Source organism: Antiquaquibacter soli, assembly GCF_030580675.1.
Taxonomy (GTDB): domain Bacteria; phylum Actinomycetota; class Actinomycetes; order Actinomycetales; family Microbacteriaceae; genus Rhodoglobus; species Rhodoglobus soli.
This window is the reverse complement of sequence record NZ_JAUQUB010000002.1, coordinates 1-57671: the sequence shown is the minus strand read 5'-3', so window position 1 is coordinate 57671 and position 57671 is coordinate 1. Positions and strand designations below refer to the sequence as shown.

40 protein-coding genes (1 of these 40 running past the window's edge) are annotated in these 57671 nt (G+C 71.5%); 16 read left to right on the top strand and 24 right to left on the bottom strand.

The genetic code is table 11. The features are described from left to right. The 7 genes from Q5716_RS10250 to Q5716_RS10220 all read right to left on the bottom strand — a co-directional run. On the bottom strand, nt 1–556 hold the 5' portion of the coding sequence (locus tag Q5716_RS10250) for a lysophospholipid acyltransferase family protein (RefSeq protein ID WP_305003039.1). It extends 149 nt beyond the left edge of the window; the window shows 556 of its 705 coding nt (coding positions 1–556); it begins with the start codon at nt 554–556; its stop codon lies off the left edge, out of view. A 47-nt stretch (nt 557–603) separates the two neighbouring features. Further along, nucleotides 604–1410: an SDR family NAD(P)-dependent oxidoreductase gene (locus tag Q5716_RS10245; RefSeq protein ID WP_305003038.1), complete on the bottom strand. Its 807-nt coding sequence runs from the start codon at nt 1408–1410 to the stop codon at nt 604–606. A 100-nt stretch (nt 1411–1510) separates the two neighbouring features. Continuing rightward, on the bottom strand, nt 1511–2098 hold the full coding sequence (locus Q5716_RS10240) for a hypothetical protein (RefSeq protein WP_305003037.1): 588 nt from the start codon (nt 2096–2098) through the stop codon (nt 1511–1513). Nucleotides 2099–2154: 56 nt separating this feature from the next. Then, the gene (locus tag Q5716_RS10235) at nt 2155–4047 is read right to left on the bottom strand and encodes a prolyl oligopeptidase family serine peptidase (protein ID WP_305003036.1); all 1893 of its coding nucleotides are present in this window, start codon (nt 4045–4047) and stop codon (nt 2155–2157) included. Further along, nucleotides 4044–4535, bottom strand: coding sequence for a DUF2087 domain-containing protein (locus Q5716_RS10230; protein ID WP_305003035.1), 492 nt, complete (start codon nt 4533–4535; stop codon nt 4044–4046). Before Q5716_RS10230 ends, Q5716_RS10235 begins: the two co-directional genes overlap by 4 nt. After that, a complete protein-coding gene (locus Q5716_RS10225) occupies nt 4532–5752 on the bottom strand; it encodes an MFS transporter (protein WP_305003034.1) in 1221 nt (406 codons plus the stop codon). The genes Q5716_RS10230 and Q5716_RS10225 overlap by 4 nt, the downstream gene beginning before the upstream one ends. A 7-nt stretch (nt 5753–5759) precedes the next feature. Then, entirely contained in the window at nt 5760–7541 is a 1782-nt protein-coding gene (locus Q5716_RS10220; RefSeq protein ID WP_305003033.1) for a YcaO-like family protein, read from the bottom strand. 304 nt (nt 7542–7845) lie between these two features. Between Q5716_RS10220 and Q5716_RS10215 the strand changes: the two genes are divergently transcribed. Together Q5716_RS10215 and Q5716_RS10210 are read left to right on the top strand one after the other, a co-directional pair. Beyond that, entirely contained in the window at nt 7846–9006 is a 1161-nt protein-coding gene (locus tag Q5716_RS10215) for an FAD-dependent oxidoreductase (RefSeq protein WP_305003032.1), read from the top strand. Nucleotides 9007–9011: 5 nt separating this feature from the next. Further along, nucleotides 9012–9812 carry a hypothetical protein gene (locus Q5716_RS10210; RefSeq protein ID WP_305003031.1) on the top strand — a complete coding sequence of 267 codons (801 nt, stop codon included), beginning with the start codon at nt 9012–9014 and terminating at the stop codon, nt 9810–9812. Here Q5716_RS10210 and ypfJ read toward each other — a convergent pair. Further along, a complete protein-coding gene (gene ypfJ, locus Q5716_RS10205) occupies nt 9809–10681 on the bottom strand; it encodes a KPN_02809 family neutral zinc metallopeptidase (RefSeq protein ID WP_305003030.1) in 873 nt (290 codons plus the stop codon). The genes Q5716_RS10210 and ypfJ overlap by 4 nt on opposite strands. Nucleotides 10682–10719: 38 nt before the next feature. Here ypfJ and Q5716_RS10200 point away from each other — a divergent pair, with 38 nt between their 5' ends. Both Q5716_RS10200 and Q5716_RS10195 read left to right on the top strand, forming a co-directional pair. Continuing rightward, on the top strand, nt 10720–12330 hold the full coding sequence (locus Q5716_RS10200) for a DHA2 family efflux MFS transporter permease subunit (RefSeq protein ID WP_305003029.1): 1611 nt from the start codon (nt 10720–10722) through the stop codon (nt 12328–12330). Nucleotides 12331–12362: 32 nt separating this feature from the next. Next, on the top strand, nt 12363–13145 hold the full coding sequence (locus Q5716_RS10195) for a TspO/MBR family protein (protein ID WP_305003028.1): 783 nt from the start codon (nt 12363–12365) through the stop codon (nt 13143–13145). Nucleotide 13146: 1 nt separating this feature from the next. Here Q5716_RS10195 and Q5716_RS10190 read toward each other — a convergent pair whose 3' ends face one another. The 5 genes from Q5716_RS10190 to Q5716_RS10170 form a co-directional block, all read right to left on the bottom strand. Continuing rightward, a complete protein-coding gene (locus Q5716_RS10190) occupies nt 13147–13650 on the bottom strand; it encodes a hypothetical protein (RefSeq protein WP_305003027.1) in 504 nt (167 codons plus the stop codon). A 67-nt stretch (nt 13651–13717) separates the two neighbouring features. Continuing rightward, nucleotides 13718–16462 (bottom strand): AfsR/SARP family transcriptional regulator, encoded by a 2745-nt coding sequence (locus Q5716_RS10185; RefSeq protein WP_305003026.1) that lies wholly within the window; start codon nt 16460–16462, stop codon nt 13718–13720. 34 nt (nt 16463–16496) lie between these two features. Further along, complete coding sequence (locus Q5716_RS10180; protein WP_305003025.1) at nt 16497–19223, bottom strand: ATP-binding protein; 2727 nt, start codon at nt 19221–19223, stop codon at nt 16497–16499. A 51-nt stretch (nt 19224–19274) separates the two neighbouring features. Continuing rightward, complete coding sequence (locus tag Q5716_RS10175) at nt 19275–19601, bottom strand: hypothetical protein (RefSeq protein WP_305003024.1); 327 nt, start codon at nt 19599–19601, stop codon at nt 19275–19277. Between the two features lie 248 nt (nt 19602–19849). Next, on the bottom strand, nt 19850–21940 hold the full coding sequence (locus tag Q5716_RS10170; protein ID WP_305003023.1) for an acyl-CoA dehydrogenase family protein: 2091 nt from the start codon (nt 21938–21940) through the stop codon (nt 19850–19852). A 232-nt stretch (nt 21941–22172) separates the two neighbouring features. On the opposite strand from Q5716_RS10170, the gene cofG reads away from it, so the two are divergent. From cofG to fgd, 3 genes are read left to right on the top strand one after another with little or no spacing between them, the layout of a single operon-like run. Next, complete coding sequence (cofG, locus tag Q5716_RS10165) at nt 22173–24449, top strand: 7,8-didemethyl-8-hydroxy-5-deazariboflavin synthase CofG (RefSeq protein ID WP_305003022.1); 2277 nt, start codon at nt 22173–22175, stop codon at nt 24447–24449. A 5-nt stretch (nt 24450–24454) separates the two neighbouring features. After that, nucleotides 24455–25942, top strand: a complete 1488-nt coding sequence (locus Q5716_RS10160; RefSeq protein WP_305003373.1) for a flavin-containing monooxygenase — start codon at nt 24455–24457, stop codon at nt 25940–25942. Beyond that, nucleotides 25902–26906 carry a glucose-6-phosphate dehydrogenase (coenzyme-F420) gene (gene fgd, locus Q5716_RS10155; RefSeq protein WP_305003021.1) on the top strand — a complete coding sequence of 335 codons (1005 nt, stop codon included), beginning with the start codon at nt 25902–25904 and terminating at the stop codon, nt 26904–26906. Before Q5716_RS10160 ends, fgd begins: the two co-directional genes overlap by 41 nt. Nucleotides 26907–27022: 116 nt before the next feature. On the opposite strand, the gene Q5716_RS10150 is transcribed toward fgd, so the two are convergent. The 3 genes from Q5716_RS10150 to recQ are packed head-to-tail and all read right to left on the bottom strand — an operon-like array spanning nt 27023 to nt 30163. Next, nucleotides 27023–27565 (bottom strand): TetR family transcriptional regulator, encoded by a 543-nt coding sequence (locus Q5716_RS10150; protein WP_305003020.1) that lies wholly within the window; start codon nt 27563–27565, stop codon nt 27023–27025. A gap of 32 nt (nt 27566–27597) precedes the next feature. Further along, on the bottom strand, nt 27598–28134 hold the full coding sequence (locus tag Q5716_RS10145) for a GNAT family N-acetyltransferase (protein ID WP_305003019.1): 537 nt from the start codon (nt 28132–28134) through the stop codon (nt 27598–27600). After that, nucleotides 28127–30163 (bottom strand): DNA helicase RecQ, encoded by a 2037-nt coding sequence (gene recQ / locus Q5716_RS10140; protein ID WP_434056612.1) that lies wholly within the window; start codon nt 30161–30163, stop codon nt 28127–28129. Before recQ ends, Q5716_RS10145 begins: the two co-directional genes overlap by 8 nt. A 206-nt stretch (nt 30164–30369) precedes the next feature. Here recQ and Q5716_RS10135 point away from each other — a divergent pair, with 206 nt between their 5' ends. From Q5716_RS10135 to Q5716_RS10125, 3 genes are read left to right on the top strand one after another with little or no spacing between them, the layout of a single operon-like run. Continuing rightward, nucleotides 30370–31074: an ABC transporter ATP-binding protein gene (locus tag Q5716_RS10135; RefSeq protein ID WP_305003017.1), complete on the top strand. Its 705-nt coding sequence runs from the start codon at nt 30370–30372 to the stop codon at nt 31072–31074. Next, nucleotides 31071–32363 (top strand): ABC transporter permease, encoded by a 1293-nt coding sequence (locus Q5716_RS10130; RefSeq protein ID WP_305003016.1) that lies wholly within the window; start codon nt 31071–31073, stop codon nt 32361–32363. The genes Q5716_RS10135 and Q5716_RS10130 overlap by 4 nt, the downstream gene beginning before the upstream one ends. Before the next feature lie 24 nt (nt 32364–32387). Beyond that, nucleotides 32388–33002, top strand: coding sequence for a TetR/AcrR family transcriptional regulator (locus Q5716_RS10125; RefSeq protein WP_305003015.1), 615 nt, complete (start codon nt 32388–32390; stop codon nt 33000–33002). A 41-nt stretch (nt 33003–33043) separates the two neighbouring features. Here Q5716_RS10125 and Q5716_RS10120 read toward each other — a convergent pair whose 3' ends face one another. Further along, nucleotides 33044–33841, bottom strand: a complete 798-nt coding sequence (locus tag Q5716_RS10120) for a CE1 family esterase (protein ID WP_305003014.1) — start codon at nt 33839–33841, stop codon at nt 33044–33046. A 72-nt stretch (nt 33842–33913) separates the two neighbouring features. Between Q5716_RS10120 and Q5716_RS10115 the strand changes: the two genes are divergently transcribed. The 3 genes from Q5716_RS10115 to Q5716_RS10105 all read left to right on the top strand — a co-directional run bounded on the left by Q5716_RS10115 (nt 33914) and on the right by Q5716_RS10105 (nt 37090). Then, nucleotides 33914–34330, top strand: a complete 417-nt coding sequence (locus Q5716_RS10115) for a MarR family winged helix-turn-helix transcriptional regulator (RefSeq protein WP_305003013.1) — start codon at nt 33914–33916, stop codon at nt 34328–34330. 108 nt (nt 34331–34438) lie between these two features. Then, the gene (locus Q5716_RS10110; protein WP_305003012.1) at nt 34439–35635 is read left to right on the top strand and encodes a Fic family protein; all 1197 of its coding nucleotides are present in this window, start codon (nt 34439–34441) and stop codon (nt 35633–35635) included. Between the two features lie 21 nt (nt 35636–35656). After that, nucleotides 35657–37090: a class I adenylate-forming enzyme family protein gene (locus Q5716_RS10105; RefSeq protein WP_305003011.1), complete on the top strand. Its 1434-nt coding sequence runs from the start codon at nt 35657–35659 to the stop codon at nt 37088–37090. Nucleotides 37091–37145: 55 nt separating this feature from the next. Here Q5716_RS10105 and Q5716_RS10100 read toward each other — a convergent pair whose 3' ends face one another. Beyond that, the gene (locus Q5716_RS10100; protein ID WP_305003010.1) at nt 37146–38291 is read right to left on the bottom strand and encodes an InlB B-repeat-containing protein; all 1146 of its coding nucleotides are present in this window, start codon (nt 38289–38291) and stop codon (nt 37146–37148) included. Nucleotides 38292–38450: 159 nt separating this feature from the next. Next, a complete protein-coding gene (locus Q5716_RS10095; protein ID WP_305003009.1) occupies nt 38451–40952 on the bottom strand; it encodes a 5'-nucleotidase C-terminal domain-containing protein in 2502 nt (833 codons plus the stop codon). Nucleotides 40953–41135: 183 nt separating this feature from the next. Between Q5716_RS10095 and Q5716_RS10090 the strand changes: the two genes are divergently transcribed. Both Q5716_RS10090 and Q5716_RS10085 read left to right on the top strand, forming a co-directional pair. After that, nucleotides 41136–43040 carry an AAA family ATPase gene (locus Q5716_RS10090; protein WP_305003008.1) on the top strand — a complete coding sequence of 635 codons (1905 nt, stop codon included), beginning with the start codon at nt 41136–41138 and terminating at the stop codon, nt 43038–43040. A gap of 93 nt (nt 43041–43133) precedes the next feature. Beyond that, nucleotides 43134–44624, top strand: a complete 1491-nt coding sequence (locus tag Q5716_RS10085; RefSeq protein ID WP_305003007.1) for a sialidase family protein — start codon at nt 43134–43136, stop codon at nt 44622–44624. Between the two features lie 118 nt (nt 44625–44742). Here Q5716_RS10085 and Q5716_RS10080 read toward each other — a convergent pair whose 3' ends face one another. The 5 genes from Q5716_RS10080 to Q5716_RS10060 form a co-directional block, all read right to left on the bottom strand. After that, on the bottom strand, nt 44743–45717 hold the full coding sequence (locus Q5716_RS10080) for a Gfo/Idh/MocA family protein (protein ID WP_305003006.1): 975 nt from the start codon (nt 45715–45717) through the stop codon (nt 44743–44745). An 86-nt stretch (nt 45718–45803) separates the two neighbouring features. Then, complete coding sequence (locus Q5716_RS10075) at nt 45804–47399, bottom strand: SdrD B-like domain-containing protein (protein ID WP_305003005.1); 1596 nt, start codon at nt 47397–47399, stop codon at nt 45804–45806. 113 nt (nt 47400–47512) lie between these two features. Beyond that, nucleotides 47513–49174, bottom strand: coding sequence for a sigma-70 family RNA polymerase sigma factor (locus Q5716_RS10070; protein ID WP_305003004.1), 1662 nt, complete (start codon nt 49172–49174; stop codon nt 47513–47515). Between the two features lie 122 nt (nt 49175–49296). Further along, entirely contained in the window at nt 49297–54507 is a 5211-nt protein-coding gene (locus Q5716_RS10065; RefSeq protein WP_305003003.1) for a DUF11 domain-containing protein, read from the bottom strand. A 236-nt stretch (nt 54508–54743) separates the two neighbouring features. Further along, nucleotides 54744–57263: an AAA family ATPase gene (locus Q5716_RS10060; RefSeq protein WP_305003002.1), complete on the bottom strand. Its 2520-nt coding sequence runs from the start codon at nt 57261–57263 to the stop codon at nt 54744–54746. A 142-nt stretch (nt 57264–57405) separates the two neighbouring features. Here Q5716_RS10060 and Q5716_RS10055 point away from each other — a divergent pair. Next, nucleotides 57406–57671: hypothetical protein (locus Q5716_RS10055; RefSeq protein WP_305003001.1), on the top strand; the 266-nt coding region annotated here is incomplete at its 3' end.

The following is a 57671-nucleotide window of genomic DNA, read 5'->3' as shown; positions in this document are numbered from 1 at the left end:
ATGACGCGGGCCCGAAGCCGCGCAGATCCATCGGCTCCCCGAACTCGACCGTCACGCGAGCCCAGCGGATGCCGCTGCCGCCCTCCGGCTGGAGCCGATCGGTGCCGATGAGCGCGACCGGCACGACCGGCACCCCCGCGGTGAGCGCGAGCCACGCGACTCCGGTGCGTCCGCGGTACAGCCTGCCGTCGCGGGAGCGGGTGCCCTCCGGGTAGATCGAGAAGGCGTCGCCCGCCTCGAGGATCTCGAGCCCGGCATCCAGGGCCTCCTGAGCGGCCGCGCCGGCGCCGCGCTCGACCGGTACGGCGCCGACGCCGCTGAAGAAGCTGCGGCTCAGCCAGCCCCGGAAGCCGGGGCGGGTGAAGTACTCCGCCTTGGCCATGAACGACACCGAGCGACGGGCCACGAGGGTGATGACGACGCTGTCGATGAACGCGAGGTGGTTGCTCGCGAGCAGAACGCCGCCCGACTTCGGGACGTTACGCCGACCGATGATGCGCGGCCGGAAGACCAGGCGGGCCAGAGGCGCGAAGAAGACGCGACTGAGAAACTTCACACGACATCGTCGCACAGCGCCCGACGCGCTGGACGCGCCTCCACAGGTCAGCCCAGCAGCTGCTTCATCTGGTTCGCGATGAGGAGCGTGGCCCGCTTCGGCGACAGCCGAGCGTAGCGGTCCATGAACTTCGCGTCGCTGCCGATCCGCACCCGGAAGTCTCCTCGCTCGAAGCCCTCGATGATCTGGCGCCCGGCATCCGCGGGGGTCACCGTCTTCGGCGCCTTCGCGGCCATCGCCTCGGCTCCGGCAGGCATAGCCACCCCGGAGTTCTGGGTGATGTTGGTGCCGACTCCGCCGGGGAACACGACGGTGACCGCGACGGGAGTGCCCTGAGTCTCGGCGAAGAGCGCCTCTGTGAAGAGCTTCACCGCCGCCTTGCTCGCGCCATAGGCGGCCTGGCCGGGCACCGGGAGGAAGCCGCCCATGCTCGAGACGTTGAGGATGCCCGCCGCCGGGCGCTGGAGGAGGTGCGGCAGGAACGCCTTCGTGACGTTGACGGTGCCCCAGAAGTTCACGTTCATGACGCGCTCGATCGCGTCGAAGTCGAGGTCGACGAGCTTGACGAACGGCTGGATGATGCCGGCGACGTTGAATACGCCGTCGACCTGGCCGTGGGCGGCGATCACCTGGTCGGGCAGCGCGAGCACGGCCGGGCGGTCCGACACGCTCAGGGCGTGCGTGGTGAGGCGGCCCTCGGGCGCGGCGGCGAGCCGAGCGGTCTCGGCGAGGCCGTCCTCGCTGAGATCGACCGCGGCGACGCGGGCGCCTCGCGCGATGAGGCCGAGCACCACCTCGCGGCCCATGCCGTTGCCGCCGCCGGTGACGACGAAGACCTTGTCCGAAATCTGCATGGCGAATCTCTCCTTCGAGAAACCGGAGCGGGTTGTCCGGTTTGCGCTCCATGCTACGCCCGGGTCGGCACGGATGCACGTGCCGAAAGTCCCGACGGCGTCAGGGGTAGAGCTGCGCGCCGACCTGCTCGAGGTACTCCGTGAGGACCGCCACGCGGTCGGGACCGCCGAGGGCGCTGTACCCGGTGAGCCAGCTGTCCGGGCGGAGCACGTGCACGATCGCGGGCGTGGCGCCCTCGTCGCCGACCTGCACATAGGTCGCACGATCCTCGTCGAGGGTGAGCTCGAAGCCCTCGCTCTCGAGCACCGCGACAATCCCCTCGTGCTGCTGCTCGTCCACGGCTTGAGCGGCGATCTCGATGGTCGACAGGTCGACGCCGTCCTTGCCGTACCAGCACGAGAACGGGTCGCCGCCCTCCTGCGTCGAGGCGATGGGAGCGTAGATGCCGGTGCCGTCGGTGGAGCTGAACAGCACGAGCCCGTCCGCGGCGAACTGCGCCTCGAGCGGGCCGAGCAGCTCCGAGCAGCTCGACGGCGCCGTGAACTCCGCGACCGGCTCGCTCGTCGCGACGGGGCTCGACGCGCTAGCGCTCGGCACCGGGGTGCCGGTGGGCGCGGCCGGGCCGGGATCGCACGCGGCGAGGAGGACGAGGAGGACGGGGGCGAGGAGTACCGCGGCACGACGCATGGGGCGAACCTAGCAGCGCAGCATCCTCGGCGACAGGGGCAACGGGATCGCGGCGGTCAGGCCAGGCCGAGCACGTCGAGCATCCAGGCGAGCTCGGTCGCGAACCGCTCCCGCTCGGCCGAGCGGTTCGTCGGCCCGTCGTGGCCGCCCGGGTCGAGCAGCAGGGTCGCGTCGCACCCCGCCTCGCGCAAGCGGTCGACCCACCGGATCACCGAGCGCGCGGGAGCGCGGGGATCGTGGATGCCGGCCGTCGCCAGCACCGGCGGATAGCGCTCGTCGAGGCGCACCCCGTGCAGGGGCGAGAGCGCACGCAGGGCGCGGTGCCCCGCCTCCGTGCGCGGATCTCCCCACTCGGGCACGTCGACGGCTGCGAGCGCCGATCCGCCGTCGAGCAGCGCCCCGAGCGGATCGACGAACGGCGCGGAGACCACCGCTCCGGCGAAGAGCGCGGGATCGCGGTTGAGGGCCGACCCGACGACGGTGGCGCCGGCACTGGAGCCCTGCGCGACGATCAGCCCGCGGCGGGTCCAGCCCTCGTCGACGAGGTGGCGCGCGACGGCGAGGTAGTCGTCGACCGAGACGTGCTTGCGCAGCCCGCGGGCTGCGTCGTGCCAGGCCGCGCCGAGCTCGCCACCGCCGCGCACGTGCGCGATCGCGAGGAGGGCGCCGCGATCGAGCAGCGACTGCGTGCCCGGCGAGTAGCGCGCCTCGAACGGCACCCCGTACGCGCCGTAGACGAGGAGCACGAGCGGCCGCGGTTCGCCCGGGCGGTCGTCGTCCGGAACGGCGATCGTGACCGGGATGCCCGTGCCGTCGTCGCCCGTCGCCCGCAGCCGCAGCTGCCGGCCGCGAGCAGGGGGCGCGAGACCGACGGAGAGGGCACGGTCGCCACTGTCGAACTCCCAGCGCAACGGCGGCAGCACGAGGGAGGTGACCGCCCCGCGAACGACGTCGCCGTCCGCGCCGAGCACGTCGAGAGTCTCGCCCGGTCGCGCCGGCCGGCGCAGCACCACGCGGGCGGGGCCGCCGTCCGTCGCGGTCGCGTCGAACCACGCGAGCACCGGGTCCCCCGCGACACGCAGCTGCAGCACGACCGTGCCGCCCGCCGTGACGGCACCCTCGACGGAGGCTCCCGGCGGAAGCCCGAGGTCGATCGGTCGGGGCGCGGCGCCCGGTGCCCACTCGGAGAGCTTTCCGTCGGCGAGCAGGAGCAACCGGTCGCCGGGCAGCGGGAGGGCGCGGGCATCCGTGCCGTCGACGGGGAGGGGAATGGGGCGCCCGTCGTCCGCGAGAAGGGAGAGGCGGTCGCCGTCGAGGGATCGGCTCGCGAGGATGACGCGGCCACCCACCGCCGAGACCTCGAACCAGCGCTCCGGATCCGGCTCCGTCGCCAATTCGCGCCGCCCGCGGGACGCGCCCAGCTCGACGGCCGTAGCCGGTCGACCGTCGGCCGCGAGTTCGACGGCGATCACGCTCGACCCGTCGTCGGCGAGCACGAAGTCCGGCGCGACGCCGCGGCGGCGGAGGCGACCCCCGACGACGAGGTCGAACCGCTCCGAGCCGGTGCGGTCGACGGTGTAGGCGACACGGTCGCCGTCGCGGGCGCACTCGAGCCGGCCGACTCTCGCGCGACCCCGGAGCGTCGACTCGTCGAGGAGCACCTCGATCGGAGCCGCCCAGAACTCGTCGGCGGTCGGCGGGATGCTCCCGCTCGCCGCACTCGATCGCGCGTGCACCGCCCGCTCCCGCCCGTCGGGGATGCGCGCGGCGAGCCACCACCGGCCGCGGCGCTCGGGCTCGACGACGTCCACGGGGCCGGAGCGGCCGAGCACCTCGCGCTCGATCTCGGAGCGCAGAGCCGACAGCCGCTCGAGCCGCCGCGCAGCGCGACGGCGCTCGATCGAGAGCACCGCGGCGAGCGGCCTGTCGCGTGCTGGCCGCCCGGTCATGGCGCGAGAGACCGGCTGTAGCTCGAACCCGAGCGAGTGCGGAGCAGGAGCCCCGCATCGACGAGGTAGCGGCGGAGCACCGCCACATCGTCGGTGTGCCGGGAGAGCCGCTCCCCGATCTCGCGCTCGTCGAGCACCTCGTGCTCCGCGATCGCGCGGGATGCGACCCACTCGAGCAACTCGAGCCGGGCCTCGGGATTCGCCGGGTACTGCTCGATGCGCTCCCCCGTGAGGAACCGGTCGACGCCGGTGCGCTTCACCGGGCGGGGCAGGGCGCCGAGCGCTTCCTCGAACGGCTCGGCCCTCGCGACGAACCCGCCATCGGCGCCGGACCGCTCGACGAGACCCGCGCCGAGCAGCGCCTCGAGCGCCCGACGCTCGCGGGAGGTCGTCGGCTCCGGGGTCGCGTGGCCGAGCACGACTCGCGCGTAGGCCTCGCGGGCGCGCGGATTGGCGAGGACGGCGAGGATGCGTCGGGCGTCGGTCATGCGCGGCCCTCCGCCGAGTCATCCGTCATGCCCTTCGCCGCAGCGTCCGCCGCGTCCTCCGCCGCATGCTCCGCTGCATCCTCCGCGCGGGCCGCCGCGCGGGCCGCCGCGCGATTGCGCCGCGAGAGCGAGAGCAGCGCGACGAGCACGTAGGTGACGCACGACACGGCGATGCCCCAGCCGAGCCCGAACGACTGCCCGATCCAGCCGACGAGCGGCGCGAGCGCCGCGACGACGAGCGAGTCGGCGAGCGAGATCGCCGAACCGGCGGTCGCCCGCACCGAGTTCTCGACCCCCGAGTGGAACAGACCGGAGGCGAGGGCGACGAGCACGACGTGGAGCATGACGTGCACGAAGAAGGAGATGGCGATCGACCAGACCTCGGTCGCCAGGCCGAACGCGACCACTGCCGCGACGTTCGCGATCGCGACCGCGGCGACGTGGGCGGTGCGCACCCGGAACCTCGACATGAGCAGCGGCCCGAGGAACGTGGCGCCGTTGAGGATGAGGTAGCCGACGAGCACGAACCCGATCGAGTAGGAGTCGAACTTCACCTGCCACAGCAGGAAGGGCGCGACCGCGCTCGCGTTGGCGAGCACGAGCAGCAGGGCGGCGGGCATCCGGACCACTCGGAGGACCTTCGCGCCGTACTGGCGCCACGAGTCCTCCGGCCGCTCGGCCCGGGTGTCTCGGAATCCGAAGATGACGGCGGCCGCGGCGAGGAAGAACCCGATCGCGCCGAGCCAGATGGCGCGCGGCTCGACCGAGTAGAGCACGACGCCGACGACTCCCCCGACGATGCCTGCTGCCGCGACGAGGTAGCTGATGCGCCCGAACGCCGCCGCCATCGCGTCGGACGTCGTCGACTGGATCTCGTTGACGACGAGCGCGTTCGCGGTGCCGCTCGTGGCGGCGACGCCGAGGCCCGCGAGCACTTGGGCGAGGATGAGCGTCTCGGGGCTGAGGTTGAGGAAGAACAGTGCGAAGGCAACCATCCGGATGAGGTTTCCGGCCTGGAGCGCGAGCTTCGTGGAGTAGCGGTCGAAGAGCACGGCGAACGGCAGCTCGGAGGCGGCGACGGCGAGATTGAAGGCGGCGGTCATGAGGCCGACGAAGGCGAGGGTGTATCCCGCCGCGGTGAAGTAGACGACGTCGACGACGCTGAAGCAGGCGACTCCGGCGGACGACAGGATGATGAACGCGTAGGCGCGGCGCATGGGGTCCTTACATGAAGAGCGACTCGGTGTAGCGCAGTCGCGGCTCGGGGTGCCCGAGGGATCGGGCGAGGTCGTGGAAGCGGTGCCCGTACTCGAAGTACGTGGCATCCATGAGGGCCATTCCGCCGACGAGCACCTTCACGACGGCGAAGGAATCGGTCTCGGCGAGGACGACGCGGTAGGCGCTCAGCCCCTGCTCCCTCGCCGACGCGAGGATCTCGAGCGCGGGGTCCACCCCCGGCAGCGCCTCGACGCCTCCGCCGGGCGGGCGGCCACGGGTGAAGAGGGCGGGGAACAGCGAGCGCGACCGGCCCGTGAACCACGCGTGCCTCATGTCCGTCGTCACCCGGTCGACCGCGATGCCGGTGGAGAGCGAGTGGTACATCTGCATGCACTCGGCGTACGCCCTCCGGATGCTCGACTCGAGCCGCGGCGTCGCCCCGGTGCCTCGAGCAGACCGAGCGCCCTCGAGCACGTCGGACTCGAACGTGACGTGGGCGACGGGCACCCCGAACGGGTTCTCGAGCACGTGCGTGAAGAACTGCCCGCGCATCACCGACATCCCGACCTCGACGTCCCGCGGCAGACACGATTGCGACACGGCGAGCGGCGGGATGCCCGTGCGCGCGTAGTACCAGAAGGCGTCGCGCTCGACCGACTCGAGCAGGGCCTGGCGGGTCGCATCGGCGACGGTCGCCCCGGTCGCGGCGCCGTTCGTGCTCCCGACGGAGATCGCGGGCGCCCCGCCCCCCGGCAAGTACGGACAGTACACGAGGTTCGCGGGAACGAAGCGGCGCTCCCCGGTGTGCAGGTCGTCGGCGAGCACCCACTCGATCTCGAGGTCGTCGCGGTAGCGCTCGACACCCGGGTGCGCGTCGCGGGCGGGGAAGCCGAACTCGACAGTGGGCGAGCACGCGGCATCCCCCAGCTCCTCCCGGGTGGCGATCGTGGCGGGCAGCCGGTAGGCGCCCGCGAGGAGGTACCGCTCGAGCCCCTCGCCGACGCAGCTCGCGAGGGACTGCTCGACGTCGGCTCCCTTGCCTCCCGCGACCTCGTGCGCCTCCGGGTCGCCCGCGACGAAGACGGGCGCGTTGAGCAGGGACACCTCCAGCTCCTCCTCGACGGCGACGGGGTTGCCGAGGATCGAGGCGAAGCCGATCGCGGCGCGATTGCGTGCGACGAACTCGGCTCCGCTCGCGCCGCGCAGACCGGCGGTCGGGTCGTGCTCGATCGCGGGGTGCTCGAGCGGGGCGGGAGCCGGTGCCGCGACGGTCGATGTCGGCGCAGGCTCCGCCACCGTCTGCCCGAGGGCACGGGCGAGGTCGTCGGGCGAGCGCTCCCTCGTCGCGCAGCCCGCGCACCCGGGGACGGCGACGCACACCGACCAGTTCTGGGCGCGGTAGCCGTCCGTCAGGGCGAGCACGACGCCGTGGCGGTCGCGCACGCGGGCCACGAGGGCGATCGCCGCCTCCACGTCGAGCGGATCGTCGCGATCGCCGGAGTAGTAATGGGCGAGAGCGAGCACCTTCGAGTGCAGGCAGTCCGGGCATCCGCTCGACCAGTCGCCGGCGACGATCGCGACGGTCGTCATGCCTGCCTCGTCGAGCACGAGCACGGTGTCGCGCCCCCGAGCCGCCCGCGCCTCGGCGAGCGACCGGACGACGGGATGCCCGCCCCGCTCGCCCTCGCCCGGCCCTCGCTCGACCGGCTCGAGCCCGAGCTCCCTGCACACCGCGCGGTAGCCGCTCTCGACCGCGTCATCCTGCATCGTCACCGTGATATCCGTCACCCCTCGAACTCGCCCCGTACTGCTGTCGCGCCACCGCGCCGGTCACCCGTCGCGCGCACGCCGAGGGGCGGACGCGCGACCCCGCGCCCGCCCCGGTCGTGCTACTTCGGGCCGTAGCTCTGCTTCGACTGCCGACCCGCGAACGACGAGTTCGAGCGCGGCGAGAGGATCGATGACTTCACCATGGGCATTCCTTTCGTGCTTTTATGCATGAGCGCCAGACAGCGCCTATCGAAAGGGAGTGCCCGGTGGGCAATTCATGACGCCGCTAGGATCGAGAGACGACCCCCGAGCTGAGGAATTCATGCATATCGCGGTAGTAGGCGGCGGCCTTCTCGGAACAACCACGGCCCTCCTGGCGGCTGATCGAGGATGGAGCGTCGACCTCATCGAGAAGGAGCCCGGGCTCTGGACCCAGACGAGCACGGTGAACGAGGGAAAGGTGCACCTCGGGCCGATCTTCGCGCTCGGCACCCCGGCGACGCACGACGTCATGCTCCGTGGAGCTCTCGCCTTCGGTCGCGTGCTCGAGCGGGCCGTGGGCGCCGGAATCGACTGGGGCAGCATGTCGACCCTGCCGTTCGACTACCTGGTGATGCCCGACAGCCTCGCCACCCCCGACGAATTGGCCTTGATCTACTCGCGCATGAACGAGCTCGTCCCCGACGGAGCCACCTACCTGGGTCGGCCTCTCGATCGGCTCGTCGACCCCGCGCCGGGCGTTGACGAGCGCACCGGACTGCCGATCTTCCACACGGACGAGATCGCGGTCGACCCCGTACGCCTCGGTGAACTCCTCGTCGGTGCGGTCGAGTCGAACCCGGCCATCACCCTCCGTCTGGGCACCGAGGCGCGCTCGCTGGACACGGTAGACGGGCGCGCGGGCGTGCACCTCTCCGACGGCTCGGTGCTCGAGTACGACCTCGCGGTCAACGCGGCCTGGGATCAGCAGCTCGCTCTGCTGCCGTCGGCGGCCGGATTGACGCGCAACTACCGCCTCAAGACGGCCATCCGCATCCCCGTCCGTGACGAGCACCGACCTGTGACGCTCGTGCAAGGGCCCTACGGCGACGTCGTCGGCCATGCCGACTACACCTACGCCTCGTGGTATCCGGAGGGCCGACTGAGCAATGAGTTCGCTCTCGTCCCGTCCGCGGAGACCTACGCACTCAAGGAGCGCATCGCCGACCCGGACTTCGCGTCGGCTCTCGTCGCACGGCAGCTCGACGCCCTGAGATCCGTCGGCGTACTGCCCGAGGGCGCGACGTCGGGCGAGCTGTTCGGCGGACTCATCGTCGGCCATGGTCCGACAGACATCGACGCGATCGACTCGGCGCTGCACAGCCGCTCGGAGTTCGGCACAACGGTGATCGGTCGTGTCATCGTCCCCTCCAGCTTCAAGTTCGCCTCGGCACCGCTCGCCGCCGAAGAGGCCGTACAGACTGCGCTCGAGGTGACGGGCTGAGGACGGTGCGGACCACCGTAGCGATTCCTCTTTTCCGCTCCTCGGAATGGCTCGACGTCGTCGAGCGGAACGTTCGTCGGCTTCAGGGCGTCGCGCGCATCATCGTCTCCGATCCGCTCGCCTCCGACGACAGCCTCGAGGTCCTCCGCGAGCGGCTCGCGGACCTCGACGTGCAGTGGCTCGGCACCCGTCCGATAGAGCCGGGATGGGTGCCGCACTGCGAGGAGCTGCGGCAGCGCAGCACGACCGAGTTCTTCATGTGGCTGCCGCACGACGACGACATCGATGCGGACTGGGTGCGTTCCGGGGAGAGAGCGCTCGACTCGGAGCCTGCCGCGATCCTCGCACTCGGCTCGGTTCGCTCGGCCGACGGTGGACGCGAGATCCCGGTCTCGCCCGCGTTCCAGCGCGACTCCGCGGCCGACCGCGTTCGCAGCGCCCTCGCCGAGGTCTCGTCCGGCGACGTGCAGCTGCTGGGAGCCGCCTATCGCGGGGTGTTCCGCCGCGAACAGGCGGTCGAACTCCCGCGCGCAATCCCTGGCGATCAGTGGTCCGACGTGCTGTGGGCGGTACGGATGCTCACCCGCGGCTCGTTCGCGGCGACCAACGCGGTATACGTCAAACGCTGGCACGACGCTAACACTCACGGCAATTGGACCAATCCGCGCTCCCGGCCCGAGCTCTACCGTGCACTCGAATCGTTCGTCGCTGAGCTGCCGCCGGCCGAGCGCACCTCGGCGACACCTCCCTTGTGGCGTGCACGCATGCGCGTCGTCGCCGCGCTGCGTCGCGCCGCCCGCCGCTAGAGCTGGTCGCCCGCGACCTCGAAGGTGTTGCACGCGTTGGGGCCGCCCTTCAGGCCCGCGGTGAACCAGCGCTGGCGCATCTCGCTCGATCCGTGGGTCCACGCCTCGGGAGTGACCTGTCCGGTCGTCGACTCCTGGATGCGGTCGTCGCCCACCGCCGAGGCCGCGCTCAGGGCATCCGCGATCTGCGCGTCGGTGACGGGCTCGAGGAACGGCACGCCGTCGTCGGTGAGGATGCTCGGCGCCGCCCCCACCCACGCGCCCGCGAAGCAGTCCGCCTGCAGCTCGAGGCGCACGGCGTCGGAGGTCGGGCCCGTGTCCTGGAGATCGAGGCCGTTCATGATCCCGGAGATGTTCTGGATGTGGTGACCCCACTCGTGCGCGACGACGTACATCTGCGCGAGCGGCCCGCCCGAGGACCCGAAGCGGCTCTGCAGCTCGTCGTAGAAGCTCGTGTCGATGTAGATCGTCTCGTCCGGCGGGCAGTAGAACGGGCCGACGGCGCTCGTCGCCCCGCCGCAGCCGGTCGAGGTCTGGCCCTCGAAGAGCACGATGTTCGTCGTGCGGTAGTCGACGCCGAACTGCGGCAGTTCCTCGGCCCAGTACGTGTCGAGGGAGTCCGCGGTGCCCGCGATGCGGCAGTCGATATCGGCGTTGGCATCCTGGCCCGTGCACGACCCGATGCTCTCGCCGGGCTGCTCCTGCTGCTGTCCTCCCGCGAGCCCGGTGAGGTCGACGCCGAGGAACTGCGACAGGATGAACAGCCCGATGACGAGCAACCCGCCCCCACCGCCGATGGCGATCCCGGTGGTGCGGCCGCGCCGGCTGACCTTGCTCGTGTCGATCCGGGCATCGTCGTTGAACGTCATGCGCCCACGCTAGCCCGCGCGGGGCTACGCTCGCACTCATGACAGCGGAATCCTCGCGCCGGCGCTGGCTTGGACTCGTCTTCATCAGCGTCGCCGTCGCCCTCATCATCGTCGACTCCACGATCGTCAACGTCGCGATCCCGTCGATCGTCGACGACCTCGGCATCTCGTCGACCGAGGTGCAGTGGGTCCAGGAGACGTACACGCTCGTGTTCGCATCGCTCCTGCTCGTGTTCGGCACCCTCGCCGACCGCCTCGGTCGACGGGCCATCCTGCTCGTCGGGGTCGCGATCTTCGCGGCGGCCTCCGTGCTCGCCGCCCTCGCCCCGAGCGGGGAGCTGCTCATCCTCTCCCGGCTCGTGCAGGGCATCGGCGGGGCGATGATCCTCCCGGCCTCGCTGTCGATCATCAACGCGACCTTCCGCGGTCGCGAGCGCGCGATCGCGTTCGCGGTGTGGGGCTCCACGATCGGTGGCATGGCGGCCGTCGGCCCCCTGCTCGGCGGGTGGCTCACCACCTACTTCTCGTGGCGGTGGGCGTTCGGCATCAACGTGCCCCTCGGCGTGATCATCCTCATCGGCGTGCTCGTCTTCGTGAGCGAGTCGCGCGAAGCGAACGACGGCCGTCGCATCGACATCGTCGGCGCGCTCATCTCCGTCGTGCTCTTCGCGTCGCTCGTCTTCGGCCTCATCGAGGGCCGCACATTCGGCTGGTGGCTGAGCGACGCGCCCCCGTCGTGGTGGACGTGGGAGATCTCGCCCATCCCGATCGCGTTCGGCATCGCGCTCCTCGCCCTCATCGCGTTCGTCGCGTGGGGGCTGCGGCGGGAGCGCTTGGGGCGCAGCACGATGCTCGCGTTCGGGCTGCTGCGCATCCCCTCGTTCCGCAACGGCAACATCGCGGCCCTGATCGTGTCTCTCGGGGAGTTCGGCATCATCCTGTCGCTGCCGCTGTGGCTGCAATCGGTGCTCGGCTACGACGCCCTCCAGACCGGCTTCGTCATCCTCGCGCTCGCGATCGGCTCGTTCGTCGCGAGCGGGGCGGTCGGCGGTCTCGGGTCGAAGCTCTCGCCCGTGCTCATCGTGCGCATCGGCATCGTCGCCGAGATAGTGGGTCTGCTCCTCGTCGCGCTCGGCATCTCGCCCGACGCGAGCTGGTGGAACGTCGTGCCCGGCCTGTTCGTCTACGGCTTCGGCGTAGGAATGGCGACCGCGCAGCTCACGAGCGTCGTACTCATGGATGTGCCGCTCGACCAGTCCGGGCAGGGCTCCGGCACGCAGTCCACGTCGCGCCAGATCGGCTCGGCGCTCGGCATCGCGATCCTCGGCACGATCCTGTTCACGTCGCTCGGGACCGGCCTGCAGGCACGGCTCGAGGAGCGCAGCGAGATCCCCGCGTCGGCGGTGACCCAGATCGTGGACGCCGTCGTCGACTCGTCGGGCACGGCCATCCCCGCGATCGAGAAGCAGTCGCCGGATGCCGCGGCCGACGCCCGCGCCGCCTTCAGCGACGCGACCCGGTACTCCGCCTTCGCGGCGGCGGGATTCCTCGCCCTCGGCTTCCTGGCGTCGCTGCGACTGCACTCGAAGCGGGACGAGGAGCAGACCGACTCGGCGGGGGAGGACGCATCGGCAGCGGTCAAGCCCTGACCTCGCGGCCCGCTTCGGCGTAGGCTCGGCCCATGCGCCAGCCCGCCGATGTGCTCCGTCAGATTGTCGTCATCTCGAGCGCCGTCTTCGCGGTGATCGGGTCGTTCGTGGGCTCGGGGGCTGCCGGAGGCACGCCCATCCAGGACGCCGCGGGGGGCGCGCTCGCGGCGGATGCGACGCTCATCGCCCCCGCCACCCCGGCGTTCTCGGTCTGGTCCGTGATCTACCTCGGCCTTCTGGCCTACGCGGTGTGGCAGGCGCTCCCCGGCCAGTCGGCGGCGGAGCGGCACCGGCGGCTCGGCTACTGGGTCGCGGCATCCCTCGTCCTCAACGGCCTGTGGATTCTCAGCATCCAGTTCGACCTCCTGCCGCTGAGCGTGCCGATCATCGTCGTGCTGCTCGCGGTGCTCATCCAGTGCTTCCGTCAGTGCCTGCAGTACCGCCCGGCGGGGACGCTGGATGCCGCGCTCACCGATGTGCCGCTCGGCCTGTACCTCGGCTGGGTGTGCGTCGCGACGGCCGCCAACATCACGGCGTGGCTCGTGGCGATCGGTTTCGACGGGTGGGGTCTGGCCCCCGAGGCCTGGGCGGTCGTCGTGCTCGTGGTCGCAGCGGCCGCGGGAGTCGTGATCGCGATCGTCGGCCGCGGCCGCCTCGCGCCCGCGATCACCCTCGCGTGGGGCCTCGTGTGGGTCGGAGTGGGACGTCTCGCGGGTGAGCCCGCGTCCATGGTGACCGGGGTGACGGCGCTCGTGGCAGCCGTCGTCGTGCTGGGTGCGGCGGCGCTCTTCCGCCTTCGGAGGGCGAGCAGCTAGCTCAGCGCGACCAGAGCTGCAGGAACTCCTGGGTGTACTCGAGATCGTCGACTACTCCCACGGTCAGCTCGGTGCACTCCGCCGAGGTCGTGGTCTCGCAGCCCGCGTCGATCCACTGATCGCCGCGCCACGTCGCATACGAGACGCCCGTCTGCACGGGGACGAGGTCGTCCTCGAGGTCACGGCCGGCGAGGAGTTCGTCGCCGCCGCGGGCCAGTCCGATCCCGTAGGTGAGCAGGGCGAGGCACTCGGGGCGGTCGTCCGCGTTCACGGTGTCGTCGCATCCGCCGCTCAACCACGTGTAGTGCCACTGGTCGAACAGGGCCTTGAGCTCGTCGACGTCGGAGTAGAACTCGTCGTCGTCGACGGGCGCGCCGGTCTCTGTGGGAGCGGGCTCCGGTGCCATCGTGCTCGTCGCGGCAGGGTTCGGCACGGGCGAGCCGACGGAGCAGCCGGCGAGGAGGAGGGCGGGGATCGCGGCGAGCGCGAGAAGTCGAGTGTTCATGACCGTCACGCTACGGATGCCCGGCTCCCGCCACCGGGCCCCATCGGCCCGTGCAATCCGCGCGCAATCAGCCGAGCTGCGCCACGAACCGCAGCAGGTCGGGCACGGTCAGTGCCGCCCCCTCGGCGCGGCCGCGCTCCCAGTCGTCGGGGGTCATCGCCGCGCGCGCGAGGTCGCGGTGCCGCTTGTGGTACCCGCCGTCCGTGCCCTCGATGGAGTACCCGTAGCGATCGCCGAGCGCCTCCGCGGCACCGAGGAGTACGGCGGCGGAGTGCATCCGCTCGTCCTGCGCGCACGCGGCCCCGAGCACGGCGACCGCCGACATGAGGCTCGGCAGGTCCTCCGTCTCGAAGGAGCGCAGCGCGCCGGTGCGCAGGGCCGGCATCGCGTCCTTCGGCTTGTGGAGGTCGAGGAAGGTCTTGCCCGTCACATAGCACGCCCCCTTCACGGGGAACATGTGGCCGAGCTCGGTGCCGCGCCGGTACGCCTCGGCTGAGGCATCCAGCGCTTGCGACGGCCGGCGGAGGGCCCGCAGCGTGTCGCCGCGCAGCATAAGGTCGTCGGCGACGAGCCATCCCGGAATGTCGTGCTCCTCGCGGACCCGGGTCGCCTCGGCGAGCAGCTCGTCCGCGCGCTCGGGCTCTCCGGTGAGCGCGGCGATGTAGGCGCCCATGGTCGCGCCGAACATCCGGATGCCCGGCTCCCGAGCCCCCTCGGCCGTGCGGTTGTAGCGCGCGACCGTGCGCACGACCTCGAGCCAGTCCGCGTCGGTGGACGACATGAACGCGATCGCCCGCAGCGCCCAGCAGTCGTCGTCCGGCGTCGGCTCCCCCGCCATGGCGAGGCCCCGCTCGATGCGCGCGCGGCCGTCGGTCTTGAACCCGCGCTCGTACCAGTACCAGGAGAGCGCCCCGACGAAGCGCATCACGAGGGCGCGGTCGCCGGTCGCGAAGGCGTTGTCGAGGGCGCGGTCGATGTCGTGGCGCGCCGCCCCGAGCCGGGCGCGGGCATCCTTCGCCTCGAGCGTGCGGAGCCGAGCGGCCTGCTCCTCGGCGAACTGGAGGGTGTAGTCGAGGTGGCGCTGGCGCCACGCGTCGAGGTCGGCGGGCGGGTGCGCGGCGCGCACGTGGGCGCGCACCGACTCGAGCAGCCGGAAGCGCCTCGAGCCCTGCTCGGTGACGATCATCGTGAGGAGCGACTTGCGGGCGAGCGCCACGGCGAGCTCGCGCGAGTCGTAGCCCTCGACTCGGCACACGCCCGCGATGGCGGCGTGCCCGAACGTCCCCGCGAACTGGGCGAGCTGCGCGAGGGCCTCGAGCTCGGGGGCGGGCAGGAGGGCGGTCGACCACTCGATGGACTCCTCGATGGAGTCGTGGCGGCCCGCGCGGCCCTCGAGCGCGTGCCCCGCGAGCACCGACTCGGACAGCTCCTCGAGACTCAGCACGTCGAGGCGCGCGGCGGCGAGCTCGAGGGCGAGGGGGAGCCCGTCGAGGGCGGCGCACACGCGCGCCGCGACCTTCTCGTCGTGCTCGGTGAAGACGGTCGATCCGGCGCTGTCGGCCGCGCGCTGGAGGAACAGCTGCAGGGCATCCGGTGCCGACGCGCCCGTGAGCGGTTCGACCTGGATGATGCGCTCCCCCGCCATGCGCAGACCCTCGCGGCTCGTGACGAGGATGCTCAGCCCCTCGCACCGCGCAAGCAGGTCGGAGACGACCCGCGCGACCGCACCGAGTACGTGCTCGGCGTTGTCGAGCACGAGGAGCGCGCGCCGGCCGGACAGCACGTCCGACACGGCGCCGAGCGAGTGCTCCGGCGCCCCGACGACGTCGGCGACCGCGGCGAGCACTCGGCCGGCGTCGCGGCTGAGCGCGAGGTCGACGAGCCACTGCTCGTCGTCGACGGCCGAGGTCGTGCGCCGCGCCGCCTCGATGGCGAGCCGGGTCTTGCCGACGCCCGCCGGGCCGACGAGCGTGACGAGCCGCGACTCGGCGCGCCCCCGCTCGATGAGCTCGAGCTCGCGGGCGCGCCCCACGAACCGCGTGATCGGCACCGGGATGCCCGTGCGCTGCACCGACCGGGCGTCGTCGTCGTTCGACCCGACGACCGAGGGGTCCTGCCGCACGATGGCTCCGCGGAGCGCCGCGATCGCGTCGGACGCGTCGCCGCCGGCAGCCTCCACCGCCGAGCGGTAGGCGTCCATGGCGTCGAGCGCCTCGCCGGTGCGGCCCGATCGGGCGAGCGCCCCGGCGTAGAGCCGCACGAGCTCCTCGTCGCGCGGGTGGAGGGCGACGAGGTCGGCGAGCCCGAGGGCGACGACGGCGTGCTCCCCGCGACCCAGCCGGAGCGCGCCGAGCTCGATCGCGGCGGCCCGGCGCAGCTCGACGAGCGACGCCGCCGCGGGTCCGGCGAACGGGAAGTCGCGGAGCCCCGCGAGGGGTTCGCCGCGCCACAAGCGCTCGGCCTCGGTGAGCGCGTCGTAGCGGGCGGCGCCGGCGTCGGTGACGAGCCGCCGGTAGTGCACCACGTCGATATCGGAGGGGTCCGCGTCGAGCCGGTAGCCGAGCCGGCCGCCCGAGAGCACGTCGCCCCACTCCTGGGCGCGCAACCGCGAGATGTGCGCGCGCAGGCTCGACAGCACCGTCGACGGGGGCTCGTCCCAGAGGTCGGCGATGAGCTCGTCGGCGGTGACGTAGTCGCCCGGCGCGAGAGCGAGTCGCGCGAGCACCGCTCTCGGGATGTCGCCGCGCACCGTGACGGGATGCCCGTCCACGGCGGCCTGGAACGAGCCGAACAGCACGAGCCGCACCGTCATCGGCTGCTCACCTCCCCCGGCCCACGATAGGACATCAGCTGGATCGCGGCAGCCGGTCGAGCAGGGCGGCGATGTCGGCCATGTCGAACCGGCGGCCGGTGGCGACGGCGCGCTCGAAGTCGGCGGGGAGCAACCCGATCGCGACGGCGTCACGGAGGCGCTGGGCATCCTCCCCCTCGGCGACGAGCGGGCTGTAGTTGTAGCGCTCCCCGATCGCGTCGACGGCGCCGATGAGCTGGGCACCCTCCTCGTGCCGCTCGACGAACGCGCACGCGCCTGCGGCGGCGTGGGCGAGGGCGAGGGCGCTCGTCGGGTCCTCGTCGGCGAGCACCCGCGAGAAGCCGCTGCGCAGCAGGGCGATCGCGTCGCGGGGTCGGCGGGCGTCGACGAGGGTCTTCCCGGTGACGTAGAGCGCGGAGGCGGTCATCCACGCGTAGCCGATCGACGACGAGATGCGGTGCGCCTCGGTGAGCGCCTCGAGCGACTCGTCGACACGGCCGAGCGCGCGCAGCATCTGGCCGCGGCTCATCCAGTACTCCGCCTTCGCCCAGTCGGGCGCGTTCTCCACGAGCGCCGCCGACTGGGCGCTGAGCGCCTCCGCCGTCTCGACGTCGCCGAACAGGGAGCGCCCGTACGCGTCCTGGGCGAGCGCGACCGCGGGGATCGCCGCATCCCCCGCCTCGACGCCCTTCTCGTAGGCGAGCGCGATCTGCCCGAACGCGGCTGCCGCATCGCCCGTCTGGTACGCGAGCAGGCAGAGCCCCAGGTGCGCGACCGATTCGGTGGATGCCTCGGCGGACCCCGCGACGTCGAACGCGCGCTCGAGCTCCCGGCGGCCCTCGAGCAACCGCCCCCGCGCGAACCAGTACAGCGCCTGGCCGCCCGCGAGGCGCAGCGCCGACTCGCGGTCGCCGGCCTCGACCGCCGTCGACGCGGCGACGGCGAGGTCCGGTCCGAGGAGGTCGAGGGCGGCCCGGCTCGCCCGCGCGTCGAACGTGCGCAGGGTGGGCTCGAGCGCGGTGACGAACTCGGCCAGCCAGTGGCGGTGCCGCGACATCCACTCCGCGGGGTCGGCGTCGTCGCGCGCCCGGGCGGCGACCTTCACCGACTCGAGCAGGCGATAGGCGCGGCGACCCGTCGATCCGCGCGACACGGCGACGAGCGACTTCTCCACGAGCGAGCGTACCGACGCCTCGTCAGCGGCCGAGCAGATGCCCTCCGCCGCCTCGACAGTGAACGGCCCGGCGAAGCGGGAGAGCTCGAAGAGCAGCGCGCGCTGGTCGTCGTCGAGCAGGCCGATGCTCCACGACACGGCGCTGTCGACGCTCGAGTGCCGGCCGTCGCCGACCGGCACGGCGAGCGCGCGATCGAGCTCCTCGAAACCGTAGAGGTCGAGGCGGGAGGCGGCGAGCTCGAGCGCGAGCGGGATGCCGTCGAGCCGCTCGGCAATCGCGCGAGCCTGGTCGCGCTCGGCCTCGAAGAGGCCCCGGCCACCGAGCGCGTCGCTCGCGCGCTGGGCGAAGAGCTCGACGGCGTCGTCCAGTTCGGCACCGAGGAGCGGGTCGACGACGACCACCTCCTCGTCGGGCAGCCGCAGCGCCTCGCGGCTCGTGACGAGCACCGACAGCCGTGGGCTGCGCTCCAGGAGAGCGGAGACGAGGATCGCGACGGCGCCGAGCAGGTGGTCGGCGTTGTCGAGCACGAGCAGGGTGCTCCCGCCGGAGAGCCGGCGCACGATGCCGTCGACGGTCGGCTCGGTCGCCCCCACCGCCGTCGCGACGGCGGGCGTCACGCGCTCGGCGTCCTCGAGCGACGCGAGGTCGACCATGACCTGCTCGTCGTCCGTCGTCGCGGCGCGGGCGACCTCGATCGCCAGTCGCGTCTTGCCGACGCCGCCCGGGCCGACGAGGGTCAGGAGCCGGGCATCCCGCCGCAGCTCCGCGATGCGGGCGAGCAGCCGCTCGCGGCCCACGAACGTCGTGAGCGGGATCGGCACGCCCGAGCGACGCACCTGGCGCACGGCGGCGGTGCCCAGCACGGCGGGGTCCTGACGGAGGATGCCCTGCCGCAGCTCGAGGAGGCGCGGCGGCGGAGTTGCGCCCGTCTGCTGCTCGAGCCGGTCGCGGAACGCATCGACGACCCCGAGCGCGTCGCTCGTGCGACCGGATCGCGCGAGGGCCGTGGCGAGCAGTCGCGCCGGCCGCTCGTGCAGGGGGTGCGCCTCGATCGCCTCCGCCATGAGCACGGATGCCTCGACGTTCTCGCCGCGCTCGAGGTGGGCCTCCGCGAGCTCCTCGAGCACCGCGCGGCGCTCCTCCGCGATGGCCGCGCGGGCGGGGGCGAGGAACGGCGCCGCCTCCAGGTCGCCGAACGGGATGCCGCGGCTCAGACGCTCGAGGCGGGTGAGCTCGTCGAAGCAGTCCGCCCGACCGCTGCCGCCGTCGCCGTTCCGCGTGGCGCGGAACGCCGCGAGGTCCACCGACTCCGCCGGAAGGTCGAGCAGGTAGCCCTGCCGGGTTCCCTGCAGGGCGTCCCCGAGCCCCGTCGAGCGCATCCGCGAGATCACGGCGCGCAGGCTCGACACCGTGCTCTCAACGGGATTCGGCCACACGGCGGCCAGCAGCTCGTCGGTGGGCACGAACTCGCCGGTGGACAGGGCGAGGCGGCCGAGCACGGCGCGCGGGATCTCGCCGGTGATGTCGAGCGCTGCCGAGTCGACGAGCGCCCGGACGCCTCCGAACACCTGGATCTCGATGGTCATGGGTCGAGGCTACGATCGTCGGTCCGGAATCGCGGGCGGTCGGGCATCCCTTTAACGTTCCTGCAATCCTGCCGGCCGCACCGTGAAGTCGACGTCCCACCGGGTGCCCTCGAGCACGTAGCGCACGCGCACGAGGTGCTGCACCTCGCCCCACCGGTCGCGGCGGTCGAACGACAGCGCGTCGAGCTGCTGGTCGTCAATCGCGAGGCAGGCGGCGGCGACCGCCTCCGAGGGGCGCTGGTCGGGGTGCAGGTCGAGCACGCCCTCGATGCGCGGCGGGTCCACGCTCGTCACGGCGAAGCGCCCCACGCCGAGCAGCAGCATGTGCAGGCCGAGTGCATCCAGCACGCGTCCGGCATCCGGTGTGAGTGTGTCCATGCGACGACGGTACGGATGCCCGCGCCCCCGCGGTCGGCGGCCCCGGCCACTGCAAGCCCCCTGCAATCGCCGGCGGGCGACCCCGACCTACCCACCGCGCCACCCCTGCTCGTTCCGAAACGACGGAGATCGCGGCGCGTTGGAGCACGTCCACGCGCTGCCGCGACCCGCCCGCTCCGGATCTCCGTCGTTTCGGGGGCGGGGGGGGGGAGCGGGCAGCATCCCGGCGGGTGGTACTGGCGACCGACCTACTTCCCGACGACCTTCCGCGGCGATTTCTCGGGCGCCTTCTCCGGGATGGGTGCGGTGCCGGACTCGCGCTGCAGCGCGTAGTAGGCGCGGGCCTCGTCCTGCCGCTCCTTCTCCGCTCCGAGGGCGATCGGGGCGCCGATGAGCTCGGGGCTCAGCTCGAACGCGGCCACGAGCGGGAGGGCGTGCTCGCGCAGCCGAGGGAGCAGTCGGTCGTCGATGTAGCTCGTGATCGCCTGCGCGCGCTGAGCCGAGATGCGGCCGTGGATCAGGTACCACGCCGCGTGCTTCTCGATGAGGCCGAGCCCGAACAGGTCGCGCAGCCACGTGAGCACGGTCTTCGTGCCGGGGTCCTCGATCTTCTCGACGGCGTCCGTGAACGCCTCCCACTGCAGGAGCTCGCCGTGCGCGCGAGCCGCTTCGATGAGCGCGTTCTGGTTGCTGTTGAACAGCTGCGCCGCCTCCATCTTGGGCAGCTTGTTCGCATCCCGCAGCCGGCCCGCGATCTCCGCGACCATCGACTGCACGCGATCGGTGAGCAGCTGCCGCTGCGAGTCCGTGTCGCGCACGTACCCGACCGACCGGGCCGTGCTGCCGAAGTCGACGAGGGTCTGCGCGAGCTTGCGCAGACCGGTGCGGTTGACGGTGGCCTCACCGACCTGGGAGGCGACGTACTGCGCGAGGGCACCGGCATCCGCTCCCGCGAACTTCTTCGAGTAGTCGGTGAGCAGTCGCTTCGCGACGAGCTGGAGGAGCACGTTGTTGTCGCCCTCGAACGTCGCGTAGATGTCCATGTCGGCGCGCAGGCCCACGAGCCGGTTCTCGAAGAGGAACCCGTTGCCGCCGCACGCCTCGCGCGCCTCCTGGAGGATGTCGAGCGCGTGCCACGTCGACAGCGGCTTGAGGGCGGCGGCGAGGGTCTCGAGGTCTTGGCGCTCCGTCTCCGTGTCGGTCTCGCCCGAGAAGACCCCGTGGAACTTCTCGAGGAACACCTCGTGCGCGAAGCTCATCGCGTACGTCGTCGCGAGGCGCGGCAGCAGTCGGCGCTGGTGGCGCTGGTAGTCGAGGATGACCTCTTCATCGGTCTCGCTCGCGGCCGTGAACTGGCGGCGCTGCGAGCCGTAGGTGATGGCGATCGTCATCGCGAGCTTGGATGCGACGGTGGATGCCCCGTCGAGCGAGACGCGGCCCTGCACGAGGGTGCCGAGCATCGTGAAGAAGCGGCGGCCCGGGCTCGCGATCGGGGAGGAGTAGGTGCCGTCCTCGGCGACGTCGCCGTAGCGGTTGAGGAGGTTCGTGCGGGGGATGCGCACGCCGGTGAAGTGCAGGCGGCCGTTGTCGATGCCGTTGAGCCCGCCCTTGACGCCGTCATCCTCGCCGCCGACCCCGGGCAGGAAGTTCTTCTCCTTGTCGCGGATCGGCACGTAGAACGCGTGCACGCCGTGGTTCACGCCCTTCGTGATGAGCTGGGCGAACACGACAGCGGCCTCGCCGTGGAGGGCCGCGTTGCCGAGGTAGTCCTTCCACGCCGCGCGGAACGGGGTGTCGATGACGAACTCCTGGGTCGTCTCGTCGTAGGTGGCCGTGGTGCCGACGGCCGAGACATCCGACCCGTGTCCCGTCTCGGTCATCGCGAACGCGCCGGGGATCTCGAGGCTCATGATGCCGGGGAGCCACTTCTCGTGGTGCTCGGCCGTGCCGAGGTGCATGACGGCCGCGCCGAAGAGGCCCCACTGCACTCCCGACTTGATCTGGAGGGAGGGGTCGGCGAGCAGGAGCTCCTCGAACTGGGCGATGTTGCCGCCCGCGTCGTTGAGTCCGCCGACCGACGGCGGGAACGCCTTGTGCACGGCCTTCGTGTCGACGAGGATCTTGAGCTGCCCGAGCACGCGCTCGCGGTGCTCCGCCATCGTCTGGTCGGGGATGCGCTGCATGTCCGGGGTCGCAGCGAGCAGTCGCGACGTGCGGCGCTCGGCGGCCCAGCGGCCCATGAGCTGCTCGCCCAGGGCCGCGACGTCGACGACCGGGTTCTCGGTGGTCGCGGGGGTCGTGGCGGAGGTCTTGGCGGAGCGGTCGACAGTCTGGCTCATGGTCTTACGGTACGACTGCTACAACGATCGCGAGAGTTTGCCGTAGGGGTTGCACGAACGCGGGCTATCCCGGCGCCCGAGTGATTGGGGAGAGTGCACAACCCACGCTCCCGTCGCTCGCCGAGTTACGAGTTATGCACCCTCGCGCGGCCGGTTTCTGCCTCGGAAGGTGCGGAAGTCGCAACTCGGGTGACCCGCGAATGTTCTCCGCACCCGCGGCTACGCTGGATTGGTGACGGTGGTGGACGCGAGCCCCGCGATCGAGGAGATCCTCGAGCGCGTGTCATCCGGTGCGCGACCGACCGTGGATGACGCGGAGGCCCTGCTCCACGCCCGCGGCGCCGACCTCGACCGCCTGCTGCACCTCGCGAGCCACCTCCGCGACGAGGGACTCGCCCGCGCGGGCCGCCCCGGCGTCATCACCTACTCGCGCAAGGTGTTCCTGCCGGTGACGACGCTGTGCCGCGACCGCTGCCACTACTGCATCTTCGTCGATACCCCCGGCCAGCTGCTCAAGCTCGGCAAGCCCGCATACATGAGCCGCGAGCAGGTGCTCGAGGTCGCCCGCGAAGGCGCCGCCCTCGGCTGCAAAGAGGCGCTCTTCACGCTCGGCGACCGGCCCGAGGAGCGCTGGCCCGAGGCCCGCGCGTGGCTGGACGAGCACGGCTACTCCTCCACACTGCACTACGTCGCCGACATGGCGCAGGCCGTGCTCGACGAGACCGGCCTGCTGCCGCACCTCAACCCCGGCGTGATGAGCCGCGAGGAGCTCGAGTACCTGCGCCCCTTCGCCCCGTCGATGGGCATGATGCTCGAGACCACTTCGGAGCGGCTCTACACCGAGCGCGGCCAGGTGCACTTCGGGTCGCCGGACAAGGACCCGGCGGTGCGCCTGCAGGTGATCGAGGATGCCGGTGCCGCCCGGGTTCCGTTCACCACGGGCATCCTCGTCGGCATCGGCGAGACGGTGCGCGACCGCGCCGAGTCGCTCGTGGCGATCCGGGACGCGGACGACCGGCACGGGCACGTCCAGGAGGTCATCGTGCAGAACTTCCGTGCGAAGCCCCGCACCGCGATGCAGGACGCGGACGACCTCGAGCTGCAGGAATACGTCGCGGCCGTCGCCGTCGCCCGCCTCGTGATGGGTCCGGATGCCCGCATCCAGGTTCCCCCGAACCTCTCCGACGAGACCGAGTTCGGCCTGCTCGTGCGCGCCGGCATCGACGACTGGGGCGGGGTGAGCCCGCTCACCGCCGACCACGTCAACCCGGAGCGGCCGTGGCCGCACCTCGACGACCTCGCCCGCCTCACAGCCGCCGCCGGCTTCGAGCTGCGCGAGCGCCTCACCGCCCACCCCGAGTACGTCGGCGACCCGGAGTGGATCGACCCCGCGGTCGCCGGGCGGCTGTCGCAGCTCGCCGGGCCCGATGGGCTCGCGGCCTCCCCCGGACTCACCACCTCGCACGGGCACAGTTCATTGGCAATGGCGCGCGAAACTCCGGACGCCCTAGCAACTTCGCTGAGCCCTCGCGAGGAGGACTGGGTCGGGATGCTGCTGTCCACGGGCGACGCGCTCGAGGAGCTCGTGGCGCGCGCCAACGACCTGCGCCGGTACACCGTCGGCGAGGCGGTGAGCATCGTCGCCAACCGCAACCTCGACTCGACGCGGCTGCCGGAGTACGGGCTCGAGGGCGCCGAGGCTGTCGCCCGCGACGCGTGGGGGCTCGGCGCGACGGAGCTGTGCGTGCAGGGTCTCGCCCCGGAGGGCGGGTACCTCGAACTGGCCCGGGCCGTGAAGGCGGCGGCTCCGGGCATCCACCTTCACGCCTTCCGGCCGGCGGACATCGACGACCTGGCCCGCCGCCTCGGGGCGAGCCTGGATGACACGCTCGCCGCCCTCCGCGAGGCCGGAGTCGACACCGTCCCGGGCACCGGGCTCAAGGTTCTCGACGACGCGGTGCGGTCACGCGTCGCCCCCGGCGACCTCCCCGTGGAGCGCTGGGTCGAGGTCATCACGGCGGCGCACCGCGCGGGGCTGCGCTCGAGCTCGGTGCTCTTCTACGGGCACGTCGAGTCGGCGGAGCAGCGCGTCGCGCACGTGCGGCGGCTCGCGAGCATCCAGGACGAGACCGGCGGGTTCACCGAGTTCGTGCCGATCCCGCTGCCGGGGCCGTCGGGCGGGGTGCCGCTCGTGCCGGGGCGCTCGGCGATCGACGAGCACCGCGCGATGGTCGCGGTGTCGCGGCTCATGCTGCACGGACGCATCCGGCACATCCAGGTGCCGTGGACGCGCGTCGGCGTCGAGGGCGCTGCGGTACTGCTGCAGTCGGGGGCGGATGACCTCGGCGGCACGCTGTTCGACGGGGGTGTGCATCCCGAGTTCGGGGCGGAGCACGGGCTCGAGCTGCCGATCGCGACCGCGCGGCGCATCGTCGGCCCGCTGTTCCGGCCGCTACGGCAGCGCACGACGACGTACGGCGAGCCGCCCGCGGATCGGAAGCTCGCGTGAGGCACATGCGCGTCGCGATCATCGGCGCGGGCTTCGCCGGGATCGGTGCGGCGATCGCGCTGCGCGACTCCGGCGAGCGCGACTTCGTGATCCTCGAGCGAGCGGAGAGCGTCGGCGGCACGTGGCGCGACAACCGCTACCCGGGGGTCGCGTGCGATGTGCCGTCGCACCTGTACAGCTACTCGTTCCTTCCCAACCCGGATTGGTCGAGCGTGTTCGCGTCGGGACCGGAGATCCACGAGTACCTCGAGTCGGCGGTGCACACGCAAGGACTCGAGGAGCACCTGCGGCTGAACACGGCGATGACGGGACTCGACTGGGATGACGAGTGGGCCGTCTGGCGCGTCGACACCAGCCAGGGCGGTTACACGGCGGACGCCGTCATCCTCGCCGCCGGGCGACTCACCGAGCCGCGCATCCCCGAGGTGCCCGGCATCGAGAGCTTCCGCGGCGAGCTGTTCCACTCGGCGCGCTGGCGCGGCGACGTCGAGCTCGCCGGTCGCCGGGTCGCCGTCGTCGGGACCGGAGCATCGGCCATCCAGCTCGTGCCGCGGCTCGCCGACGCGGGCGCGCACGTCACCGTCTTCCAGCGCAGCGCGCCCTGGATCGTGCCGCGCCCCGACCGGGCCTACTCGGATGCGGAGCGCGCATCCTTCGCCGCCGACCCGGAGGCGATGGCCGCGTTGCGCTCCGCCCAGTTCTGGGAGGGCGAGGCGATGTTCGCGGCTCGCGCCGGCGACCCGGCCGCGGTGGCGGATGCCCGCGCCGAAGCCCTCGAGCACCTGCACGCCCAGGTCGCCGACCCTGCCCTGCGCGCCGCCCTCACCCCCGACTACGAGATCGGCTGCAAGCGCCGCCTCATCTCGAGCGACTACTACCCGGCCCTGGCGAGCGGCGCGGTCGCCCTCGAGGCGTCGGCGCTCGCCTCCGTCGACCGCGGCGTGCTCGTCGCGGCGAGCGGCGCGCGCGTCGAGGCCGACGTCGTCGTGTTCGCGACCGGGTTCGAGTCATCCGAGCAGCCCTACGCGGCGCTCATTCGCGGGGTAGGCGGCACCACCCTCGCCGAGCACTGGAAGCGGGGAATGACGGCGTTCGCGTCGACGAGCATCCACGGCTTCCCCAACCTGTTCGTCGTCAACGGGCCCAACGCGGGGCTCGGCCACAACTCCGCCGTCTACATGATCGAGACGCAGCTGCAGTACATCCTCGGCGCTCTCTCGCACCTCGACGCGTTCGGCGGGGTGCTGGATGTCTCGGCTCGGGCCGAGCGCGCCTACACCCGCATGATCGACCGCATGGCCGCCCCCACCGTCTGGCTCACGGGTGGCTGCGACAGCTGGTACCTCGACCCGCGCAGCGGGCGCCTCACCCTGCTCTGGCCGGGCTCGGCGCACGAATTCCGAGAGCGGAACGGTACCTTCGACCCCAGACCGTACGAACCCAAGGAGACCCATGTCGCACCCCATCCGCTTCGGGTACAAGGCGTCCGCTGAGCAGTTCGCGCCCCGCGATCTGCTGAACTACTCGGTGCTCGCCGAGGAGGTCGGCTTCGACTCGGTGTTCGTGTCCGATCACCTCCAGCCGTGGAACCACGACGGCGGCCACGCGCCCGCCGCCATGCCGTGGTTGGGGGCGCTCGGGGCATCCACCGACCGCATCATCATGGGAACCTCGGTGCTGACGCCGACGTTCCGGTACCACCCGGGGGTGATCGCGCAGGCGTTCGGCACGCTCGGGTCGCTGTACCCGGGCCGCGTCATCCTGGGCGTCGGCACCGGCGAGGCGCTCAACGAGGCGACGCTCGGCATCCCGTGGCCGGAGTCGCCGGAGCGGTTCGCCCGGCTCAAGGAGGCCATCCAGCTCATCGAGACGCTGTGGGCCGAGGACCGCGTCACGTTCGAGGGCGAGTACTACCGGACCGTCAACGCGACGATCTACGACAAGCCGAGTTCGCCGGTGCCGATCTACATCGGGGCAGCGGGACCGGCGGCGACCCGGCTCGCGGGACGCATCGCCGACGGCTTCATCACGACGTCGGGCAAGAAGCCGGAACTGTACACCGAGACCCTCCTGCCGGCCCTCGCCGAGGGGCTCGAGAAGGGCGGGCGAGCGCCGGGCGACGTCGACACCCTCCTCGAGGTGAAGGTGTCGTTCGACCACGACCACGAGCGCGCCCTCCAGGACACCCGCTTCTGGGCGCCCCTCGCGCTGTCTCCCGAGGAGAAGATGGGCGTCGAGGACCCCGTGGAGATGCAGCGGCTCGCGGATGCCCTGCCCATCGAGCGGGCGGCGTCGAGATTCATCGTGTCGACGGACCCCGACGAGCACGTGTCCCGCATCCGGGAGTACCTCGACCTCGGGTTCCGGCACCTCGTGTTCCACGGGCCGGGTCACGACCAGGAGCGGTTCCTCAAGCTGTACGGCGACGAGATCCTGCCGCGGTTGCGCGCGCTGTAGCGCGCTGGAGCTATGAGCGGGTTACCCCGCGGTCCCAGTGCACGTTCCGGCGAGATGCGTCGTGCCGCGGCAGCGCGCATCGTGCCGAAACCCGCACAAGCGCGGGCTCGGTCGGGCTACAACCGGATCCGCAGGAGCTCGAGCGCCCGGGCGATCGCCGCGCGGCGGTGGTCCCGGCCTCCCGCCCGAGCGGCGGCGGAGAGCATCCCGATCGACAGGATGATGTCGCCGGTGCTGTAGTCGGCGGGAACGGTTCCGGATGCCCGGCCCTCGTCGATGACGGCGTCGAGGATGCCGCGCATCCGCCCCTCGAACTCCGCGAGGTGAGGGTCGTCGGCGAGGGATGCGGTGAGCTCGATGAGCACGGAGATCTCGGCGAGCTGCTCGGCGACGACGGTGAGCACGTCGGAGAGCGATCCCCCGCGGTCGACGATCTCCTGCAGGTCGTCGAGGTTCGACTCGAAGGCGGCGAAGGCAAGCTCGCCGCGCGAGCGGAAGTGCCGGTAGAGGCTCGCCTGCCCGACACCGGCGCGCTTCGCGATGGCGCTGAGCGGAGCATCCACGCCCTGCTCGGAGAAGACCTCCGCGGCGGCCCGGATGAGAGCCGCGCGGTTCTGCGCCGCGGCGGCTGGTCCCCGGTTGCTGCGCGTGGTGCTCATCGGGGCAGTCTACGTCGCTCGACTCGGGAGCCTCAGCGAGCGGGCGCGCTCAGCCGGTAGAGCACGTGCGGCCGCAGCGGGCTGCCGACCGGGACCGACGGATGCTCGAAGTCGTCGTCGCTCGAGGTCCCCATGCCGAGGCGCTGCATCACCCGCTGAGACCGCTCGTTGAGCACCGCGGTCATCGAGACGACCTCGTCGAGACCGAGCTCGCCGAAAGCGAAGGCGAGGGATGCCCGTGCCGCTTCGGTCGCGAGACCGCGACCCCACGCGTGCCGGGCGAGGCGCCAGCCGACCTCGGTCGCCCCGCGGAACGGCACCTCGACGGTAACGGGAGCGAGACCCGTGAAGCCGACGAACTCGCCGTCGAGGTCGACGGCCCAGAGGCCCCAGCCGCGCTCGTCGAGGGCGGCCGAGATGCGGTCGAACGAGGCATCCGCCTGCTCGCGCGTGAGAGTCGCCGGGAAGAACTCCATCACCTCCGGGTCGGCGTTCATCGCCGCCCACGGCTCCCGGTCGGACTCGCGCCAGTGGCGCAGGAGGAGGCGCTCGGTGCGGATGTCACCCATAGGAGTCGTAGGGCGGGTAGTCGTCGTCCGGTGGGATGTCGTCGATCGGGAACTCGTCCGCGGGAGGGGCGGTCGGGCGGCGGGAGCGGGCGGGGCGCGGTGCGTCGGGGGTGAAGGAGGAGACGGGGGAGCTGGGCGGGGCGCCGCCGTCGAGAGTCTCGGGCGACGACCCCGCCGCCGGCACCGGTCGGCCGGCGACGACCGCGAGAATCGCCTCGCCGTACTGCTCGAGCTTCTTCTCGCCCACGCCGGAGATCTCCGCGAGTTGCCCGAGCGACGACGGCTCGGTGATGGAGATTCCGCGGAGCGTGGCATCCCCGAACACGATGTAGGCGGGCACACCTTGCGCGCGCGCCTCGCCCGCCCGCCATTCGCGGAGCCGCTCGAAGAGCGGCACGGCATCCATCGGCAGCTCGGCGGCCACCGCCCGGCGCGCCGACTTCGAGGGCCGCGGGGCCTCGCGCCGCAGCAGCACCTGCTCCCCGCCGCCCAGCACCCCGGCGGAGGCGGGAGTGATGACGAGGATGCCGTACTCCCCCTGCACGGCGAGGAGTCCTCGAGCGAGCAGCTGGCGCACGACTGCCCGCCACTCCTGCTCGGAGAGGTCGCGACCGATGCCGTAGGTCGTGAGCTCGTCGTGCCGGCCGCGCGTGATGCGATCGGTGGTCTTGCCGAGGAGGATGTCGATGATGTGGCCGGCGCCGAACTTCTGGCCGCGCTCGCGGTCGAGCCGCACGACGGTGGAGAGGAGCTTCTGGGCGGCGACCGTGCCATCCCAGGTCTCCGGCGGGGCGAGGCACGTGTCGCAGTTGCCGCACTCCTGCGACGACTGCCCGAAGTACTTCAGCAGCTGCACGCGGCGGCACGTGACCGTCTCGCACAGGGCGAGCATCGCGTCGAGGTGGGCGGAGAGGTTGCGGCGGTGGGCGAGGTCGCCCTCGGACTGGTCGATCATGCGGCGCTGCTGCACGACGTCTTGCAGTCCGTAGGCGAGCCACGCCGTCGACGGCAGCCCGTCGCGACCGGCGCGACCCGTCTCCTGGTAGTAGCCCTCGACGGACTTCGGCAGGTCGAGGTGGGCGACGAAGCGCACGTCGGGCTTGTCGATGCCCATTCCGAACGCGATCGTCGCGACCATGACGAGGCCGTCCTCGCGGAGGAACCGCGACTGGTTCGCGGCGCGCAGAGTCGAGTCCATGCCCGCGTGATACGGCAGCGCGGGCACCCCGTTCTCGACCAGGAACTCCGCCGTCTTCTCCACCGACGCGCGAGACAGGCAGTACACGATGCCCGCATCGCCGGAGTGCTCCGTGCGGATGAGCGACAGCAGTTGCTGCAGCGGCTGCGCCTTCGTCTCGATGCGGTATTGGATGTTCGGACGGTCGAAGCTCGACACGAACTCCCGCGCGTCGCCCAGGTCGAGCCGCTGGGCGATCTCGCGCCGGGTCGCGGCCGTCGCGGTCGCGGTGAGCGCGATGCGCGGCACGGAGGGCCATCGCTCGTGGATCATCGACAGACCGAGGTACTCCGGCCGGAAGTCGTGGCCCCACTGCGACACGCAGTGCGCCTCGTCGATCGCGAAGAGCGCGATCCGGCCGCGGTCGAGGAGACCGGCGGCCGCCCTCAGCCGCTCCGGCGCGAGGTACAGCAGGTCGAGCTCGCCCGCGAGGAACGCCGCCTCGACCGCCGAGCGATCGGCGGGCGACTGCGTCGAGTTGAGGAACGCCGCACGCACCCCGACGGCGGCGAGGGCATCCACCTGGTCCTGCATGAGGGCGATGAGCGGCGAGATGACGACGCCCGTACCGTCGCGCACGAGCGCGGGCACCTGGTAGCAGAGCGACTTGCCGCCACCGGTCGGCATGAGCACCAGGGCATCCCCGCCGTCGATGACGGTCTGGATGATCTGCTCCTGCTGCCCCCGGAAGCTCGAGTACCCCCACGTCTTCTCGAGCACGCCGAGCTTGTCGGGCAGGGCGGAGCTGGCGGGGGTCATGCGATCCAGCCTAGGCGGCGCCCCCGACGGCATCGGCGGACGGCATCGCCGGGATGCCCGAACCCCGGTGATCTCGTCGCTGGGGAGGAGCGCTCCACTCCCCCCGGTGCGACTTGCGCGCCGACCGTACTCCCGCCGGAGTATTTCGCCCCCACGGCCTCGCCCCCGGGCGCAAACTGCAGTTACTGTTCGAGAAATTGCAGTTACTGCACATCGCACCCGAGAGGAGCAGCACCACCATGACAGACCTCGTGATCGATGCCCAGGGCATCGGCAAGACCTACGGGAAGGGGTCGGCGCGGTTCACCGCACTCGCCGACGTCACCGTGCAGATCAGGCGGGGGGAGTGCGTCGCGATCGTCGGCAAGAGCGGCTCGGGCAAGTCCACGCTCATGCACTTGCTCGCGCTGCTCGACCAGCCCGACACCGGCACCCTCGCGATCGAGGGCGTCGACACCCGCGCCCTCAACGCCCGGCGCACGAGCGAGCTGCGCAACCGCACGTTCGGCTTCGTGTTCCAGCAGTTCTTCCTCACGCCGGGCACGTCGGTGCTCGACAACGTGACCCTCCCGCTCGAGATCGCCGGGGTCGCCCCGCGCGTCCGCCGCGAGCGCGGTCGTGCCGCCCTCGCCCAGCTCGAGCTCGACGACAAGGCCGGGTCGAATGCGACCGACCTCTCGGGCGGTCAGAAGCAGCGCGTCGTCATCGCGCGGGCGCTGGTCTCCGAGCCGAGCGTCATCTTCGCCGACGAGCCCACCGGCAACCTCGACACCGCGACCGGCGCCGTCGTCGAGGAGACCCTGCTTCGCCTCAACCGCGAGCAGGGGATCACGCTCATCGTGGTGACCCACGACGAGGATCTCGCCGCGCGCTGCGACCGCCAGATCGTGCTGCGCGACGGACGCATCGTGTCCGACAGCGCCCGCGAGGAGGTGGCGGCATGAGAGCGGCAGACGTCGTGACGAAGGCGGTGCGCAACACCTACCGCAGCAAGCTGCGCACCACACTCACCGTCCTCGCGCTGTTCGTCGGCGCGTTCACCCTCACCCTCACGACCGCGGTCGGCGCGGGAGTCACCGACTACGTGACCAAGCAGGTCGCGTCGCTCGGCGCCGACGACGTCTTCATCGTCACCCGCACCGCGGAGACGACGACGGATGGCCCGGCCGAGTACGACCCCGAGACCTCGAGCGCCTCGACCGGCACCACCGGACCCGGGCTGCCCGGCACGGGAGCGAGCGATCCCATCACCGAGGCCGACCTCGACGAGATCGCCTCCTTCGACGGCATCCTCTCCGTCGACCCCGTGCAGACCGCCGCCGTCGACTTCGTGCAGTACGACGACGGGACGAAGCTCGAGCTCACCATCAGCCCCACCTCGTCGGTCACGAACGCCGACCTCGTCGCGGGCGAGCAGCTCGACGAGGGCGGCGACCCGCAGCTCGTCCTGCCCGCCGACTACGTCGACCCGCTCGGGTTCGGCTCCGCGGAGGACGCCGTCGGAAGCACGGTCTCCATCGGCATCACCGACGTGCTCGGCGAGCAGCACACCGTCGAGGCGACGATCGCCGGGGTGAGCCAGGAGTCGCTCCTGAACTCCGGCGCCGGCGCCAACACCGCCCTCGTCGACGAGCTCGTCGAGGTCCAGTCGGCGGGGATCGACTCGGACGACCCGCGCTACGCGATCGCCGTCGCCCGGTTCGACACGAGCCTCTCCTCCGACGAGGTCGCCGCCCTCAAGGCGGAGATCATCGACGCCGGGTTCGGTGCGCAGACCATCCAGGACCAGCTGGGCGTCATCAAGACCGTGATCGACGGCATCATCGGCGTGCTCAACGCGTTCGCCGTGATCGCCCTCATCGCGGCGGCGTTCGGCATCGTCAACACCCTCCTCATGAGCGTGCAGGAGCGCACCCGGGAGATCGGCCTGATGAAGGCGATGGGGATGCGCGGGCGCACCGTGTTCGCGCTGTTCAGCCTCGAGGCGGTCGCCATCGGCTTCCTCGGCAGCGCACTCGGCGTCGGAGTCGCGGCACTGCTCGGGACGGCCCTCAGCGGTGCCCTGAGCGCGGGGCCGCTCGCCGCGCTGCCCGGGCTGACGATCCTGCTCTTCGAGCCGGCATCCATTCTCGGCATCATGCTGCTGATCATGGCGATCGCGTTCCTCGCGGGCACGCTGCCGGCCCGGCGGGCGGCGGCCAAGAACCCGATCGACTCACTACGCTACGAGTAGTCCGGCAGGCAGGGAGGTCATCGCATGGAACGCGGTCCGCGCCACGCGATGACCTCCCGCAGGATCGAGACCGAGGCCGTGCGACTCGTGCGAGAGCGGGGCTACGACGCGGTCACGGTCGACCTGATCTGCGAGGCATCCGGGGTCTCGCAGCGCACGTTCTTCAACCACTTCCCGACGAAGCTCGACGCGATCGTCGGGACCCATCGCCCCCGCGTCGACGAGGGCCAGGTGCGCCGTTTCCTCGCGTCGACCGGAGACGACCTGCTGGGCGACCTGCTTGACCTCGTAGCCGGCATGGCGCCCGGCGGGGCGGACGACCCCGAGCTGATGGCAGCCCGCTGGGCGATCATCACGACCACGCCGGCGCTCCTGCAGTCGGAGATGGAACGGCTGCTGAGCGTGCAGCGCGAGCTCGCCGAGGTCATCGAGCTGCGGATGACGCGGCACGCCGCACCCGGCGAGTCGCCCGACGACATCCGCGCCGAGGCCGTGCTGCTCGCGCACCTCGTCGCGGCCTTCCTGCGCTTCTCCATCGAGGGCGTCGAGCCGGGCGGCCCGCCCGCACGCCCGGATCTCGAGAGCTCGCGCCGCACCCTCGAGCAGCTGCTCCCGAAGCTCGCGCGGCCGCGGGACTGACAGGGCTGACCTGCGCCGGTCAGCGGCGGATCAGCGGCGCATCAGCCGAGCGTGAAGAAGTCGCGCAGCTCCTCCCCCGAGTCGAGCACGCGCGGCGCGGGGCCGACGAACGGCGGCGACGTCACGAGGTTGGGGATGATGTGCCCCGCCCCGGCGAGGGTGATGAGGCGCACCCCGGGCCAGTCGGTGCGGGTGACGGGGCCGTCGGTCGACTCGAGCGGGGCATCCGTCGTCCGGGCGTAGGCGACCGCGGTCTCGCGGGCCGAGATCACCTGGCCCTTGCTGCGGCCGAGCACCCGGACGGTGCCGCCGTGGTACGGCATCACGGGGTCGGCGGTGCCCTGGATGAGGAGGGTCGGGATGCTCTGGCGCAGGTCATCCGGGTACTCGCGGTCCTCGGCGACGGGCAGCCCGGCGGCGATGAGCATCGCACCGGCGAGCGGAACGTCGCTCTCCCGCACGTAGCGGTGCAGCAGCTGGCCGCCGTTGGAGTAGCCGATCGCGAGGGTGGGGCGGTCGAAGCGACGGACGACGGCCTCGACGAAGCCGATGTCGTCGACGTTCTCGCGCTGGGCCGCGGAGGTCTGGAGGCGGCGGCCGTCGTTCCACGCGCGCCGGTACCCCTCGAGGTACACGAGGTCGGCGCCGAGCGACTCGGCGAGGTGCTCGAACGTGCGGCCGCTGAAGCGCCGCATCGTGGCCGGCTTCTGGGTGGTGCCGTGCAGGGCGAGCAGGAGCGGGGCGTCGGGGTTCGGGGTGGTGGGGGCGAGGTGGAGGTACCGGCGTCGGCGTCCTCCGATGTCGAGCGATACGGTCTGGGGGGTGTCGGTGAGGGGCATGTCTTCTCCTATACTTGAGTTCCTCAAGCAGTGTGCCTCATTTGCTTGAGTTATTCAAGTAATGGAGCCACCATGGCGACGCGCCCCCTCACGACGACGATCACCGCGATCGAGCGGATCGCCGGCGCCCACCGCGGCGCCGCCGTTCCCGTGCTCCACGAGATCGGCCTCTCCGAGACCCAGGGCTCCCTGCTGTGGGCGCTCGGCGGCAGCATCACATCCGACCTGACCATGAGCGAGGCAGCCGCCGCCCTGTCGTGCGACGCCTCCAACCTCACCCTCCTCGCCCGGCACCTCGAATCGCTCGAGCTCGCCGAACGCATCCCCGATCCCGCCGACGGCCGCCGCAAGCGCCTCACCCTCACCGACCGCGGCCGTGAGGTGGTCGACCGGATGACTCGCGCCCTCGGCGAGGCGACGCCGCTGCGATCCCTCACCGACGCCGAGCGCGCCACGCTCGACGAGCTGCTCGCGAAGGCGGTCGGGTAGCGGCCTGACCGAACGTGGTCACGCTACTGTCATTTAGTGGGCTAAATGTCAGCAATAATCTGATTTAATGACATTTAGTCCCGTAAGTGTCAGTAAGGAGTCGTGATGGTGTCAGATTCCGTTGCCGTGCCCGCACTGACCTACACCGAGCACGACTGGGTGGTCGAGCATCCCGAGGCAAGCAGGACCGTGAGGCAGCGGGAGAACGGACCGTACCGCCGCCCGACCGTATCCTCGATCGCCGAGCTCGCACTCGCCCTCCCGGGGTCCGTCGCTGCCAGCGTCGATGAATCGACCCAGGAGCTGTCCCGCTTCGACGTGTACGCCACCACACGACTCGGCATCGGAGAGCTCGCGCCCATGGCGGCGATCCTCCTGCGCACGGAGAGCGCTTCGTCGTCGCACATCGAGCAGATCACCGCCGGCGCGAGGCAGATCGCCCTCGCCGAGCTCGGCGAGTCGACCGCCGAGAATGCCGCTCTCGTCGTTCGCAACACGCACGCGATGGAGGCGGCCCTGAGGCTCGCCGACGACCTCGACGAGGCAGCCATCCTGCAGATGCATGCAGAGCTGCTCGCCGACGAACCCGACTGGGCCGGGCGATACCGAGACTCGCTCGTGTGGGTCGGAGGCTCGAAATACGGCCCGCGAAGTGCGAGCCACGTCGGACCGTCCCACGAGGAGATTCCCAGCCTCATCGGCGACCTCGTCACATTCCTCCGCCGCACCGACCTGCCACCGCTCGTGCAGGCAGCGGTCGCGCACGCCCAGCTCGAGACCATCCACCCCTTCGCCGACGGCAACGGCCGCACCGGGCGGGCCCTGGTGCACGCGGTATTGCGTCACTCCGGTATCGTCGCTCGCGCCACGGCTCCCGTGTCCGCAGGGCTGCTCCGCGACACCGAGAGCTACTTCGACGCGCTCACCCAGTATCGGGCCGGGGATGCGGGGCCGATCATCGAGACGTTCGCCGCGGCATCCCGATTCGCCGCCCGCAGCGGTCTCCAGCTCGTCGATGACCTGCACGAGCAGGTCGTCGCCTCGTCGGCGGCGCTCGACGGCATCCGCTCGGATGCTGCCGCGCACCGCGCCGTACCCCTACTCGTCGGACAACCGGTGCTGACCGTGCGATTCCTCCAGGACGCCCTGCAGCTTCCGGAGCGTGCCGCGTTCCGCGCGATCGAGACCCTCGTCGAGCGGGGCGTCCTGGAGGACCGGTCCGGCCGGGCGCGAGGTCGCGTCTACCAGCACCCGGGCATCCTCGCCGTGCTCGACGACTACGCGGCGGGGCTCCGCCGCAGCTGACGACCTCGATACGCTCGACAGGTGTCCGCAACCGCACCGAACCCCTTCCTGTACCTCCAGAAGAACGCCGACGAGAACCCGCGCGGCGTCTTCCTGCACACGCCGACGCTGACGCTGAGCAACGCCGACGCGGTCGTGCAGGTCAAGAAGATCGCGTTCGAGCTGCGGCGGCTGGGGGTACGGGCGGGCGAGATCGTCGCACTCGACCTGCCGGATCAGTTGAGCATCCTGTTCACCGAAGCGGTGTACCACGAGGGCGGGATCAGCACGGTCATCCCCGACGGCACCGACGTCGACCCGCGCGTGCCGGTCGGGTGGCTGTTCACGAATCGCGGCACGACCCCGCCGAGCACCGCGCGCGCGGTGCAGGTGGATGCCCGCTTCCTCCGTCAGATCGAGGAGAACCCGTACGGCATCTCCCCGAGCGAGGAACCCATCGACATCCTCCGCATCGTCTTCTCGAGCGGCACCACCGGCACGCCGAAGGCCATCCCTCTCCATCGCCGCATGGAAGCGCTCATGGATGCCGCGCTGCCGCAGTGGTTCCAGGGCAGCCCGTACCTCTCCCTCATGGACACCGGCACCGTCTCGGGCATCGGCGAATTCTTCCTCAGCGTGAAGGGCGGTCAGCCGTACCTGAGCGCCGGCGGGGTGACGCCCCCCGGGCTCGTCGAGCTCATCGAGAAGCACCAGGTGCGGACGCTCAAGGGCTCCCCCGCGCAGGTCGTCGCGATCGTGGACGAGCTCGAGCGCCAGGGCCGAACCCTGCCGAGCGTGCAGGCGCTCGTGCTCGCCGGCACCGTGATGCCACCCGCCGCCGGTGCCCGCGCACGCGCCGTCTTCGAGGGATGCCGCGTGCTCGCCAACTACGGATCCACCGAGGCCGGCGGCGCCACGACCCGCCCGTACGAGTCCGACGACCCGTTCGATGTCGGCTTCGTGCAGCCGGGCTCGACCGTCGAGGTCGTGGACGAGGATGACTCGCCCGTTCCGGTTGGCACGGTGGGGCGCATCCGGCACCGCAGCCCCGGAATGGCCGACGGCTACCTCGGCAACCCCGAGGCGACCGCGGAGGCCTTCCGCGACGGCTGGTTCTACCCGGGTGACCGCGGCTACTTCCGCGAGGACGGCGGACTCACCCTCGCCGGCCGCGAGTCGGAGGTGCTCAACGCGGGCGGGGTCAAGTTCGACCCCAACCAGCTCGACCACGCCGCCCAGGAGCAGCCGGGAGTGCTGGATGCCGCGAGCTTCACGTTCACGGGAGTCTCCGGCCTGCCGCAGATCGGCCTCGCCCTCGTGACAACCGACGAGGTGGATGCTCCCGCCGTCGTGGCCGCGCTCTCCGCGCGCTTCGGCAGCGCGGCTCCCGTGCTCGTGGCTCGGGTGGAGAGCATCCCGCGCAGCCGCACCGGCAAGCCGCTGCGCCGCGAGCTCGGGGAGCGGTTCGGGGCCTGACGAACGACGAAGGGCGGCGGGAGTCATCCCGCCGCCCTTCGTTCAGATCGGTTCGCTAGCTCTCGCGGCGCTTGCGCGCGGTCGCCGCGACCATCAGGCCGGCGCCCGCGAGCAGAACGCCGAGACCGATCGGCAGCACCGCGGAGTCCGGCGTGGAGCCCGTCGCGGCGAGCGCGGGCTTCCAGCCCGCGTAGTATGTCGCGTTCTCGACAACGGCGGCCGAGAAGTCGATGGGGGTCGTGAGCGCGGCATCCGCGAACCAGCCCGTGAACTCGTATCCCGACGCCGTCGGGTCGGCGGGCTTGGCGACCGTGTAGCCGGCGAGCACCTCCTGCGCGGCGGGCGCGGTGCCCTTGCCCTGCACGTCGAAGGTCACGGTCACCGGCGCGGCAGTGAAGCGCACGATCGCGACACCGGTCGCACCGAGGCGCGACTCCTCCGGCTGGGTCACGGTGAGGCCGCCACCGCCGCCGCCGCTGTTCGGCACGGGGAGGGCGAGCGTGGTGCCCGTCGCGTCGGCCGGGCCGCCGGCGCCGCAGCCCGGGATGCCCTGCACCGTCGCCGTGCCGACGGCTCCGCCGCCGCCGAAGCAGCGCAGGTCGCCGTCGAAGAGCGAGCCCGCGGCCGCGAGGTCGTCGACGATAGCTCCGACGCCGCCGTTCGCGGGCGTGCTGTTGGAGACCGCGCCGCCCGCGCCGCCGCCGGCGCTGTAGGTGCCGGTCGATCCGCCGAGGTTGCCGTTGCCGCTCGCGCCGCCCGTGCCGCCGTTGGGCAGGGCGCCCTGGCCGCCTTGCGCGAAGATCGCCGGGTTGGAGCCCTCGGCCGCGTAGCTGGATGCCCCCGCCGCGGCCACGCCGATCTCGATCGGGTCGGTGGCGCCGTCGAAGTCCACGAGCACGACGGCACCGCCGCCGCCCGCTCCCGCGTAGCCGTTGGTGTTCGGAGCCGTCTGGTCGGCGCCCGTTCCGCCGCCGCCGACGAGCAGGATCTCCAGCTGGGTCATCTGCTCGGTCGGGGTGAAGGTGGAGATCGCGGCATCCGTGTACACGATCTCGCAGATGCCGGGGCCGACGACGCTGCCACCGAGGCACGGGTCGTCGGAGGCCGCCATCGCGGGCGTGGCGCCCAGGAACACGGAGGACACACCGGCGGTCGCGACGGCGGCGGCAGCGGCGGTGGTCTTGCGGACGTCGAGCTTCACGGTTCTCCCAGAGATGCGGGCCCAGCGGAGGGGCCTGAGGCGGGTGCTCTTCGAGTATGGCAGACGCCTGCGAGTCCGGCGCTCCCCATTGACAAACGCCCCGTCAGCGCAATGCGGGTGCAACGTTGCCGCTGCACCCGCATCGCATTCAGCCGAGAACTACCAGACGATCACCACGCGCGGGAACGAGCGGTCGCCCTCGAATTGCGCGGTGCCCTCGTAGCGGACGGTGAGGAGGTGGATGCCTCGGTCGAGCCCCGACACCGGGATGGTGGCTTTGCCGTTCGGTCCCAGCTCGGCCGTCGCGACCACCTCGTTACCGGAGAGGACGGTCACCGTGCCCGTGGGCGTGATGCCCGCGGGGGCGCGGACGGTGGCCGTGACATCCACGGTCCCGCCGCTGCGGATGAGCAGCTTGTTCACGGAGATCGTCGCGGTGGTGTCGACCTTGCCGACGGTGACCGCGTTCGACTCGGCCGGGCCGTCGGAGTAGTCGGCCGCCGACGCGGTGACCACTGCGCTGATGGTCGCCCCGGCGTCGTCGAGGGTGAGCGTGTAGCGGTTGGTCGTCGCGCCCTCGATGGGCTCGCCGTTGCGCAGCCACTGGTAGGTGAGGCTGACGCCGGTGACGCTCCACTTTCCGTCGGAGACCTTGAGGGTCTTGCCGACGTCGGCCTTGCCGGTGATCTTCGGCGCGGTCACCGACTCCACGGGCGGGGCCGTGTAGGTAGTCGTGAGGGTCACGGTCGCGGTCGTGCCCGTCTCCGGGACGGTGATCGTGAGCGGCAGCTCGCCCGCGCGAGTGCCCTCGGGGATCGTGATGGTGACGGATGCCCGCCCCACCTCATCGGTCGTGTTCACGATCGTCGGATCGATCGCCGCGCTGCCGAGCTCGACGCCGTCGGCGGACACCACGGCGGTTCCCGCTCGCGGCCCGTCGTTGGTGAACAGCAGCGACGAGAGGCCGAGGGTCACCTGGTCGCCGGCGCTGTAGCCGTCGGCATCCGGGGCGGACACGGTGACGCCGACCGCGCGCTGGGCGTAGTCGGGGCTCACCGTCGGGTTCGCCTCGAAGTAGTCGACCATGCTCGCGAGATCCACGCGGCCCGAGTCGGCGGAGTTGGTGCCCTCCGCGAAGGCACCGAAGTTGTCGCCCCCAGACGCGAGGAACGAGTTCACGGTCACCTTGTAGGTCGCGTTCGGGTCGAGCGGGGCGCCATCGAGCAGGATGCTCGTGATGCGGCTGCCCGCCGGAGCGGCCGGGTCGTACGTGTAGGTGAGGCCCTCGGACACTCCGAGCTTGAGGAACGGGCGGCTCGCTCCGGCAGGCTGCCACTGCTGCTCGAGGGCGAGCTTGATCTGCGCACCGGTGAGGTCCTTCGTGACGAGGGTGTTCGCGAACGACTGCACCGCGGCCGCCTCCGAGTACGTCACCACGCCAGTCGCGTCGCCGGGGGTGGTGGGGTTGAGCGCGTACTTGAGGTCGGCGCGGAGTCCGCCCGGGTTCATGAAGGCGATCTGCGAGCCGAGCTCCTGCGTCGCCCACAGCTGCACGTCGGCGACGAAGTTGCCGAGCGTCGACTCGGCGCCGCGGTTCTCGGATGCGTTGTCCTGCACGCCGCGGTTGAGGTCCGCGGTGATCTCGCCGAGGGGCACGGAGCCCTTCTCGCGGGCGACGGCAACAGCATCCGACACGATCTGCGCGACCTGCGCGTTGGGGGCGTAGGCGCCCGCGAGGTTCTTGATCTCCGTCGCCATCGTGAAGTCGCCCGTGTCGGGGTCGATCGTGATGGTGGTGTGCGCGAACTTCTCGCCGTACTGTCCGGACGAGATCACGGGACGGGTGCGATCGGTTCCCGGGATCGGGATGGTGTGGTTGTAGGCCAGGTGCGTGTGACCGGAGATGATCGCGTCGATGTTCGCGTTGGCCCCGGTCACGACTTGACCGAAGCGCGAGTCATCCGTCGCGCTCGCAAGATCGGTGGTGGCCGCGCCCTCGTGGATGAGGAGCACGACGACGTCGGCCTCGCCGTTGGTCTCGTCGCCGTCGCTCAGCTGGTCGGCGACGCGGTTGACGGCCGGCACGACCGGGCCGACGTCGATGGATGCGATTCCCGCCGGTGACACGAGGCTGGGCAGCTCCTCCGTCACGGCGCCGACGAAGCCGACGGACACGTCGCCGAAGTCCTGCACGAAGTACTCGGGGAACGCGGGGGTCTCGGTTCCCTTTACATAGAGGTTCGCGGCGAGGTAGTCCCAGTCGGTGAGCGGTTCGATGCGGTTGACGACGTCGTCGACGCCCTGGTCGAACTCGTGGTTGCCGAACGAGCTCGTGTCGAGGCCCATCACGTTGAGCGCTTCGATGGTCGGTTCATCCTGCTGGATGAACGACGTGAACGTGCTCGCCCCGATCAGGTCGCCCGCCCCCACGAACAGCGTGTTCGGGTTCGCGGCGCGATACGAGTCGACCATGCCCGCGAGCACGGCCGCGCCGGCGACGGTGCCGGATGCCTCGAGCCGACCGTGGAAGTCGTTGATGCTCAACAGGTCGATGGTGAGGGGGTCGGCCGCGTGGGCTGGCGCGGTGCCGAGGGCGGTGAGGGCCAGGGCGAGGGCTGCGACCGGCGCGACCCTCCTGACGGCGTGACGGGGGGATCGCATGGGTGCTCCTCGTTGTGTGGGGATTCCTAGGCGTCGGGTGTGCCCCCTTTGGGGGCCACGGATCAGCCTAAGCGAGGTGCGGTTGGGGTGTCGAGGGAACGGGGGGTGAACGGTCAGACGTCTCGCCCGATTCTGAACGCGCGCCTCTGACCGCCAACCGATATAGCGAACTAGTCTCATCACATGAAGCTCATTTCCTTCACACTCGAGGGCTACCGAAGGTTTGTCGCCCCGACGTCTGTGAAGCTCCACGCCGACATGGTCGCGCTGATTGGCCCGAACGAAGCTGGCAAGAGTTCGGTGCTCCGAGCTCTAACCCACTTGAACGAGGACGGTCGTTTTCAGGCCAACGAGCATCCGAGACGTTCGGATGCGAAGCCTCTCCTGAAATGGCAGTTTCAACTGGATGACTTGGACAGGGCGGAGCTGAACTCGGTCTCGGAAGCCAGAGAAGTCCAGCGAGTTTCGATCACAAAGGGGGATGACGGCGTCCGGCGCTGGTCCTTCTTCCCAGCAGTTTGGAGAGATCGTTCAGCTCGCGAGGCAGCTTTCAAGCAGATCATGCACGCGAACGGGTCCCTCGAGCACTTGGCGGGCGAAGCCGGCTATGTATTCGCGATTGATCGTTCCCTAGAGATTCTTGACCTAGACGAACTGGATGCCGCTGAGCTTGCCGAGCTTGAAGCGGTCCTATCTGATATTCGAAACGCCAGAGATACGTTGGGCCCGGAGAACCTCACAAAGGACCAGTCGGAACAAGTCGAGTCAGTCGTGATAGCGCTCCAATCCGCTATCGAAGGCGAAAAGAGCCCACACCCAACCGAGCGAGCGCGCCGTGCGCTTGAGCTACGGGTCCCGCAGATCCGACTCTTTGAGCCGGCCGACCGGAACCTCCAACGCGAATACGATCTCGGGGAGGTGGCAGACAGCCCGCCGCCCGCCCTGCGCCATCTGGCCGATGTTGCGGAGTTGGACCTTCCTGCGCTCAGAGACGAGCTGATCAATAACGAGATCGCAGACGCCTCCACGCGGCGAAACCGTGCAAACGCGCGGCTTGCGGATGTGTTCCGTTCGTGGAACCAGGAGGAGATCGCGCTTCAATTCGAGTTTCAGAACAGTCTCCTGCTTATTCAAGCCACGACGCCTTCCGACTCGGGGCTATCCAGCATTGAGGAGCGCAGCGATGGAATGCGCTGGTTCGCCGCACTCCTCGCGTTCATCCAGGGCTCAGAAGATGGCCCAATCCTCCTCGCCGACGAGATCGAGACTCACCTCCACTACGACGCACAAGCCGACCTAATTGAAGTGTTGGCGCGCCAGCGTTTGATATCCAAGGTCGTTTACACAACGCACTCGTTCGGGTGCTTGCCGTTCGACATTGGAAATGGTGTCCGGGTAGTCCAGCAGACGGGCCTCGGCACGTCTCAACTCGTGAACGGGTTCTGGACTACTGGCTCTGGTTTTTCACCGCTTCTCGCAAGTATGGGTGCCGCGGCCGTTACTTTTACGCCAACTCGCAGAGCAGTCATCGGGGAGGGTCCCACTGAGGCCATCCTCCTTCCAACTCTTCTTCGCCAAGCGTCGGGGCAGCCGAAGCTAGCCTTCCAAGTGGCGCCCGGACTGTCTAGCGTGGCGTCTTCAGCGGTCGCCAATCTCGAGACGGAGGCTGGCCAGGTCGCTTACCTGGTCGACGGTGATCCTGGTGGCCTCTCGATCCACAAGAAGCTCGCGGCCACGGTGCCTTCCCAGCGAATCGTTGTGCTCAAGGATCCTGTGACGGGATCCTCGATGGAGACTGAAGACCTTATCGATCCGTCCGCCTACATGGAGGCCGTCAACGACGAGCTTCAATTGTGGAACGCTTCGCTGCCCACGTTCGCACCAAAAGCGCTACCCACGACAATGCGCTCCAAAGCGGTCGAATCGTGGTGTAAGCGCCACGCAGTTGCAGCTCCCGATAAGGCAGCTTTGGCTCAGCGGATCGCCAACATGAGCGGGGGTAGGGACGTCTTCGATGCGGATCGTAAGGACTATATTGTCGGCGTTCTAGATCAGCTAACCTCGGCCTTAGATTACAAATCGTCATAGCGAGCACGGGGGCTCGTGGCCAGCGAGAGGACCGGCCCACTAAGCTCCCCCTAGTGCGCAAACGCTGGCGCACCCACCAAGGGGAGCCACGACATGACGCACGCCCGAACGTTCCGCCGCAGCATCCCGGCCCTCCTGGGCACCGCAACGCTCGCCGCGCTGCTGTCTCTCGGCGCGAGCCCGGCGCTCGCGGCCGACGCCCCCTGGACGACTCCGGTCGAGGTCACCGACGCCTACGGCGACGCGAGCGCGACGGTCGTTGCGCCGGACGGCACCATCACGGTTCTCACCGAGACGGTCGACGGCATCGTGTCGGCGACGAGCATCGACGGCGGGATCTACTGGGCCGGGGCCGTGTCGGTGGGCAGCGGCGGCGACTACGCGTTTCGGCCGTCGCTGGGCATCACCTCGAGCGGCCTCCTCGCCGCCGCGTGGGTGGAGTCGGCGAGCGGCGACCGCACGATCCACGTCGCCGTGAGCTCGAACGGCGGCTCGTCGTGGGGCATCCCGCAGACGCTCCCGACGATCGATAGCTACGTGGATGACCCGGTCGTCGGTTCGGCGGGCGCCACCGGGTTCACCGTCGTATGGAACGAGGGCTTCACGAAGCTGTCGAGCACCTCGACGGACAGCGGCTCGACGTGGGGCTCGGCGCAGGTCATCACGCAGAACTTGAACTCGTACAACCGGGCGAGCATCGCCAGCCCGGCGTCCGGCGAGCTCGCCGTGCTCTTCCAGGAGTTCGACGGGGATACCGCGCGCTACAGCATCCAGAGCAAGGTCAGCACCGACGGCGGCGCTACCTGGGGACCGAAGGTTCCCGTGGGCGAGGACTGGAGCGGCGGCCTCGGCAACGGCATCTACTCGTACGTCGTGTCGCCGTCCGCCGGCACGCTCGTCGCGGTCTGGGGCCGCGGCACCGTCGACGGCGAGGGGCTCTTCGCGGCCACGAGCACCGACGGTGGAGCGAGCTGGTCGACGCAGTTCCCGGTCGGCTCCTCGGCAGGGCAGCTCCGCTACTTCCGCACCATCGTCGTCAGCCCCACGACCGCGGGCGTGCTGTGGCACGACGGGACGATGGACGGCGCCACCCTCTACTACGCGACCGTGAGCGTCGGGGCGAGCGCAGCATCCACGCCCGTCGACATCACGACGTCGCCCTCCTACGGCCTCGAGAACGTTCCGGCGATCGCCAGCCTCGGCGACGCGCTAGTGGCGGCCTGGCTCGAGTACGACGCTGACGACATTCCGAGCTACTTCGCCTCGGTGAGCTGCGACGCCGGAGCGACCTGGTCGGCGCCCGCCACCCTCGCCAGCGGTGACACCCTCGCCGAGAACGAGCCGCAGGTCACCGGCGTGGGCGCGACCTTCACAGCGATCTGGGGCCAGGATGGCTCGGGCCCGAGCGACCAGTCGCTGGTCGCCTCCTCGCTCACCGGTGCCTGCGGGCTCGTGCCCCCGGCCCCGGGTCCGGCGCTCGCCGCGACGGGGTCGACGGTCGCGACCGGCGGAGTGGTGCTCGCGGGAGTGATCCTCGCGCTGGGCGTCGGGGTCGTCGCCGCGCGGCGGCGCGCCGAGGCTTAGCCAGCGAAGGCCCCGTAATGGCGATCCGCGTCTTTCGGCGCAATCCGCACGCCTCGGCCTGCGGATTGCGCCGAAGAGTGCGGATGCGCTGCGCTCCGTGTCGGCGCGGGTTCCTGCCCTAGCTCACCCGCCGCGGCTGCATCCCGGCGGCCCGGTACACGTCGTCGATCGTCTGCATCGTCTCGACGGCGGCCGCGGCATCCGTCAGCACCGGGCCGCCGGCGATCACCGCGTCGCGGAACGCCTCCAGCTGGAACGTGTAGCTCGCCTTCGACGACGCCTTCTCGCGCAGCCGAACGCCCTCGCCCGTGACGGAGATCTTGCCGCCGGTCTGGGGCGCGTAGGGAATGCGCACCTTCATGGTCGCCGCCGAGCCGACGACCTTCGCGCCGATGAGGAGCGGGGGCGTGGTCCACATCGCGGCACGGACGCGCGCGGGGACTCCGTCGTAGTCGAGCCGGGCATCCATCGACGCGTCGATTCCGTCGCGGTCGGATGCCACGGCCGACACCACCGTCGGAACCGACCCGAGCACGTCCCGCAGCCACCGCAGCGGGTAGCAGCCGAGGTCCATGAGGGAGCCGCCGGCGAGGTCGGGGTTCCAGCGGATGTCGTCGCTCGGTGGCATCGGCACGATGAACGACGCCTCCGCGGAGACGAGGTCGCCGAGCATCCCGCTCGCCACGATCTCGGCGGCGCGCTTCGTCTGCGGGTGGTGCGACGTGTGGTGCGCCTCCATGACGACGAGCGGGCTGGATGCAGCGGCCGCCGCCACCTCGCGCGCCTCGTCGGCATTCGCCGTGAACGGCTTCTCGCACAGCACGTGCTTGCCGGCCTCGAGGGCGGCGAGAGTCCAGCGGCCGTGCAGCCCGTTGGGCAGCGGGATGTACACGGCGTCGATGGCCGGGTCGGCGAGGAGCGCCTCGTAGCTGTCGTGGACGGTCGGGATGCCGTGCTTCGCAGCCCACTCCTGGGCCCGCCCGCGACTCCGCGCCGCGACCGCGGTGACCTCGACGCCGTCGACCTCGGCGGCCGGCTTGAGGAGGGCGTTGTCGGTGATGCGCGCGGCGCCGAGGACTCCGATGGTCAGCATGGGGTCAGCCTACGCGCAGGGTCCGAGAGGAAGGGCTGCGTGCTCCCGCGGGCGCGAAGGGGTGGACCCGCGGGAGCACGCCCTCATCAGCGCTGTCGGGTCCGGGCGATGAGGAGGGTGGCGGCTCCGCCGAGCAGCAGCACGAGCGCGCCGAGCGCGAACGGCATCGGAACCTCCGAGCCGGTCAGGGCGAGCCGGTCGCCGTCCGCCGGGGGCGCGGGCAGCGTCGGGGTCTCGGGGTCTTCCGGGCCCTCGGGCAGGGTCGGCAGCTCGGGCGTGACGAAGCCGAAGTCGAGCGTGAGGTCCTGCGCGCCGTTCGTGGTGAGGTCGGTCGACTCCGCGCTCTCCGTCGAGGAGTCCTCCGCGGGGTCGGAACCGGCGCCCGGCTTCGTGGGCTCGAGCCCCTCGAGAGCCTCGGCCGAGGCATCCGCGTCGATCGTCACCGCGTAGTGCTGGCCGGCCGGCAGCACCGGCAGGTTCGCGAACAGGTAGCGGCCGTCCGCATCGGTCACGGTCGGGCCGACGGGGGCACCGGTGACGTCGGTGACGGGAGCGCCGCCCGGTCCGGTGAGCACGAGCGTGACGCCCGGGATGCCCGGCTCCTCAGCATCCTGGATTCCGTCGCGGTCCTCGTCCAGCCAGACGTAGTCGCCGACCGACACGCTCTGCACGCCGCCGCCGATGCCGCCCGCGTCGGTGCGCTTGATGACGGTGTCCTTGATGGTGGTCACCCCGGCGATCGTCACCTCGACGTGGTTCGCGTAGGTGCCGGAGAGCTGGTTGGTGATGGTGCCCTTGTAGGTGATCGAGATGAACTCGGTCGGGGCGATCGAGTCGAGCACGACGGTGAACGTCGTCGGCGAGCACTCCACCGAGTAGCGCGTCGGGTCGACGGGCGACTTCGCGGCCGAGCCCTCGAGGGTGAGCTGCGTGGTGAGTTCGATCGTGCTGCACTCGATGATGCTGCCCGCGGCGGGGGTGTCGACGACCTCGATGGGGCCCTCGAATCCGGTCTCGTTGCCCGGCAGGGAGATGCGCCACGCGATGTTGGATGACTCGTCGCGGGTGCCCTCGAACGCGCCATCCGTCCAGCCGCCGCTCTTCGCGAGCGAGCGGGTCGTCGGCGTCGGCGGGACCGGCGGGCAGTCGGTCGTGCACGGCGGTTGCGGGGTCGGCTTGTCGCCGATGATCACCTCGACGGCGTTGCTCTCGAACTCGAGCACGATCGGTGCCGAGGTCTCGGGGGTCTGGGTGTGGTCCCACTGCACGGTGAGGAAGCCGCTGCCGCCGACCCCGTCGTGGGTGTCGGCGTAGTCGGTGAGCGTGAAGACGACGGCGTTACCCGACCACTGCGCGTTCGCGACGACGGAGCCGTCGGCGGCGAGCAGGGCGAACTTCGCGAGGCTGACGGCCTTGAGCTCGGGCGGGAGGGCGAGGGTGAACGTGTCGCCGGCGACGGCGGTGTCGGGCACCGACCAGTCGAACGTGAGCTTGAGGCGCTCGGTGTAGCCGTAGCTGGTCTTGTCGGTGGTCACCGAGTGGATGGCGCCGGGGATCTCCGCGGCGGACGCTGCGGCGGTCGGCAGCAGCGCGGCGGCGACGATGGCGAGCGCCGCGGCGAGGGCGGCGAGAGGTCGGACGAGGGTGCGCGCGGCGGATCGGCGCGGAGGTACGTGAATCATGGATCTTTCCGGTTGCGGTCGTGTGAGTCACGGATGCTGGTGGCATCCAGGGAGTACACGGCCCGGGTCACGCCCGCATGACGCGACTTCGGGAACTTTTTCCGGAAGCGCCGCTACTCGACGACGAACGACACCGTCGCGAGCGACCCGACCGTCGCGTCGTCGCTGTAGTACCGCACGGCGACGGTGTGCGCCCCGACCGGCAGCGGCGGGGTGACCCGGTCGATGGGACTCGCACCGAGGGTGTGGATGTTGCCGGTGGGGGTGCCGTCGATGAGGATCTGCACGAGCATCCCGGGTGTGCCGTCGAGGCTGACGGTCACGCTCGCCGACCCGCCGATCGCGGGCACCACGGCGCCGTCGACGGGAGCGAGGATGCTCGGCCGCGTGAACACGAGGGCCGGGGTCGCCTCGGACAGTCCCGAGACATTGCCCGCGGTATCGGTCTGCCGCGCCCGCAGCTGGAGCCCGTCGCGGCCGGGGTCGGGAACGGGGAGCGACCAGGTGCCGTCGCTCGCGGCGCGCACCTGGCCCACCGTGTTGCCGTTCTCGTCGACGACGTCCACGAGCGCGGCGGGTTCCGCGGTTCCGGACAGCGTGGGCAGGAAGTACAGGGGGTCGGTGACGGGCAGGCTTGTGACCGGCGGCAGGGCGACGGTGTCGACCGGGTCCGGGGGCGGCGGCGGGGGCGGCGGGGCCGGGGGCGCGGTGCTCGGTGGCACAGGTTCCGGTGGCGCGGGCGGCGTCGGCGGTGCCGGGGTCGGAGGTGCCGACGGCGGGGGACTCGGGATGCTCGCGCTCGGCGCCGGGGCGGGGGCCGCGGCATCCGTCGCCGGCGTGTTCGCGGGCGCGAGCACCCCCGTCGCCGCGAGCACTCCCGTCGCCGCCGCAGCGACCACGACGACGCTTGCCGACGCGAGCAGCGCGCGGGAGGCGCCGGACCGGGGCGCGGGCCGGGATGCTCCGGCCCCCGCCGCGCTCGCCGACGCGCCCTCCGGCCCCCACTGCGCGATGAGCTGCGCGGCGACCGCCCCTCCGAGCACGGTCGGCAGCAGGAACGCGGCGAGCCGACTGGAGATGGTGTCGACCTCCTCGAGCAGGATCGAGCAGCGACCGCATGTGGCCAGGTGCGACGCGAAGCGCGCTCGAGCCCGCGGGGTGAGGCCGCCGCGCGCGTAGTCGCCCATCCGCTCGGTGGTCCACCGGCACTCGGCGGGCACCCGCAGGTCGCTCACGTGCGCCTGCACCCACGCCGAGCGGAGACCGTCGCGCGCCCGGTAGGCGAGCGCCGCCGTGCTCGCCGGAGTGAGACCCATGAGCGGTGCGACGTCCGCGACCGCCATGCCCTCCACCTCGGTGTACCAGAGCACCGTCTGCCACCGCTCGGGCAGCGAGCGGAAGGCGCGCACGGTGATGGTCGACTCGACGACCGAGGTCTCGACGTCCACCGAGTCATCTGCGAGCTCGTCGACCTCGTCGAGGGGCAGCGCCGACCTCGCCGAGCGCCAGTCGAGCGCGACGTTGCGGATCGTGCGGTACAGATAGGGGCGGAACGCCTCGCGCGGGCCGCCGCCGCGCTGGATGGCACCGAGGATGCGCGTGTACGCCTCCGCGACGATGTCGTCCGGGTCGGCGATCGACGAGAAGTGGCGCGCGGCCGTGTACCCGGGGCGGGAGTGCCGCTCCCACAGCTGAGCGAAGGACTCGGCGTCGCCGGAGCGGGCCCGATCTGCCAGCTCCTCATCGCTGAGTCGCCGGCGAGCGTGCCGGTCCATCCGTCCCCCGTTCCGTCGGGTGCGCGGACACCCTCGAGTAGTAGACCCTCCCTGTCGGCGCACATGACGCGAGAAGGAGAAACGGATGCCCGCCCGCACCTCGGCGGGCGGGCATCCGAGGGCTACTCCTGCTGCGTGCGGCGGCGGCGCAGTGCCACGAAGCCGAGCGCCATGAGGCCGAGGGCCGCAGCGGCCGCGAGGAGCGACGGCGCGAGGTCGAACCCGGTGAAGGCGAGCGGCTGAGGCTTCGCCGCCACCACGGCGGTCGCGGCCTCACTCGCCACGACGACGCCACCGGCCCCGGTCGCGGTCGCCATCGCCGTGTTGCTCACTCGACCCGACGCGGCCTCGGTGCTCGTGATCACGTGCTCGGCCGCCGCGCAGTCCACCGACTCGCCGGGGGCCAGGGTCGTCGCCTCGCACGTCACCTCGCCCGCCGTCGGGTCGAGCACCTCGAGGTCCACGAGTGTGGTGACGCCCGTGTTCGTCGCGGTGAACGACCAGAGGATGCGGTCGCCGGCGGTGATGATGCCGTCGCCGTTCGCGTCCACGGGCGTGCCGGTCTTCTCGAGCAGGAGCCCCTCGACGCCGTCGAAGTCGACGGTCACGCTCGACGGGTCGGACTCGAGCGACTCGTCACCGGGGGCGGTGGCCGTCGCGGTTGCCGAGTTCGACACGGAACCCGCATCCAGGTCGGCCTGCACGACCGCGTACGACAACGCCGTGCAGTCCACGAACTGGCCGGGCAGCAGCGCTCCCGCGGGGCAGGTCACCTCGGGCGCAGTGCCCGCTCCCGAGAAGGAGTCCTCCGCGATCGCGACGGCGTCGATCGACACGTTGCCGGTGTTCGTCACGCGGAAGCGGTAGTCGATGAGGTCGCCGACCGCGTCGAACGTCTCCACGTTCGCCGACTTGACGAGGCTCACTCCGGGCGCCTGGTCGAACGGCAGCTGCACGTCCGAGGGGTCCGCGGGCACGGGGCCGAGGGGCGTGATGGCCGAGGCGGTCGCGGTGTTCGACAGGCTCGCGGCATCCACGTCGTCCTGGGTGATCACGTAGGTCGCCTGGCAGATGAGCTGGGCGTCGGGCACGAGGACCGCAGGGTCGCTCGCGCAGGTCAGCGGCGACAGCTCGCCGGTACCGGTGAACTCGGTCTCCGTGATGACCACGTCGTTCACGGTCACGTTGCCGGTGTTGGTGACCACGAAGCTGTAGGTCACCTCCTGGCCGGCGACGAGGGTGCCCGGCGAGGCGGACTTCACGATCGTGAGCGACGGCTCCGCGGCGAACAGCAGCTCGACGCTCGACTCGTCGGTCACGCTCGATCCGCCCGACGACGCGGCGGTCGCTGTCGCCGTGTTGTCGAGGGTGCCGCGGTCGGTGTCGGCCACGGTGAGCACGTACGTCGCGGTCGCGGTGATGGATGCTCCCGCCGGCAGCACCCCGACGTCCCCGGGCCACGACTGCACCGTGATGCCCGAGAGCCCGGGCAGCAGGTCGGAGATCTCGACCCCCGTGAGCTCGCCGCCGCCCTCGTTGGACACGACGAACGTGTACGTCACGACGTCACCCGGGCGCGGCTCGGAGTCGGGGCTCGACGCCACGACCGCCGACTTCTCGATCGCGATGCGGTCGATGAGGTCGGTGTCGCTCGCCTCGCCGGAGAAGGTCTCCTCCTCGAACGCGGGGTCGGCCGCGGAGGCGGTCGCAGTGTTGGTGATCTCGTCGAGCTCGGTCGCGCCGAGGCGGACCGTCACGCTGACCGAGGCGCTGCCGCCCGCGGCGATCGTCGGGATGACCCACTCCACCGCTCCGTCGGAGAGCACGCCGCCGGCGGTCGCCGACACGAACTCGAGCCCTGCGGGCAGCTCGTCGACGACCTCGACGTCCGTGAGCGCCTCGAGCTCGAGGGGGTTCTCCACGGTGATCGTGTAGGTGGCGAGCTGGCCGACGACGAGGGCGGGGATGCCATCGGACTTCGTCACGGCCAGCTCGCCGCTCGCCGCAGCGGCCGCCGTCGGGATGGCGATCGTGTGCGAGTTGTTGCCCGACTGCGGGTCGTGCAGCGGGCCGGCGACGAGCGCGGTCACCTCGATGCCGTCCTCGCTGAGGATGACGGGGAGCGGCAGGCCGAGCGCCGGGGCGCCGAGGGCGAGAGTCGCGGCATCCGGGGCGCAGATCACGTCGGCGGGGCCCTGGACGGGAACCGCGCTCGTGCTCGAGCAGTCCCAGCCGTCGATGTCGAGGCTGGGGACCTCGACACCGACGGGGATCGAGATCGTCACCTCGGCGGGCGCCGTCGCCGAGCCCGCCGCGAGGGCGAACTCGAAGGGCAGCACGACGGGACGGCCGAGCTGGGCGGCGACCGTCGCCGGGCCATCCGCAGTCAGGTCGGCCTCGGTCGCGACGGCGCACACGGCGGGCGGCTCGAGGACGCCGATCTGCGTGGATGCCACGGCGACCGAGTTGCACGCGACCGCGTCGGCGGTCGCACCCGCTCCGACCTCGGCGAGGTACTGGAAGGTCGCGGTCGCGCCGGGCGCGAGCGATCCCGAGACGGTCATCCGGATCGCCTTCTTGCCGGCGGCGGAAGCCGACCAGTCATTCGTGGTGCCGCCGCCCGAGTAGACCTGCGGGCGCGCGGGCTGGGTGGATGCCGAGTACGCGAGCGTTACGTTCGAGCTCACGTCGCTCACCGAGATGAGGGTCTGCTCGAACTCCGAGCCGCGGGGGGTCGCCGCCGACGAGTCGGTCGTTCCCGTGTCGCCGACGTACGGCAGGATGTCGTAGCCCACGACGCCGGTGAGGTTCGTGTTGCCGGTGTTCTGCACGGTGACGCGGTAGCGGATGTCGTCGGCGACCGTCGAGACCGGGACGGCGTTGCCCGGGTCGGAGATCCAGTCGCAGCCGTCCGCCTCCGACTCGTCGGGGAGGCAGATCTCCTTGAGGATCGTCATGCCGTCCGCCGAGGAGACGAGGACCGAGCCGGTCGTGCGGGAGAACCACTCGGTCGTGGTGCCGTCGCCGTCGACGTCGGCGGTGTCCTGGATGGCCCCCGTGCGGGTCGCCTGGGTGTTGTCCCACGAGTGCGCCGAGTCGCCGAGCCACGAGTCGAAGACGCTCGACGTGCCCGCCGCGACGGCGAACGTGGGCTTCGCGACGACGGTCATCGCCGGGAGGACGACATTGCGGCCGAAGTCGGTGCCCGCGGGCCACGTGGCCACGACCGCCTGACGGTCCACGCCGCCGATCGTCACCGTGCGGTAGCTGACGATCGCGCCGGCGGGCACGGTGCCACTGAATGCCGCGCTGCCCTCGACGACGCTCCACCCGACGGGCGCGATGAAGACGTACTGCGGCACGAACGCCGAGTCGAGCGGGATGTTGTTGGTCGCGCCGCCGACGCTGAACGTGACCGAGCTGCCGGGGACCGCCTGGCCGCCGCCCTGTACCGCGGGGCTCGCGGGGATGGATGCCGCGATCGCGGGCACGGTCGTCACCTTGGGCTGCGCCACGAGGGTCGCCGTGCGGGAGACCGGCGCGACGACCACGTCGTCGAGCTCGGGATAGGCCGGGTAGCTGACCGTCACGTTCGCCGTGTTGGTGACGGAGACTCCGGTGACCGCAGTCCCCGGCGCCACGGCGTACACGAAGCGCACGCGCTGCGGCGTTCCGGTGCCATTGTCCGTGGGACGGATGTTGCCAGCCGCCAGGGTGCCGCTCGTCACCTCGGCCGAGATGATGCGGCAGCCGTTGGCCTGCTGGGTCGTGGTGAGCGTCACCGTCGCGCCGGTGAAGGTCGCCGAGACGGGGGCGGACGTGCCGCACTGGTACTGGTAGTCGACCGTCGCGCTCGGCGACATCTGGATGCTGTTGACGGGCATCCCGGGCTTGTCCAGGTCGCTGTCGACGATCGTCACGACGCCGGGCACGTTGCCGCGGTTGTAGCCGTAGACCTCCCAGTACTTGACGTTGGGCGAGAACGCGGCGAGCGGCTGGCCGGGAGTGCAGGCGCGGCCCCAGTCGTCCGTGCCGCTCGAGGGGCACGTCATCCCGGTGACCGACGGCGGGACGTACACGCCGCGGTTGCTCGCGTTGCCGCCGTCGTTGGTGGTGTCCTTGGCGGCGCCACCACGGCCGAAGGGGTCCCAGCACGCGACGACGATCGACTTGCTGTTCGTCGCGGACTTCTCGGTCGCGGCGGAGTCGAGGTAGGTCACGTCGACGCTCTCCGAGAACGTCACCGACTTCTCGAAGTTGCAGCCGGTCTCGTCGGCCTCGGCGAAGTTGGCCGCGGGGAACGAGACCACCACCGTGCGGTGGTTGTAGCCGCGCTGCTGCGACCACTGCGCGAACGAGGCGGAGCCGAAACCGCCGCCGGCGTCGGCGACCGGGCCCGTGTAGGTGCCGGTCGCGTCGTAGCCGCGGTTCCAGATGATCGAGTGGGTCGCTGCGTCGTAGAAGCCGCCGTCGCTCGCCGACACGAAGACCGCCTCGGCGGGGAGCTTCTCGGAGACGTACCAGCCGCCCGCCGCCTGGAGGCGCGCGAAGCCCGCGATGCGGCCGCTGCCCGCGGGGATGAGGGCACCGGATCCCATGCCGATCTGGTACGTGACGTTGACGTTCGGGCCGACGCTCGCGCCATTGGTGAGGTTCGTGGCGATCGCCGGGCTCGGCAGGGTGTTCTGCCACTCGACGGTCGGCGCCGTCGCCACTCGGTCCTCGACGGCGGTCGGCGAGGAGATCGTCGCGGAGTTCGCGATGTCGAAGCCGTCCGGGTAGTACTGCGCCGCCCAGATGACGTTCGCGGTGCCGGTGTCCGTCCAGTTGTAGACGACGAGGAAGGTGCCGCCGGAACCCGGGGCGAGCGTGCCGAGGCTCACGAGCTTGCCCGTGGCATCCGTGCCCGAGATCGTGCCACCCGTCGTCGGCGGGGTCCAGGTCTCGTACTTGAGGAGCGTCTCGCGAGCCGCCGCGAACGGGTTCTGCGCGGCGAGGCCGTTCGGGTCCGGCTGCGAGGGAGCGAGCTGCACCGTCGTGTTCTCGCACGCCGCGACGGCGCACGTGAACGTCACGCGGTAGGCGACGCGGTCGCCGTGCTGGCCGGTGCCCGCCGTCGACTGCGGGTCGCCGGTCGCGTAGTCGACAGGAGTGATGCCCACCGTGAGCACGCCCGAGCCCGCGGCCGTCGCCGCCGGCAGTCCGCCGACGAAACCGGAGAGCAGCACCGCGACCGTGCCGACGAGGGCGAGCGCGCGCCGCCCCGCCCCGGCGAGCCGGCTGCCCCGCCTCGGAGTCCGACCGGTGCTGGATGCCCGAAGCGAGCTGTTCATGTGTGAGTCCAATCCCCTGCAGCGCGCGACGTGAGGTCGCACTCATCCCCGCCGCGATCGGGGGCCACCGCAGGCCCGCCGATCGCGCACCGGAGCCCGCTGCTGCACTGCCGCACTCCACCCGAGGGAGCGCGGAGCGCGCTGGTGCAGAGGCGTCCGACTGCACCACCCTCTCGGAGCGGCGAGGGCTCGGGTCGAAACTTAACCCCCGCCTTAACACCCGCGAGGAGGCGCGATCAGAGCAGCCCGGCGGTGCGCGCGCGGGCGAGGGCCTGCGCGCGACTCGACGCCCCGAGCTTGCGGTAGATCGACCGCAAGTGCGCCTTCACCGTGTTGGGGGAGAGGTAGAGCTCCGACGCGATGCTCGACGCCGACGAGTGGGTCGCGAGCGCGGCGAGCACCGCCGACTCGGCCGCGGTCAGCCGGTCGAGGCTCGGCCGCGCGGCGAACGGGTCCGCCGAGGGGTCGGCGGCCGGGTCGGCGCGCAGGAGACCGAGGGGCTCGAGGTCGCCAGCGGGGAACGCGGTCAAGGGCGACCGGAGCCCGTGCGACTCGACAAGGAGGGCGGCGGCCCGGGACGCGGCATCCGCGCTCTCCACCACGCCCAACCTCGAGTGCGCGACCGCGCTCACGAGGAGCGCGTGCAGCCGCCAGCGCACCGGCAGGTCGTCGTGATCGAGGATGCGCGCCGCCTGGGCCGCGGCCGCGTCCGGCTCGCCCGCGAACAAGCGCACGCGGGCGCGGGCCACTCGCACCGGCAGAGCGGTGGAGGAGCGCGCCGAGTCGAGGAGGCGCAGGGCTCGGGCATCCTGGCCGGTGGCGAGGAGCAGGTCGACGCGCTGGGCGAGCAGGAGGGCGGTCATCCACTCGCTCGTCGGCGCGCGACGCGCTCGGCGGCGGATGCGCTCGGCGAGCTCCCACTCGGCGGACTCCGTCACCCCCCGCAGCATGCTCGACTGGGCGCGCGACCACAGCATGAGGGGCCAGTGCTCGATCGTCTCGAAGTGCCGCTCGATCGCGTCGAGCCGCTCATCGGCGGTGTCGGCGTCGCCGCGCTCCACGGCGAGGAGGGCCTCCGCGAGGTGCGTACCCGACGCCGAGTAGGTACCGTGCCACGAGCGCGGCTTCGGGGCCGCGCGCACAGTGGCGACGGCCTCCGCCGCGTGCTCGAACTCGCCCTCGAGGGCGAACGTGAGGGCGATCGCGCTCGCGGCGTGCAGCACGCCCCACTCCGACACGAGCGGCGACCGCACCGACAGCTGGAAGTCCTCGCGCGACTCCGCGACGTGGCCCGAGTAGAGGCGCGTCGTGCCGATGTGCACGAGGGCGGTCGGCAGCAGCGGCTCCACCTCCTCGCGGTCGCGCGCGGTCAGCGAGTGGAGGAGCGAGTCGAGGGTCGTCGCCGTCTTGAGCGCGGCGCCGTACCGGCCGCCCACGCGTTGGGCGCCGAGCAGCGAGACGGTCGTCCAGACGGCGTCGACCGGATCGGGGCTCGACTGGAGCCGGTTGCCGATGTGCGAGAGGGCGAGCGCGACCGTCGCCCGGAGCTGGGATGCGCCGCTGCGCGGATCCGCATTCACGAGGAGGGTGTGGAGCACCGCGAGCACCGGCTCGCGCTGGAGCACCACGACGGGGAGGGTGCGGGTCACCGCGAGCCAGTCCTGCTGGTCCATGACGAGCGCCTCGCGGAAGCTGCGCTGGGCGAGCTGCCGCAGCGCCGACCAGTCGCTGATGGACCGCAGGAGACGTGCCGCGTCGGCGCTCCGGCCGGACTCCTCGGCGAGCCGGGCGGCCGCGCGGATGACCTCGGAGTCGCGGGTTTCCGGCGCGCCGCGCTCGAGCACGGAGGCGAGGTGCGGCGCGAGGCGGAACTGCCCGCCGCGCTCCGTCTCCGTCCACATGCCGAGTCCCGCCGAGACGAGCTCCGCGAGAGCGCCGTCGATGTCGACCGCGGGCGCGAGCGCTCCGAGCGCCTCCGCCGGGGCGGGGCCGAGCACGGCCGCCAGCCGGGCGACGCGCTGCACATCGCCCGGGAGCCCGCGCAGAATCACGAGCGCGCCCGACGACTCGCGCTCGAGGATGTCGTCGACGACGTCGCGGAACGCTCGAGTCGCGGTGCCCTCGCTGAGTGCGCGGCCGACGGCGAGAGTGCCCTGAACCCAGCCGCTCGCTCGCTCGTGCACGTACGGGGCGAGCGGAGCGGGCACGCCGACCGCGGCCAGGACCGCCGCCGTCTCCTGCTCGTCAAGGGCGAGCTCGGCGGGAGACAGCTCGACCGCCGCGAGCAGGGGCAGGGCATCCCTCGCGAAGAAGGGAGCAAGACCGATGAGCACGAAACCCGCAGCGCTGCTCGCGACGAGGTAGCGCACATCCTCCGCGAACTCGGGGTCGTCGAGGTGGTCGGTCTCATCGAGGACGATCACGCGCGGCTCCTCCGAGAGCGCCCAGCCGATCGCCTCGCGGAACGCGCCCGGATCGCTCGACTCGAACTCGGCGAGCAAGCGGGACGAGTCATCCAGCTCCAGAGCGCGAAGGATGCGACGCCACACCGCCCGCCGCGACCGGGTACTCGGGTCGAGCGTGACCCAGGCTCCCGCTCCGGCGCGCTGCCGCGCCCACTCGGCAACGGCCACCGTCTTGCCCGAGCCGTGCGCGCCGTGCACGAGCACGAGTCCGCCCGCCGCCGCGGTGTCGAGGGCGCCGTAGAGCCGCGGCCTCGGCGTCACCCAGTCCGGCAGTCGTGGCACATACTGCATGACGTGTGAATCCCCCCGGTGGTCGTGCTCTTCGATCCTAGGGGTGGTCGGGCGAGCGATGTCGTGGTTGCGGTCTGGCCCTCGTCTCTGGCAGTTGTCCACAAGTATCGAATCTGTGTTCGATGGATGATAGACTTGAGGCATGCAGACACCGGGCGTTCAGACCTCCACGAGTGTGGTGGTGCTGCCCGACGTTTCCGGGCTCGGTGCAGTGTCCGATGAGGCGCTGCTGCAGTTGCAGCGCGAGTCCGGTGCGGCCCGGCGGCGGGTGGATGCGGTGGTCGCGGCGATCTCGGGTGAGCTCGCCCGACGGTCGGCTCGGGAGCTCGGACAGGGCGGCCTCGCCGCCCGCACCGGCGCGCGGACACCGGAGAAGGCGGTGCAGCAGCTCACGGGGGTGAGCCTGAC

Excerpts from the sequence above, each read along its gene's own strand:
- Q5716_RS10245 (WP_305003038.1), bottom strand. The coding sequence starts at position 1,410 with ATGCAGATTTCGGACAAGGTCTTCGTCGTCACCGGCGGCGGCAACGGC.
- Q5716_RS10240 (WP_305003037.1), bottom strand. The coding sequence starts at position 2,098 with ATGCGTCGTGCCGCGGTACTCCTCGCCCCCGTCCTCCTCGTCCTCCTC.
- Q5716_RS10235 (WP_305003036.1), bottom strand. The coding sequence starts at position 4,047 with ATGACCGGGCGGCCAGCACGCGACAGGCCGCTCGCCGCGGTGCTCTCG.
- Q5716_RS10230 (WP_305003035.1), bottom strand. The coding sequence starts at position 4,535 with ATGACCGACGCCCGACGCATCCTCGCCGTCCTCGCCAATCCGCGCGCC.
- Q5716_RS10225 (WP_305003034.1), bottom strand. The coding sequence starts at position 5,752 with ATGCGCCGCGCCTACGCGTTCATCATCCTGTCGTCCGCCGGAGTCGCC.
- Q5716_RS10215 (WP_305003032.1), top strand. The coding sequence starts at position 7,846 with ATGCATATCGCGGTAGTAGGCGGCGGCCTTCTCGGAACAACCACGGCC.
- ypfJ (WP_305003030.1), bottom strand. The coding sequence starts at position 10,681 with ATGACGTTCAACGACGATGCCCGGATCGACACGAGCAAGGTCAGCCGG.
- Q5716_RS10200 (WP_305003029.1), top strand. The coding sequence starts at position 10,720 with ATGACAGCGGAATCCTCGCGCCGGCGCTGGCTTGGACTCGTCTTCATC.
- Q5716_RS10195 (WP_305003028.1), top strand. The coding sequence starts at position 12,363 with ATGCGCCAGCCCGCCGATGTGCTCCGTCAGATTGTCGTCATCTCGAGC.
- Q5716_RS10190 (WP_305003027.1), bottom strand. The coding sequence starts at position 13,650 with ATGAACACTCGACTTCTCGCGCTCGCCGCGATCCCCGCCCTCCTCCTC.
- Q5716_RS10185 (WP_305003026.1), bottom strand. The coding sequence starts at position 16,462 with ATGACGGTGCGGCTCGTGCTGTTCGGCTCGTTCCAGGCCGCCGTGGAC.
- Q5716_RS10180 (WP_305003025.1), bottom strand. The coding sequence starts at position 19,223 with ATGACCATCGAGATCCAGGTGTTCGGAGGCGTCCGGGCGCTCGTCGAC.
- Q5716_RS10175 (WP_305003024.1), bottom strand. The coding sequence starts at position 19,601 with ATGGACACACTCACACCGGATGCCGGACGCGTGCTGGATGCACTCGGC.
- Q5716_RS10170 (WP_305003023.1), bottom strand. The coding sequence starts at position 21,940 with ATGAGCCAGACTGTCGACCGCTCCGCCAAGACCTCCGCCACGACCCCC.
- Q5716_RS10160 (WP_305003373.1), top strand. The coding sequence starts at position 24,455 with ATGCGCGTCGCGATCATCGGCGCGGGCTTCGCCGGGATCGGTGCGGCG.
- fgd (WP_305003021.1), top strand. The coding sequence starts at position 25,902 with ATGTCGCACCCCATCCGCTTCGGGTACAAGGCGTCCGCTGAGCAGTTC.
- Q5716_RS10150 (WP_305003020.1), bottom strand. The coding sequence starts at position 27,565 with ATGAGCACCACGCGCAGCAACCGGGGACCAGCCGCCGCGGCGCAGAAC.
- Q5716_RS10145 (WP_305003019.1), bottom strand. The coding sequence starts at position 28,134 with ATGGGTGACATCCGCACCGAGCGCCTCCTCCTGCGCCACTGGCGCGAG.
- recQ (WP_434056612.1), bottom strand. The coding sequence starts at position 30,163 with ATGCCGTCGGGGGCGCCGCCTAGGCTGGATCGCATGACCCCCGCCAGC.
- Q5716_RS10135 (WP_305003017.1), top strand. The coding sequence starts at position 30,370 with ATGACAGACCTCGTGATCGATGCCCAGGGCATCGGCAAGACCTACGGG.
- Q5716_RS10130 (WP_305003016.1), top strand. The coding sequence starts at position 31,071 with ATGAGAGCGGCAGACGTCGTGACGAAGGCGGTGCGCAACACCTACCGC.
- Q5716_RS10125 (WP_305003015.1), top strand. The coding sequence starts at position 32,388 with ATGGAACGCGGTCCGCGCCACGCGATGACCTCCCGCAGGATCGAGACC.
- Q5716_RS10120 (WP_305003014.1), bottom strand. The coding sequence starts at position 33,841 with ATGCCCCTCACCGACACCCCCCAGACCGTATCGCTCGACATCGGAGGA.
- Q5716_RS10115 (WP_305003013.1), top strand. The coding sequence starts at position 33,914 with ATGGCGACGCGCCCCCTCACGACGACGATCACCGCGATCGAGCGGATC.
- Q5716_RS10095 (WP_305003009.1), bottom strand. The coding sequence starts at position 40,952 with ATGCGATCCCCCCGTCACGCCGTCAGGAGGGTCGCGCCGGTCGCAGCC.
- Q5716_RS10090 (WP_305003008.1), top strand. The coding sequence starts at position 41,136 with ATGAAGCTCATTTCCTTCACACTCGAGGGCTACCGAAGGTTTGTCGCC.
- Q5716_RS10085 (WP_305003007.1), top strand. The coding sequence starts at position 43,134 with ATGACGCACGCCCGAACGTTCCGCCGCAGCATCCCGGCCCTCCTGGGC.
- Q5716_RS10080 (WP_305003006.1), bottom strand. The coding sequence starts at position 45,717 with ATGCTGACCATCGGAGTCCTCGGCGCCGCGCGCATCACCGACAACGCC.
- Q5716_RS10075 (WP_305003005.1), bottom strand. The coding sequence starts at position 47,399 with ATGATTCACGTACCTCCGCGCCGATCCGCCGCGCGCACCCTCGTCCGA.
- Q5716_RS10070 (WP_305003004.1), bottom strand. The coding sequence starts at position 49,174 with ATGGACCGGCACGCTCGCCGGCGACTCAGCGATGAGGAGCTGGCAGAT.
- Q5716_RS10065 (WP_305003003.1), bottom strand. The coding sequence starts at position 54,507 with ATGAACAGCTCGCTTCGGGCATCCAGCACCGGTCGGACTCCGAGGCGG.
- Q5716_RS10060 (WP_305003002.1), bottom strand. The coding sequence starts at position 57,263 with ATGCAGTATGTGCCACGACTGCCGGACTGGGTGACGCCGAGGCCGCGG.